Consider the following 57,671-nt stretch of genomic DNA (forward strand, 5'->3'; position numbering starts at 1 on the left):
TGCAGCATTGCAGTACCTGGCACCTTACTCCGGTTGTGCTATGGGTGAATATTTCCGCGACCGCGGTGAAGATGCGCTGATTATTTATGATGACCTGTCTAAACAGGCTGTTGCATATCGTCAAATCTCCTTGCTGCTCCGTCGTCCACCAGGTCGTGAAGCTTACCCTGGCGACGTATTCTACCTCCACTCCCGTTTGCTCGAGCGTGCTGCGCGTGTTAACGCCGACTACGTTGAAGCCTTTACCAAGGGTGAAGTGAAAGGTAAAACCGGTTCTTTGACCGCATTGCCAATCATTGAAACTCAAGCAGGGGACGTTTCCGCGTTCGTTCCGACTAACGTAATTTCGATTACCGATGGTCAGATCTTCCTGGAATCCAGCCTGTTTAACGCCGGTATTCGTCCTGCGGTTAACCCAGGTATCTCCGTATCTCGTGTGGGTGGTGCAGCGCAAACCAAGATCATGAAAAAACTGTCCGGTGGTATTCGTACTGCTCTGGCACAGTATCGTGAACTTGCTGCGTTCTCCCAGTTCGCATCCGATTTGGATGATGCAACACGTAAACAGCTGAGCCACGGTCAGAAAGTGACCGAGCTTCTGAAACAGAAACAATACGCACCGATGTCTGTTGCGCAGCAATCTCTGGTTCTGTTCGCAGCTGAACGTGGTTATCTGGGTGATGTTGAGTTGGCGAAGGTAGGTAGCTTTGAAGCTGCGCTGTTAGCGTTTGCTGACCGTGAGCATGCCGAGCTTCTGCAACAAATCAACCAAACTGGCGCGTACAACGATGAGATCGAGGGCAAGCTGAAAGGCATCCTTGATACATTTAAGGCAACCCAGTCCTGGTAACGCTATGCGGCCTTGCTTTTCATTAGAAAAGCAGGCCGTCTGGTAATGAGGAGAAGCAGAAATGGCCGGCGCAAAAGAGATACGTTCCAAGATCGCCAGCGTGCAAAACACGCAAAAGATCACCAAAGCCATGGAGATGGTCGCCGCCTCCAAAATGCGTAAATCGCAGGAACGCATGGCGGCCAGCCGTCCTTATGCAGAAACTATGCGTAGTGTGATTGGTCACCTTGCGTTAGGTAATCTGGAATATAAACATCCGTACCTGGAAGAGCGTGACGTTAAGCGCGTTGGGTATCTGGTGGTTTCTACAGACCGTGGCTTGTGCGGTGGTTTGAACATTAACCTGTTCAAAAGACTGTTGGCTGAGATGAAAGGTTGGTCTGAAAAAGGCGTTGAATGTGATTTAGCGCTGATTGGATCAAAAGCAGCTTCTTTCTTTGGTTCCGTGGGTGGCAAGATTGTCGCTCAGGTTACTGGCATGGGGGATAACCCTTCCTTGTCAGAGCTTATCGGGCCAGTCAAAGTGATGTTGCAAGCCTATGATGAAGGTCGTCTGGATAAGCTGTATATCGTTAATAACAAGTTTATCAATACGATGTCTCAGGAACCACGGATCATGCAGCTACTACCGCTTCCGCCTGCGGAAGATGGTGAGCTGAAGAAGAAATCCTGGGATTACCTGTATGAACCCGATCCTAAAGCATTGCTGGATACCCTCCTGCGTCGCTATGTGGAATCGCAAGTTTATCAGGGCGTCGTTGAAAACCTGGCCAGCGAGCAGGCCGCGCGAATGGTAGCGATGAAAGCCGCCACCGATAACGGCGGTAGTCTGATCAAAGAGCTGCAGTTGGTTTACAACAAGGCTCGTCAGGCCAGCATCACTCAGGAACTCACCGAGATCGTCGGGGGAGCCTCCGCGGTTTAACCAGGTTATTACCCTAAATAGTTCAGATTGCGAAACGGCGGCAACTGAGCAAATCCCCTGGCGCTTGCTAATAAAGTAAGCAACTGGGGTGAGAAAAAGCAGCCAACGCCCCAGCAATTTGAAATATGACGGGTAAACGTATTACGTAGAGGATTCAAGATGGCTACTGGAAAGATTATCCAGGTAATCGGCGCCGTAGTGGACGTCGAATTCCCCCAAGACGCTGTACCAAAAGTGTACAACGCCCTTGAGGTTGAAGGCACTGCTGAGAAGCTGGTGCTGGAAGTTCAGCAACAGCTAGGCGGTGGTGTTGTTCGTTGTATCGCAATGGGCTCTTCCGATGGTCTGAGCCGCGGGTTGAAAGTCATCAACCTGGAACACCCAATTGAAGTGCCGGTTGGTAAATCAACTCTGGGCCGTATCATGAACGTATTGGGTGACCCAATCGACATGAAAGGTCCGATCGGTGAAGAAGAGCGTTGGGCAATCCACCGTGAAGCGCCTTCTTACGAAGAGCTTGCCAGCTCACAAGATTTGTTAGAAACCGGTATCAAAGTAATGGACTTGATTTGCCCGTTCGCTAAGGGCGGTAAAGTGGGTCTGTTTGGTGGTGCGGGTGTTGGTAAAACAGTAAACATGATGGAGCTTATTCGTAACATCGCGATCGAGCACTCAGGTTATTCTGTATTTGCCGGTGTGGGTGAGCGTACTCGTGAGGGTAACGACTTCTACCACGAGATGACGGACTCCAACGTTCTGGACAAAGTATCCTTGGTATATGGCCAGATGAATGAGCCACCAGGTAACCGTCTGCGCGTTGCTCTGACCGGCCTGACCATGGCGGAGAAATTCCGTGATGAAGGTCGTGACGTACTGTTGTTCATCGATAACATCTATCGCTATACCTTGGCCGGTACGGAAGTATCCGCACTGCTGGGTCGTATGCCATCTGCGGTAGGCTACCAGCCAACGCTGGCAGAAGAGATGGGTGTGTTGCAGGAACGTATTACGTCCACCAAGACGGGTTCAATCACTTCTGTTCAGGCCGTTTACGTGCCTGCCGATGACTTGACTGACCCATCACCAGCAACCACCTTTGCTCACTTGGATGCAACCGTCGTTTTGAGTCGTCAAATCGCCTCTTTGGGTATTTACCCTGCGGTTGACCCACTTGACTCCACCAGCCGTCAGCTTGATCCGCTGGTTGTTGGTCAGGAGCACTACGATGTAGCGCGTGGCGTGCAGTCTATTCTGCAACGTTACCAGGAGCTGAAAGACATCATCGCAATCTTGGGTATGGACGAGTTGTCAGAAGATGACAAACTGGTTGTATCCCGTGCGCGTAAAATTCAGCGCTTCCTGTCTCAACCGTTCTTCGTGGCAGAAGTCTTTACCGGTTCACCGGGCAAGTTCGTTTCGCTGAAAGATACCATTCGTGGTTTCAAAGGCATCATGAACGGCGACTATGACCACTTGCCGGAGCAGGCGTTCTACATGGTTGGCACCATTGAAGAAGCAGTGGAAAAAGCCAAGAAACTGTAACGCTGTTGACTGGAGGGTGACATGGCTGCAATGACTTACCATCTGGATGTTGTGAGCGCAGAGAAGAAGATGTTCTCTGGCGTGGTACAAAAAATTCAGGTGACGGGTAGTGAAGGCGAACTTGGGATTTTCCCAGGTCACGCCCCACTGCTCACTGCCATTAAGCCTGGCATGATACGTATCGTGAAGCAGTTCGGTGAGGAAGAGTTTATTTATCTTTCTGGCGGCATCCTTGAGGTGCAACCGAGCGTTGTGATCGTATTGGCTGACACAGCTATTCGCGGAACTGATCTGGACGAAGCTAAAGCGCTGGAATCTAAGCGTAAAGCCGAAGATCATATCAACAACTCCCACGGCGACGTCGACTATGCTCAGGCATCCGCTGAATTGGCGAAGGCGATTGCGAAATTACGCGTAATCGAACTGACCAGGAAGGCGATGTAATTTTATACTGATGGGTTGCGTTAACTCGTTGATTTATAAAATTACTATATATACTCAGGTCATTGGGGTTGCAGGTAGGTAGCAAGCTAACGCCACTGCAACTTCCAGTACGAAGGTATAAATAAAAAATAGAATGCCAGTCAGTAAATCTGATTGGCATTTTTTTTACCTATACACCAGATAACACCGATACTCGCCTTTTGTTTATATCCCTTAATTCGCTTTCCTACTATTTAGTTAAGCCTCAGCTAAACTCAAAGCGTTTCTTTCTGAAAACTCTTGTTTCTTGTCGTAAAATAAGTGGTTAATAGCGTGAATATGTACATGTGTTTTGACAAAAACAGCACGGGAAGCGTCGCTGATCGCAGACACTTTTCGCCCCATTTTTTCGTTACATGACGAGTAGCAACAACCCTTTAACCATGCGGGTTGAGTACGTTTTTCGTTGAGAAATATGTAGTAATTATTTCGCTAAACAGGTTTACTTCCGTCTATTAAATTGGAGTTATCAGGTTGCTTATGTCTAACAGCTCAATGAGTGTAGTCATCCTTGCCGCAGGTAAGGGAACACGCATGTATTCCGACCTTCCTAAGGTGTTACACCCATTGGCAGGTAAGCCGATGGTTCAGCATGTTATTGATGCGGCCATGAAGCTGGGTGCAAAAAACGTTCATCTGGTTTATGGGCACGGCGGCGATCTGCTGAAAAAGACGCTATCCGATCCCTCTTTGAACTGGGTATTACAAGCTGAACAGTTGGGTACCGGGCACGCGATGCAACAAGCCGCACCGCACTTTGCTGACGATGAAGATGTGCTGATGCTATACGGCGATGTGCCGTTGATCTCTGTGGATACCTTACAGCGACTGCTGGCGGCGAAGCCACAAGGCGGCATTGGCTTGTTGACCGTGAAGCTGGATAACCCAAGTGGTTATGGCCGTATCGTGCGTGAGAATGGCGACGTGGTGGGGATTGTTGAGCATAAAGATGCCAGTGATGCACAACGCGAAATTAATGAAATCAACACCGGAATACTGGTTGCTAATGGGCGTGATCTAAAGCGCTGGCTATCACTGCTGGATAACAATAATGCTCAAGGTGAGTTTTATATCACCGATATTATTGCATTGGCACATGCTGATGGTAAGAAGGTTGCTGCGGTTCACCCCGCTCGGTTGAGTGAGGTTGAAGGGGTAAATAACCGCCTGCAACTCGCTGCTCTAGAGCGTGTATACCAGTCTGAGCAGGCTGAGAAACTGTTATTGGCCGGTGTGATGTTACTGGATCCCGCGCGCTTTGATTTGCGCGGAGAATTAACACATGGTCGTGATATTACTATCGATACCAATGTCATCATTGAAGGTCATGTGACTTTAGGTGATCGGGTTCGTATTGGTAGCGGATGCGTACTGAAAAATTGTGTGATCGGTGATGATTCTGACATTAGCCCATACAGCGTATTAGAAAACTCACGCCTGGATGCTGGCTGCTCTGTTGGGCCATTTGCCCGCCTGCGCCCAGGTGCTGAATTAGCTGAAGGCGCACATGTTGGTAACTTCGTTGAAATCAAAAATACCCGCTTGGGTAAAGGCTCGAAAGCGGGTCATCTTTCCTATTTGGGCGATGCCGAGATTGGTTCGGGCGTAAATATTGGCGCAGGAACCATAACTTGCAACTATGATGGAGCTAATAAGTTTAAAACTATTATTGGCGATGATGTGTTTGTTGGGTCCGATACTCAATTGGTCGCGCCGGTCACTGTTGCAAAGGGTGCCACTATCGCTGCGGGAACTACCGTAACTCGCGATATTGCGGAAAATGAGTTAGTGCTTAGCCGTGTTAAACAAGTCCATGTTCAGGGCTGGCAGCGTCCGGTGAAGAAAAAATAAGCTATACCCGTTATATTTCAAGCTGCATGGTGCGTTGGCTGCGTTCAATCACCCCAGTTACTTACTGGTCGTTGACCTTAAAATAAGTAAGCTTCTGGGGATTATGAGCCTCATTAGAGGTTCACCCTACGGGCCAGCGTAGGCGCTGTTCAAATTGGTTTACAACCAATTTGTTGCTCAATTGCTGCCTTCCTGCAACTCGAATTATTTAGGTTATATTAAAACAGCCCCTTCAATATCGTTTATTCTTTGAAGGGATGTTTTGCCCTGTGTTTTTGGTTTATCTATTGATGCTGAAAACACAGAGCAAAACATAATAATCCCCAACTCTACAGGCTCGGGGAACCCGGAAAATCCGGAAAATCAGGTCACTGACATCGACAAGGTTCTAAAAGAACCTTACATAGGAATAAAATAGATGTGTGGAATTGTTGGCGCAGTAGCGCAACGTGATATCGCTGAGATTCTGATCGAAGGTTTACGTCGTCTTGAATACCGTGGCTATGACTCTGCTGGTTTAGCAGTGGTTGACGCTGAAGGTAATATGACGCGTTTACGTCGGGTGGGTAAAGTACAGGCGCTGTCTGATGCTGCCGAAAATCAGGCTTTACATGGTGGCACCGGGATTGCACATACCCGTTGGGCTACCCATGGTGAGCCATCGGAAGCCAATGCGCACCCTCATGTTTCTGACTATATCTCTGTGGTACACAACGGCATTATTGAGAATCACGAACCTTTACGTGAATTACTGATTGGTCGTGGCTACCGTTTCAGTTCTGAAACAGATACTGAAGTTATTGCTCACTTGGTGCACTGGGAGCTACAGCAAGGTGGATCTTTGCTGGAAGTGGTTAAGCGTGTTATCCCGCAATTACGTGGCGCTTACGGCACTGTCGTTATGGATAGTCGTGACCCAAGCCGTTTGGTGGCTGCGCGTTCCGGTAGCCCATTAGTGATTGGTTGTGGTGTAGGTGAAAACTTTATTGCCTCTGACCAACTGGCGTTATTACCCGTGACTCGCCGCTTCATCTTCCTGGAAGAAGGTGATGTGGTTGAAGTAACTCGCCGTAGCATCGCAATTTTTGATAAACAGGGTAATGCTATTGAGCGCCCTGAAATTGAATCTCAGGTGCAGTACGATGCCGGTGATAAAGGTGTTTACCGCCATTACATGCAGAAAGAGATTTATGAACAGCCAATGGCGATTAAAAATACGCTGGAAGGCCGTTTAAATCATGGTGTAATTGATTTGTCTGAACTTGGCCCTAAAGCGGATGCATTATTGGCAAATGTTCAACATATTCAAATTATTGCCTGTGGTACCTCTTATAACTCAGGCATGGTTTCGCGTTATTGGTTTGAATCATTAGCCGGTGTGCCTTGTGACGTAGAGATTGCGTCTGAGTTCCGTTACCGCAAATCCGCTGTGCGCCCAAACAGCCTGTTGATCACCTTGTCACAATCAGGTGAAACTGCCGATACCTTAGCTGCTCTGCGCTTATCAAAAGAGTTGGGGTATTTGGGGTCGCTGGCTATTTGTAACGTCGCTGGCTCATCGCTGGTGCGTGAATCAGATTTAGCGTTAATGACCAAAGCCGGTACTGAGATTGGCGTAGCATCAACGAAAGCCTTTACCACTCAGTTGACAGTATTACTGATGCTGGTGGGGCGTATTGGCAAGCTGAAGGGCGCTGATGCCAGTCTGGAGCAGAATATTGTTCATGCGTTACAGGCTCTACCTGCTCGTATTGAACAGATGTTGTCTCTGGATAAAACCATTGAAGCGCTGGCTGAAGGTTTCTCTGATAAACACAATGCCTTGTTCCTTGGTCGCGGTGATCAATACCCGATTGCGATGGAAGGCGCGCTGAAACTTAAAGAGATCTCTTATATTCACGCTGAAGCTTATGCTGCGGGTGAGTTGAAGCACGGCCCATTGGCATTGATTGATGCTGATATGCCGGTCATCGTGGTTGCGCCAAATAATGAATTGTTGGAAAAACTGAAATCCAACATTGAAGAAGTGCGTGCCCGTGGCGGTTTGCTGTATGTGTTTGCTGATCAAGATGCCGGTTTCACTGACAGTGAAGGGATGAAAATCATTCAGTTACCACATGTAGAAGAGATTATCGCGCCTATCTTCTATACCGTGCCACTACAGTTACTCTCTTACCATGTCGCGCTAATTAAAGGCACCGACGTGGATCAGCCACGTAACTTGGCAAAATCAGTCACGGTTGAATAAGCTGCGATAGATATAGCACAAAATATTGTGGGCGGATGAAATAGCCGTTAACTCGAAAAGTCCGGTTATGCTGTTTAACAGCATACCGGATTTTTTTATGACCAAATTAAAACAGTCATTGTCAGAAATCGGCAAAAGTTACGTTGCCGGTTTTTTAGATAGCTGCCGCTATCATCAGTTTATATATAAAAACACAATATATTACCCAACGACACTTTAATGCCACAGCGTCGTTGGGAGAGTGTCAAGGGACATAAATAATTTCGAAGGTCGAGGTTAAATCTCTAAGCTCTTTCCTTGCCCCATCCTGGTAATGAATCTGCACATCATAATGGTAGATCAGCTTTTCTTGCGGATTAAGAATGAGTTGCAAGGCCGATACTTTCACTTCTAAGGTTTTGGTAGGCTGCTCGCTATTCAGTGCTATCGTCTGGTGGTTGATACTGATTAGTATCTGTTCTATGGGTTTCGGGCCGGTGGGATCATAAGCACCCTGGCTGCTGATAAACTTCAGCGTTTTGACAATTTCAACTGGGGTGGAATTATCGATAAACAGCTGGGGATTATTTTTATATGCAACCGGCATCCTGAGCTGTACCGGGATATTGTCAGGGCTAAAGCCTTCCTGTTTAACTTCCAGCTCGCCATTGAGCAACAGATGCTGTGCCGTGGTATCAAACAGCGCATCCCAAATTTTTGCAAACTGCGCCGATGGCAGCGTGAACGAATCAATAATACCGCTTTGCAGGTTTACTATTGCGTTGGTTTCTTCGGTTTTCCCCGCCGGTAATGACAACCGTAGTTTAAGGCTATGTGCACTGGAAAAAGGGATCAACTTACCTTGTGGCTGGGATTGGATAAAGGTAGTTTCGGCGTCGCTAATGCGTTGTCTGTCCACCTTGGGTAGCAAGAAATAGTCAAAGGTCACATTAAACTGAGCCACCTCTGTTGCCCCTTCTGGTGCAGAAAAGGAGATCGACAACATGGGTTTATTATTGTCATTGCTGTTACTGGCCAGTTGAAACGTATCGGGTAAATAATAAAGATAATCTTTACGAATATTATCCTGATAATAGTTATACCAGTATTGATGATATTCTATTGGTGTGAGAATTAATTCAAGACGTGGATTCGGTGGCGCAATGCCGCGGTAGATATAAGGATAATAATTTTCCGCAAAATAAAATATTTTAGGATCAGTAATAGTATTCAGCAGGCCGGTATCAGATTTGATGGCGATCACCAGCGTGGTTTGCGCATCGTAGTTGGATAAGGCTCTTAATAACGCATCTCGCTGCTCAAGTTGGGTTAGTTTTAATTGAGCCTGATATTGCCGTTCAGCTTTGAGTGCCACGTCCTGAAATATCATTTCATTGAATTTGCCAAACTGATTGAAATTGAGCACTACATAAGGCATTTCCTGAATGTTTTTGTTGAGAAAAAAACTCAGTACCATCGTCCAACTAATGCCATCTGTTATGGTTTCAATCTGATAGCGTATTTCGCCAGAGACATTCTCGGTACTGACCTGTGCTATCAATTCATCGGATAATGGCGTTAGAGTTGCCCGTAATTTTCTGGTCAGATTAACATTTTCGGTAAACTGCTGCTGCGCGTTTTCCAGAATAATTTTGTTTAGCGTGACCAGATCATTGAGAAAGATGTTCATAGGTATCCTTCGTATCATAGAGAACAGAACAACGCCTCAGCGCTGATAAATAGGATGAGGTCCACAGATACTGCCCATCGTGACGACGATAGAGTGGTATTTCCCCAGCACCATTGGCAAACTGCCATTTTTTTAACGGCGTAATAATGTCAGATAGTGTATCGATACCGATATTTTGGGCATATTCAAGTGTGGACAACCATTCGGCGGGATGAGCGTAGTAGGGGGTTAATTGGGTTATTCTCTGATATTCGTTTTGGCTCCAGACGACGGCTTTATTAAGCATGGTGATAATACGATAATAAGCCGGTAGGGTTGCGCATTGTTCGCCATAAAAACGATACAGTAAAATGAGCGCATTGGTATTAACACAGCAGTCGAGCTGGCTAATCTCATTATTTTGTTTCATCCAAGTGTGGAAGGTTTGACATTCAGCCCATTGATGCTGCGGTTCGGTAAGTCGGGCATCAACCTTCTGTAGCTGATAGCCATTCATCTCAATCAGCGTCAGGCGAACGGCGTCAGGAGAAATACGGCCAAATTTGTATAACATTTCGGTAATTATCGCCGTGTCATCAATATCGGCGTCAATCATCTGGCCGTTCATCCAACAGGGATGAGCGTGACGAGGCCAGAAACTGAAATGACCGGGGCGCGTTTCACAACTAGCGAGAAAATCCAGCGCGCGATCAATATAGGGAGCCATTTGCTCGGTGTAGTCGAGCGTCCTTAATACTTGAGCCGTGACAAAAGCATTGGCATCCAGATGCCACTGGCCGTCGGGTGTTCTGACGCTGGACAGGAATGCCCCGTTTTCTGACTGCTGTTGTCGGAGGATTGCATCTGGCGACATGCCGCGCGGCGGCGGCGGGCTACGGTCTGGTAGGGCAACCTCGCGCCAAAGGTCGTTCTGCGGGCTGAAGGTACAACTGACGCCGCACCTTGCCTGTGCATCAACCGTAAAGCCGATGACATTAAACTGAAGAGGCACATTCTCCTTGAGCAACGCTTGTAGCAGTGGCATGGGCTGTGCCACGTGCTGCAATAGCTCACCAATCTTGAGGGCAGCTTGCGCGTTGCCGCCTAAAAAGCGCGGCGCCATAGTAAACAGGCTAAAACTTTCCAACTGGCGTTGATGGTTATAGACCAGGCTGAAACCATAGGTGGTGGCGGGGAATTCATCTGGATTAGGCATGTTAGCTAATACCTGCCTGAGCAGCGCGGCCAGCGGAGGAAATCCACGTTCAGTACCAAATAACCGCATAACGTTGGCAATGTCCGCCAGCGTTATTTCTGCGCTGTGCCACTGATAATAATATTCAGTTGGTGTGTCAGGGTTATCTGGGTAATAGCCAATCATCAACAGCGATAGTCCGGCTGCGGTTAACTGATGCAGGGGATAATCGCTATTGGCGTGATTTAGCGGGGAGGCATACAGAGCGATTAATGCTTGATTATTTGGCGGAACTTCGGAGTAAACCTTGGTTTTAACGCCGTCAGCGGTATATTTCCGCCCCAACCATGAGCCAAATTTTAGCGCTTGGGTAGGCGTATCCGGCCGTTGTATCCGGGAAATGTGTGCGAAGCAGGATGCAGATGAGTCTGACGAGGCGTATGGGTAATTTTCCGCACTGAAGGCCCCAATATCACGAGCCTGGGTGGATAGCGGGAGAAAAGTATCAAACGTGCAAGCCACAGCTTGCGGTTTTATGCTGGATGTCGTGAACTCCAGTGGACAACCGTTATAAGCCAATAGACTGGTATTAAATGTCGCAGACAGCAGCCCCGACGCCATCCGTTTCTGGTTAAAACGGTGAATGTCGGGTAATAGCGTGCCTGTTAAATCCGGCACATGATGGCATAAAGTGGTTACCAGGGCGTCCAATGCCGCTGGTAACACCGCAACGCGTTCAACCATGATTATTTACCGTAGCTCATGTCGGAATAACGATGGCAGGCGGATTATCTGTACCGTCGACCAACCGGGTATGCCCACCGACCTCAAGATAGGTAATCGTATAATGAACCGTCCAGGGTTTCTCTGTCAGGCAGCGATACTTGAAGGTTTGCGCCTTGGTTTTATCGGGATTAAAGGAGAACCTCTTGGTTTTCTTTTGTTCTTTGTCATCAAGATAAGTGAGTTCAACCAGCACCTGATTGTATTTATCCCAGGAGAACTGGCTGTCGAGGAAAATATCAATTTCATTGAAAGTGAGTAAATTACTCGGATCGAGACCGATGGTGGTAGAAGCGGTTTTGAATTTTGACTGATAGCTGCTGTTACCTTCCCAGCCGGAGCTGCTCGCTGATTTAAAGATAAACTCGCCTTGAATATCGAGTAATTCATTTTTGTCTTTGCTTCTGGCAATATTTTTCCGCCATTCTTTACCGTCTTCGGTAAAGGCATCACTGGTATAGACATTGTTATTGTAGCTGGCTTGAAATGCTGCCGCTTTGATACCGAACTCTTCAAAGCCATCAGGGCCGAAGATTTGCAGTTCGATTTTCTGAAAGAACGGATCATTGACGTTTACTTCAATAAAATAAGGTTTATCTTTTTGGGCTTTTAACGTGTCGGTGCCGATAAAGTTTTGTGGTACGGCGGCCTGAGTAATCGCTTTTGATGAAGTGTAGTTAAAGGATAAGGTTTTATGCTCGGTAATGTTGACCACTTTTAATTCCAATGATGCGCAGGGGAAAAGACCGCCTTTTCCTGTTTCATCTTTACTGCCAATCAATGATTCCAGAATGGAAGCGCTGGCTGATTTTGCCTGCTCATTACTTTCTGCGTTTGGTTTAATGGTTGCGTTGAAAAATATCTTTAGTAGTTCTTCTTTGACAAACTGTAATGCCCACTCTTTTTCTTTGGTCGCCTGATCGCCGGGCATACTTTCGGTCACTTTAATCACGAGTTTTTGATCTTGCTCCAGTTTCTTAATCACGCTGTCAAAGCCGAGCCAAAAACTTGCCGGTGTCTCGACCGGAATAGGAATATTAATGCCAAACTTAGCACCAAATTCCTTATATACGCTGTCAAATTCTGCGGTGACATCCACTTTCAATGCCGGGGTGATACCGGTATAAGTGAGGTTGTAAGCCACAGCGGCAGGTGCCTGCGCTTGATTAAATGCGGCCTCCAGAATAACTGCCTGTTGTGGCGTCAGTTTAGCACTTAAAATGGCGGTGTTATTCCCAAACAGGCTAGGGCTTTGTGCGCTGATCAACTGGCCATTGGCATTTTGTGCATCCAGAACAAAAAAGTTCACGGTACCGTTGTTAAACGGTACTGGCGCTTTACGGGCATTTTGCGGCTTGATCTTCAGTTTATTCAGGTAATCGGTAAACGCAGTATTGAGTTCGCCTTCATCGACGGCAGTATTGACCTCAAAGTTGATGTATCCTCCCTGTTGGTTGGTGTCATCACCGGTGTATTTAATTAATGAAAATACCGGTTTTCCATCACGTACGGCAATATGAATATCACCGGGCAAATACCAAAATTGGTTTTCATCTGAATCATCAGAAAAAAACGTGATATTTTTAATCGTAGCGGTTTTCTCTCTCAATAATAACATGATACATCCTTATGGTCAGTTGGTAATATCGATTTGATCTTCATCGGTAATGAATTCTTTATTTTCAATATCGCCGTAATTATCAATAATCATGATGTCGAGATTAATAAACAGTAATGTCGGGTCGGGTTGATCTGCGCTAAATAATGCAGGTTCTGACTGGTCTTCAGAGAAATAAAATGCTTCCTTTAACGTGTTCATGGCGAATTGGTTATAGCAGTAAGTCACATTGACTAGAACCTGTGTGATTCTTTCCCAGTCAAAAGCTGGGGTGATTTTCAGCGTTCTTTGTTTATAGAGTCGTGAAGATATGCTGACATCCTGGCTGGTGGGCTGGTCTAACCTTACTGGTATATGGGGAGTGTTAGCGCTAATGCTATATTCTTTGATTACCGAAAAAGTATAGCATTCAGGATCTGGTAGCATGATGCTGTATTCTTCTGACGGTTTTTTCTCGGTGATGTGGAAATTTTTTGACGTATTGTTTTCTTTGTTTTCAATATGGGTACAGGTGATATTTACCAATATTGATGTATACCATGCCCAGTTGAATTTTTTTTCTGTGGCAATAACGAAATGATAACGGCTATATAACGATTCAATGTCTAAAAAAATTTCGGTTAAGGATGTGCTCATGATGGCTGAACTGACAAACATCACACCACCGACCGGATGGTTAAAATATAATGTGAACTGATACTCCACCGGCCAGGACATTTTTTTTGTTACAGGGTCGATAATGGCTGAAAAACGGAACGTTTTAGCCGCCATATTATTTCTGGAGAAAACTAATGGGGACCGCGTGGTGCCATAAGTCAAATTGAGCGCCACCAATTGAATATTCTCGTCTAACTCAGATGTCAGCAGTTGAGCTTTTATGGTGCGGTAAGAGAAAAAATTATCCTGAAGCTCGTGATAGCTTACGACGTCGATGGCATCATAATGGCTCTGGCTAACCAATGTGGCAAAAAGCGCTTGAGGATAGAGAGATCGCCGCACTACCGTAGTTTCGGTGATTCGGGCACTGAGTGTCCGTTTATCAATATCTTTAACTGAGATGTTTTGTAATTGAAAACCAAATTTTGGCTCGGGAGCCGTTTTTATTTGACCAAATACTGGAGTGAAAAATTCGCAAGTCAGAATCGTGCTCAATTCAGCCGTGGCTTGTCTCATGTAATGGTCGGGATTGGTATTTCTTACCTTGATAGTAACCAGCTTATTACTGATTAAGGTTTCGGAAATATCATCAATATTAAAAGAAAAAATCAGCGCATTAAAACCGAATGAGATTTTCAGATATTCATATACCTGATCCCATTGGGCATCAAGTTCAAAGGTTGAGGGGGGTAACTGTTGCAGGTAGTCGATTTTATAACTGACAGCAATCGGTGCTGATTCCGGTTGCTGAAGCAGCGCGACGATTCGCTCAATATCATTCGCATCAGTCAGTGCGGCCATGATATAGCAAAACTGATTATTCCCCAGCGAGGTGTGATTCAGCAGTTGAGGCATAGCTTGTGGAATACTGAGCGTGGCAGTGCTGGCAATAATTTGTAGGGGGAGCAGGATAGCGTCCGGCGGAATATCGGGATTATCCCGAGCCGCTGCCTGTGCTGCAGCCATACTGCTGTTCAGTTGCGTCTGCAATGAGAGTATTGCGTAGTAAGTCATCGGTTGCGCGGTGGCGCTATTCCTGAATATTTGGTAACGCACTTCGGGAATAGTCTGCTCATTCACCAGAATACTGGGTGCCAACGCGCTATAATAATAAACTTGGCTACCTGGCATTACATTAATAAAACCGATAGTTTGTTCCGTTATTCTGTTATCCATGGGTGTGTCCATGTTGAATAAAAAACAATCAACCGAGCATCAGTCATCAATGCAATGACCGATGCTCTGCCTATCCAATAGTAATGAACACTGTTCATCACCGCCTCAACGGGAGGGCCGGTTCAGAGGCAGCACGTTTGACCGCCGCTACACCAGAAGAATGACGGGCCATTAACACTTCACCACCACCGCGACCGATGAACCGGTTACCTTGCCCTCAATTGGCTTGGGATCGCGCTCGTCATTGTAAATAATGGTGCCGCTGTAGGTGATTTCAGGAATGTCATCTGTGCCATCGGGTAAAAATTCGAAGGTAAGGTCGCGGCGGGTGGTGGTGTCCACGAGATCTTTTTCTTCCAGACTAATCGATTGAGTCTGTTTAAACTTGTAGGTCTTATAGTTCACCATCATGTCGAAGATGATAATTAGTACATCTTTCTTCGACGCGATGAAAAATATGGAGTAGGTCGTTTTCCTCGGTAAGGCATCCATTATTTGAATCTGATTCGCGCGGGTGCTGCCATATCCGGGTAACTGTGGGGATGGCTCAATACCTGGTTCGATGTAAGTGAAATTACCACCATCCCGGGTATAATAATTGGTAGTGAAATAAATGGGATTCTCTGGCTTCATGCCTATTGGATAAATAAAGGGTTTTGGCTGCGTGGAAATATTCAATACCTGGGTATCGCTTTTTAATTCTACACCATGCGCTGGATCGGAATATTGGGCTTTCAATAGCACCTGGCTGAATGTTTCCCATGCATGTGCATCAAGTAACGAATCAATTTGTGCGTAGACAATACCGCATTGTGCCATGTTGATATATTGAACCAGACTATCAATTACATCTATTTTACCTGAATGATAGGGTTTTGAATGTAATCCTGAGAAATTCACCGTATATGAATAGCTGTAGGTGCGTCCCAGTTTTTTATCAATATACCATTTCTCAGTTTTTTGCGATGCGGTGTTTTTTCTGTCGAAGCGGAGTGTGCTGACATGATTATCATCATATTTTGCGATAATAATAATATTTTCAATATCATATTTATCCAGATCCTGACTGACATAAAATTCGGGTTGAATAAACTGAAAGAAGGGATCATTAAGATCGTATTCTTTGAAATAGTCATCGACCTTCTCAGCACCGACAATAGAAAGGATGGACGGCAACTGAGTCTGCGGCGCGATGGAAAAAGGAACGACACGATTTTCTTCAAATATTCGGGTGAAATCCTGCGTGTTTTTCAGACTTTCTTTAAATTTATCAAAATTACCTGCATCGTTCAGCAAATCCATACTCATATCGAGCCCTGTCTGGCTAGACAATATTTGTTGAAGCTGTGTTTGTCCCCAGTCCTCGAAGGTTTTTATCCAAGCACTATATTGGTCATCTTTCATGCCCATTTCTTGCGCGCTGAGGCTGGTAATAACAGAAACTTTGGCAGCACCTTTCTCGGAAAACTCACGGGTGATTTCTTTTTCATCCGCAGACCAGGTATGACGAGTAATGGTCTGCGTCACTTCTTTCATTTTCTCACTGTTGTAGGTGACAATAACTTTTACTGCCGGCAGAGAGGCATCCAGCGTGAAGTTATAACGAATCCCGACGCTGGCATTACTCGGCGTTCCTTTTAATACATTCTCAAACAGGGTTGCTCCCAGCCCCGTTAGCGACATGCTAAATACAGTATCGTTATTCCCCAAACCAGAGGGACTCAGTGGTGTGGGCATCTGACAGTAAAATACTTTGTTCTCATTGATGATCAATGAGGCCTGCGCTGAGGTATAGCGGGGTTGGCGCAATTCTATTTTACGCGCGTCATCGGGCATCAGTTGACCGAGAAATTGATCGTCACCCGCGTCAGGGTTATAAGCGAGTATATATTTTTTTGCTTGCTCTTCGGTTAATCCAGCATTTTGAAAAGCTTTAATTTTGGCATCTTGATTGGCTTTATTGGTCGGATCGGAATTAAATAATTCTTCAGCTTTAATATACTGGACGATAAGTTTTGATTTCGCCACAAGTTGCGGTGATATCCCACTATAAAGCTGTACTTTTATTTTGTCGGCTTCGCTTTCTGTTGGCACGGGAAGTTTGACGGTAAACTGTGCGTATCCGCCTTGTTGCTCTTCTTTACGATATTTATAGAATAAGAAGTCAGGCTTATTTTCCTGACCAGAAAATACTGGAGTTTCAGGAATAACATAAAAAATATTTTTATCTTCGCTATCGCCATAGCAGGTATAGGTATATACCTTGACGCCTAAGTGTTCATTGGTATCTATTTTAATCGAATGCTGGATGGCTGTGGTTAACATAGCTTATTCCTCTTAACTCATGGTTATTTTTTGTATTGAAGTTCAATACGGAGTGAGGTCGATTGCTGTACACCTGAATCGTAATTTCTGGTTATAAATGACGACGTTTTTCCCTGCCAGTGGTATTCAATACGGCCATTCAAGATATTTGACTGGGTATTGAGTAACCAAGTGGTTTGCCACTGCTGATCGGAAAATGAAAAATTAAAGGTAGCGCGTTTGGCCTGACCCTCTGGGAAGTAATTGGCGCTGCCTGAAATCGTTTTAAAATCAGATTGTAAGTGGCGGGCATCAAAGGTCACATTATGAAACCCGATATCCTGAACGGTCAGATTGATGTCTGCCTGCCACTGGCGTGTGATATTAATGAATGAATAGTCGGAAAAAGTGACCTTGATATTTATCTCATTCACGCGACTATCGGCGGTGACGGTGAGAGGAGGAAAGTTTGGCCACTGCATGGGTATTTTTTTATCCGCCCACGTCAGTTCAATCGACATAATCATAAATTTGCTGGCATTGAAATCCAGGCTGACTTTGCAGGTATGCTGTTTTCCCGGATCGTCAGGTTGTTTTCGTTGAGGCTCAGGCAGCGGCGAAGGGTCATAGGAAATCAGTTTATTGGCGATAAAGCCGCTGAATAGCGTCGCGATATCCTGTTCGTCGATCAGTTCATAAGATTGGGGCAGGCTGTTTTCGTAAGAAAAATCATAGTCAATTCTGGTGGGTATCTCATCAATATGCGAGATGTTGGCGAGCGTATTACTGAGGATGCTGGCAGCGAGGTCGACCAGATTTTTTCTCACGGTCTCTTTGGTCTGCGGCGACGGGGTATTTTTAAACTCCTCGTCCAACACGACGATACCAGCAGTAATTTGCTTGTCGAGTAGCTGCGCAATAGCCTCTGGTGTGCGGGTTTTGGTGTTAAACGCCAGTATTAGAAACTGCCGCCAGTCGCTGGTGAGATGGGCGTTAACCGTGGTACTTACTGTGAATTGTGTGTGGGTGGTAAGAAAAACCCGCTTCGCGTTACCCTGTATGGCCTCAGTCAACTCTATCCCTTCCGAATGGGTGGTCGACATAGAGTTTCCTTCAAACTCAACCAGATAGGTGGCGTCACCCAACGGCTCATGAAAGCGCAAGAAGATCGCCGTCTTCGCAGTACACTGCTTAAGGGTGATGTTACCGCCTGAGTGGGAGATATGTGTCTGAATATACTGTTGTATAGCTTGGGTATTGAGGGGAACTAACGGTGTAATCAGGATGACGAGGCCGCCTGCCGGACTGGTGGTAAGGTGAAAACCACTGGTTTTATTTCCCCGATCGTCATGAACTATTTCAGGCGTGAAGCAGCCATAGGTATAGTCATTGGGTGGGCTTCGCTGATCGTGAAAGACGAAAGCTCGATCAAGCAAAAAAAAGGACGCCAGATTTTTTTCAGGATTTAATGATTCAATCTTCATTTTCAACCTCAAGTGTAATGGTTTGATTGCCCGTCACATAGTCCGACCATTGACCGTTACTGGTTTTATAACGAAACCCTGCCGCGTAAATTGATGTGACATTCCATTGATATTCATAGCAATTATCCTGCTGCGTAAACGTATGATCGCGCGTTTGCGTTTCACCCTGAGCTTGAAATCGTAACGTGATATAGCGGATGCCAGTAGCAAACCGGGCGATAATGGTGGCGTGCTGCGCACCAAACTGAGGAAAACTATAAACACCGATGGTGGCTGACTGGATGATTGGCATATCGAGCACCACTGAGGCGGCGCTATCGTTATCCCAGGCGGTCAGCTTGGCATAGGCATCACGTCCCGTTATCGGATAACTGAAACAGGGCGAAGCCAGTGTGAGTTCAAAGGGTTCTGACAGGTTAGCGGAGGAGTAGTGGCCTGTGAGCATACTGTGTTGTGCGAATGTCGGATCGATATTGAGGGTCAGGAACTGACAAGGAAGGCTGGAATAATCCAGCGTCAGTATTTTGTTATTATTGGTTCGTTGCTCGGTGACGAGAGAGATATATCCATTGGCGGTGGGGTAGCTAACGCGAATATGGTACTGATATTCACCATTCAAGCTGAACGTATTATTAATAAATGTGAAGGCCAAATAACTCTGACTGGGTATCAATAGCAGGGTTTGCTGTTGTTCAGAAGGATAAAGCTCGCCCGGTGGTAAAATGATTTGTATATCAATAAACGCCCCGTCTTTAAGACCCTGTGGGAAAGCGTAAAGAATGTTAATCCGCAGGTTACCGTCTGGCAGCGCAGGTGCGGTTATCTGGTGGATAACCTGTTCGGGAGCCTCTTTGGCAATTTGTTGTGCGGTGGCAAAGGGATCCAATAAAAAGCAGATGGGGCGCCGGGTTAGCTCAACGCGTTTTAAATCAATTATCAGGCGACGCTGTTTCTGGGGGAGCAACAGACAAATATAAGTAGTATTGGTGTTGGCGTTACCGATATAGGGCGATCCTAACGTGTTGAACAGACGATCGAGCAAAGCTTGCGCGAATAATAGTGCTTCTGCCGGGTTGGTTGAGGAGAAGGCTGGCGAGATCAGCAGCGGTAGCCGGGACAGATTTTCGTACATGTACTGAGTAAGCAACATGTAGGGAAACGCTATCCGGTTGTTGGACACCGGTTGGGCGTCTTTAACATTGGCCGCCAGTTCGGCAATTAACTGGCCGGGATCGCAATCTAGTGTGTAGTTCAGCCGTGGCGATACACCCTCGACAAAGCCATCGATACGGGCATTAAAGCCAACAATATTATCCAGCAACGTTTTTTTCATCAGTTGCGTGGTATCTGCATCGAGCGAGATCAAAAATTGAATCGACTGCGCTGAATACCAGGTCGGGTCGTAATCCTGATGGGTTAATGCTGAATCATGGTCAGGTGGTGAGCGGAAACTTAGCTTATAGGGGATAACCGGCAAACCTTGGATAGCCTTCCCTGGGTGTTGGCGATTGAATACCTCAAGTGCGCCGCCGCTGGCAAATTGTAGCTCGGCGGTAAAATCAAGGTCGCCGTAGATAATGTTGCTGCTTAGGCTGAGGATCACATCCAGTGCAAAGGCCAGCGGATCACCAGCAATCAGGGCGAAGGGTTCTGGATACAAATAATAGACATCAGACTGCTGACAGACGGCAACGACGCGCAGCTTGTCATCGGTGATAATTTGCTGAAAATCAGGATAACCAATAAACATATCAATCAATTACCTTATGGTTTTAATATGGTTTTGATAATCCTGACGCCATTCTTCCGGTAGCTGGTTTAGGATATTCACCGAGCGATGGTGGTAGGCCTCTTCGTAGTGATACTGCATCGTGCTATCACCAACTAGCACGCCTGCGGCATACATGGTGCTGCTACTTTCTGTCAGATCTTTGATGGGGTCGTCAGTGGAAAGGTGCAGGTTGTACACCTCAATCTCGCCGTGTTGTTTGTTGATACGGCTGATAGCACAGTCACACTCTGGGGTTAGCAGTCGACTGGTCAGAGTCAATTCACTCGCCAGTTTCACACCGGTGGTAGTGCAAAAAGGGTGGCCCAGACTGGTGATAAGGGTTTTGAGCTGGCCGCTACTATCCCTGACTTCAATCTCAAGATAGTTTTGCTCCGTGCCGGTAATCACATCTTCGACTCTTAACGCTCGCCCATCCTGCGATTGCACCCATTCACCAATAAGGATGTCATCAATGGCTTTTTCTTTACCATCCTGCATCAAAATGGGGGTGCCTTTACCTAAACAACCATAGGTAATCTGCATGGGTTTTAGCGTGTTGGTATTTAAAAAGCGCTGTTCAGGATCGAACGGACCGGGAGCATTGGTAATAAAACTGGCTACACTCGCTCCTTCAATTTGTAATGTCACTTTAAAGATATAATAAACCCGCTCACCGGAATCAAAATCGGGACGTTTGAATTTAAGCCAGTCGAGATCCCAAGATAAAACGTTGCCGTTAATTCGGGTTTTAGCGTCGTCAAAGAAATTAAAGTCATTGGCAGGGGTGATCGGATCGCCGCCCTGACGTTCGCGGACCAGATAAATTGAGTTATACGCGTTTATAGGCTTGCCATTATTTAAATCAATATTGCCGAAGTAGGTTACGCTGCCTTTTATCGGTACGGTGACATTGCCGTCAAAATTATTAAAGTAGTCACAGTCGCTTTCTTGACGAGCCAGACAGATTTTTATCAGATTATTTTTATTTAAATCAGCAGGTGAATCATTTTGAATTAATTTTGGGTAACTTTGTGTGGTAACAATTTCGGCCCCGTAAACTGTCTGGTTATTCACCGTTTGGGCGAAGGTATAGATGATATTAACCGGATAGCGGGTTTGTTTTAAACTGACCGGGAAGGTGCCATTAGCCTGGATGGGGCAATTGGCAGTATAAATATAGTTCTTTTTACATTGTACTGTTCCCGCAGGGCTGCCTGATTCGTCAAAAATACCTAAGGTTTGCGTGATGTTTACGGCTGACACCGGCAACGAACCAATGGCATTTGCTGAGAACGTTTGCCCATCAGTAGAATCCAGGCTAACGATGCTGTGTACCTGCTGTGCGCTATCGCTATCCCCCATCGCCAGTGAGCTGACGGCATATTTAGCCAGTTTGTGGTTTGCCCAGAGCTGACTGAAATTAGGACAACGAACGAGGCTGATACCTGCCAGTCCCAGTTGAATATCATAGAATTTCACCAGCAGCGGATCGTTGGTATTAATTATAAATACACCGGTGTTTGCATATTTATTAATTACACTGCTAATAATATTATTTTCAGAAAAACTATTTTTTCCTGAGGGCATAGTTGCAGATTGCATAATATCATTTCCCAATGAGTTTGCTGTAATTATCTATACGAAAATTCTCTAAAGCATAGGGCGTTCAATAGAATATAGAGACAAATATTCAGCGTAATAAAACAAGGTATTGGCTTAGTAAATCAAAAGCATTGACTGAAAATTTATATTTTCTATCTTTCGCATGCTGCCAGTTTCATGTAGGTAGCCGCGTTGGTTACTTGTCCTATCCGCGAGACTGGCTCGGAAAGAGCCAATATGTTGTTAAGAAAGAAATATTTTCTCCTGAGACGATGATTTTTTTGTGTGTAATATTGAAAATTTATTAAAATGGTGAAGATGTTCAATAGAGTAAATTAATTCAGTGTTACTCAGTGTCGTAACCCTAGAAAATAATGTTAGCAGCAATGCAAAAAAAAACCACTGAGGAAATAGAGAATAGAGGGAAGCCGTCTGGGAAAATGTGCACAGCAGGATGGTGATGAGAATGAAAAGATAGGCAATATATTCGTATTTTTATTGAGTTTCCTCTCCTTATTCCGTTATCTTACGTTTACTCATCCAATTTGTTGAATATGCTCAGCGCTGAGAATAAATACAACATCATTCAATTGAATTCATTCGTTAATATAATGGATTAAACGTGATAAAAAACGACGTTATTTTATCAGAAACGATTTCGTCGTATCGAACCCACAGCGCAACGCTACGGGAAAACAGTGACCAACCACGACCACAACTGAAATCATCACAAATAACAAGATAAAAAACAGGCTAATCTAATGATAAATAATGATTTTATTTTAACCCCGGTGGTTTGTCATATAACTGTAATATTTCATACATTTTTCTGTCATTAAACTGTCCTATTTTCCCTCCTGCACCATACTTAATCTGATGAAAACAATTTATACACTTGGTACTTGAGTTGCAGCGTTGTTAGCTTGGTTCATTACTCAGCCCATCCTGCAATACTAGGTTCTTTGGTATAGAGTTAATTCTAATATCCCATTAGGAGGGATTATGAAACTGATGCGTACCACCGTAGCCAGCATTGTGGCAGCGACTTTATCTATGACCACTGTGTCCGCGTTCGCTGCTGCAAGCCTGACAGGTGCAGGTGCGACATTCCCCGCGCCGGTGTATGCCAAGTGGGCAGATTCTTATCAGAAAGAAACAGGTAACAAAGTTAACTATCAAGGGATCGGCTCTTCAGGTGGCGTAAAACAAATCATTGCCAATACTGTTGATTTCGGTGCTTCTGATGCGCCATTAGCAGACGATAAGCTGGCGGCTGAAGGTTTGTTCCAATTCCCAACTGTGATTGGTGGTGTGGTGCTGGCCGTTAATATCCCTGGCATCAAATCTGGTGAACTGACTTTAGACGGTAAAACACTGGGTGATATTTATCTGGGTAATGTGAAGAAGTGGAATGACCCGGCGATTGTGAAGCTGAATCCGGGCGTTAAATTGCCAGATCAAAATATTGCAGTGGTGCGCCGTGCTGATGGTTCTGGCACTTCATTCGTATTCACCAGCTATCTGGCTAAAGTGAATGCGCAGTGGAAAGAGAAAGTGGGTGCAGGCTCAACGGTTAACTGGCCGACCGGTTTAGGTGGTAAAGGTAACGACGGTATTGCGGCATTTGTTCAGCGCTTGCCAGGTGCCATTGGTTATGTGGAATACGCTTATGCCAAACAAAATAACCTGGCTTACACCAAACTGGTTTCAGCCGATGGCAAACCAGTCAGCCCAACAGAGCAAAGCTTTAGCGCTGCGGCCAAAGGTGTAGACTGGAGCAAAACGTTTGCTCAAGACTTAACCAATCAGAAAGGTGATGATGTTTGGCCAATTACCTCTACTACTTTCATTTTGGTGCACAAAGAGCAGAAAAATGCGGCTAAAGGCACTGAAGTACTGAAGTTCTTTGATTGGGCATACAAAAACGGTGCTGAACAAGCTAATGCGCTGGATTACGCCACATTACCAAAAGAAGTGGTTGAACAGGTTCGTGCAGCTTGGAAAACCAATGTTAAAGACAGCAACGGTAAGCCAATCTTCTGATTGAAGTTAGTTTTGCCTGTAATAATTTATTTATAAGATATTGATTTAATATACCCAAAGTAATTGAAGTTGCAGGTAGGCGGCAAGTGAACGAACCCCGATGAGCTGACTCAGGTCAGTGATTCGGGTGAGCGAACATAACCAACAACCCTGCGGCTTCAAGTACGAAGGGAATTAACACCCGGATGAGAAGAGAGTCTATGGCTGATTATAAGCCGACTACCAAAGCACCGAGCAAATACGGTGACATCATTTTCAGCGCGCTGGTTAAACTGGCTGCGCTGATTACGCTATTTCTGCTGGGCGGCATTATCATTTCATTGATTGTTGCTTCTTGGCCAAGTATTCAAAAATTTGGTTGGGCTTTCCTGTGGACCAAAGAATGGGATGCCCCGGCTGAGCAGTTTGGTGCCTTAGTGCCGATTTATGGCACAGTTGTCACCTCTGTTATCGCCTTACTTATTGCCGTCCCGGTCAGTTTTGGGATTGCCTTGTTCCTGACTGAGCTGGCCCCTAACTGGCTAAAACGCCCACTGGGTGTGGCTATCGAACTATTAGCGGCTATCCCTAGTATTGTTTACGGGATGTGGGGTTTGTTTGTTTTCGCTCCCTTATTTGCCCGCTATTTCCAAGAACCCGTCGGCAACGTGATGTCTGGCATCCCGATTGTGGGTGTGTTGTTCTCAGGCCCGGCATTCGGTATTGGTATTCTGGCCGCAGGTGTCATCCTGGCCATCATGATTATTCCTTACATTGCAGCGGTTATGCGCGATGTGTTTGAGCAAACCCCGGTGATGATGAAAGAGTCAGCCTATGGTATTGGCTGTACCACCTGGGAAGTTATCTGGCGCATTGTGCTGCCTTACACCAAAAACGGTGTGATTGGCGGTGTGATGCTGGGCCTGGGGCGCGCTTTGGGTGAAACCATGGCAGTGACCTTTATTATCGGTAACACCTACCAACTCGACAGTTTCTCACTCTTCATGCCAGGGAACAGTATCACCTCTGCGTTAGCGAATGAGTTTGCTGAAGCGGAATCCGGTTTACATACTGCCGCGCTGATGGAGTTGGGCCTGATATTGTTCGTGATTACCTTTATCGTGCTGGCGTTATCTAAGTTAATGATTTTGCGTCTGGCTAAGAAAGAGGGGCGCTAAGATGGCGACAATGGATATGCAAAGTGATGCGACGCTACTGGAAACCCGCCGTAAAAAGCAGGCCTGGCGTCGCCAAAAGAACCGTATAGCCTTACTGCTTTCAATGGCTACCATGGCGTTTGGTTTGTTTTGGTTGGTGTGGATTTTGTTCTCCACCGTGACCAAAGGAATTGACGGCATGTCTTTGGCGCTGTTTACCGAGATGACTCCACCACCCAATACCGCGGGTGGTGGTTTGGCTAACGCCATTGCTGGCAGTGGTTTATTGATTTTATGGGCCACCGTCATTGGCACCCCTCTGGGTATCATGGCGGGGATTTACCTGGCTGAATATGGTCGTAAATCCTGGTTGGCGGAAATTACCCGCTTTATAAATGATATTTTGCTATCAGCACCTTCCATCGTGGTCGGTCTGTTTGTCTACACCATCGTGGTTGCCAAGATGGAGCACTTCTCCGGTTGGGCTGGGGTGATTGCATTGGCGCTGTTACAAGTGCCGATTGTTATCCGTACTACTGAGAACATGCTCAAGTTGGTACCAGATAGCCTGCGTGAAGCTGCCTATGCCCTGGGAACACCGAAATGGCGCATGATATCGGCTATTACGCTGAAAGCGTCTATCTCCGGTATTTTGACAGGTATCTTGCTCGCGGTAGCACGTATTGCCGGTGAAACAGCACCCTTGCTGTTCACATCGCTCTCCAACCAGTTCTGGAGCACTGATCTGAGCCAGCCTATCGCTAACTTGCCGGTTACTATCTTTAAATTTGCCATGAGCCCATTTGCCGAATGGCAACAACTGGCTTGGGCAGGGGTACTGCTAATTACCCTGTGTGTATTGTTACTGAATATTCTGGCTCGGGTTATTTTCGCGAAGAAAAAGTATTAATCGGCTGCGTAAGTATCAGCATTGAGTAATGAAAATACCGAATCGCCAATAAATTTCAAAATGCGGCTACGGCGGCATTGGCTAAAAGAGAGAAGTCTTGATGAGTATGGCTACTGACATCAATAACAGCAAAATCCAGGTTCGCGATCTGAACTTCTACTATGGCAAATTCCATGCGCTGAAGAATATCTCGCTGGATATTGCTAAGAACCAGGTCACAGCATTCATCGGGCCATCAGGTTGTGGTAAATCTACTCTGCTGCGTACATTCAATAAAATGTATCAGTTGTATCCTGATCAACGTGCTGAAGGCGATATTTTATTGGATGGTCAGAATATCCTGACTGACAAACAAGATATTGCGTTGTTGCGGGCTAAAGTTGGCATGGTTTTCCAAAAACCGACCCCATTCCCGATGTCGATTTACGATAACATCGCCTTTGGTGTGAAACTGTTCGAAAACTTGTCCCGTGCCGATATGGATGAACGGGTGCAATGGGCGCTGACCAAAGCGGCATTATGGAATGAAACCAAAGATAAATTACACCAGAGTGGTTATAGCTTGTCAGGCGGACAGCAGCAGCGTTTGTGTATTGCCCGTGGTATTGCTATCCGCCCTGATGTATTGCTGTTGGATGAGCCTTGCTCAGCGCTGGACCCTATATCCACCGGTAGAATTGAAGAGTTGATCAGCGAATTGAAGTCCGATTACACGGTAGTTATTGTGACGCATAACATGCAGCAAGCTGCCCGTTGCTCAGACCACACTGCATTTATGTATCTGGGCGAGCTAATCGAATTCAGTGATACCGATACCCTGTTTACTGCGCCACAGCAAAAACAGACGGAAGATTATATTACTGGTCGCTATGGCTGATCGGCCTATCCCCGTCATACTTCAAGCTGCATGTGCGTTGGCTGCTTTCGTTCACCCCAGTCACTTACTTGAGTAAGCTCCTGGGGATTCGCTCAATTGCCGCCTTCCTGCAACTCGAATTATTTAGGGTATACATCAATTTCGCCTACTTACACGTACGGGAAGTATTATGGATAACTTGAATCTGAATAAACATATTTCCGGCCAGTTCAATGCAGAACTTGAACATATCCGCACCCAAGTATTGACCATGGGTGGACTGGTGGAACAACAATTATCTGACGCGATCACCGCAATGCATAATCAGGACGGTGAACTGGCGAAGCAAGTAATTGCAGGCGATAGAAAGGTCAATATGATGGAAGTGGCGATTGATGAAGCCTGTGTGCGCATCATTGCCAAACGTCAACCTACGGCCAGTGATTTACGCTTGGTGATGGCGATTATTAAAACTATCTCTGAGCTGGAGCGCATCGGTGACGTAGCAGATAAAATCTGCCGTACCGCGCTGGAAAAATTCTCTCATCAGCATCAGCCTTTGTTGGTTAGTCTGGAGTCTTTGGGCCGCCATACGGTGCAAATGTTGCATGATGTGCTGGATGCTTTCGCACGTATGGATTTGGACGAGGCTATTCGGATCTATCGCGAAGATAAAAAGGTTGATCAGGAATATGAGGGCATCGTGCGGCAATTGATGACTTATATGATGGAAGATCCGCGAACTATCCCAAGTGTGCTGACTGCCCTGTTTTGCGCTCGCTCTATTGAACGTATTGGCGACCGCTGTCAGAATATTTGTGAGTTTATCTTCTATTTCGTCAAAGGGCAGGATTTCCGCCACCTTGGTGGCGATGATTTAGAGAAACTGCTTTCCAGTAAGACTGAAAAATAACGATTTCCCCAATCATCCTGGCGAATTAGGCAGGTTGGGGATTGTTTTTTGTATTTGCCCTCCTTTTTTGAACAATATAAAGTAATTCTATATTGTTTCATGTTTGTTTATATTCTAAATCCTAATTGATTGACATAATAAAATAGCATTGTGCTTCTCTGTTTTTATATATTCCTGATAATTTTGTTATTGGTGGGAAATATATTTTCCTTTTGACGGAAGGTGTATTTCCCATGTCGAAATTGTTTTAGGTGATATTTAAATTTCAGCTTAACATGATTATTTTGGTATGTTTTTACGCGGGAGCGGGATAAGTGAATATGGGCCTGTATACACACAAAAATGTAACGCTTAGCCTATTTTGGGTGCTATGGATAGCATGTTTAGTGAGCTATATAGTCTACAATTTATTTTTTTATCTACTGCTTGCTCCTACTCTATTCCTTATCTTTATCTTGATAAAAATTATGTTTAAAAAGAAAACTAACAGTAATAATGAGGTGTTTCCTGTGACGAATATTCCCCATAAGGCCCATTCACCATTAACTGATTTGTCACCAGATACAACTAAAACAAATACCGTTATCGCCGCAGGTACGCAATTAACAGGTGATGTTAGGCTTGATGGCGACATTCAAATTTATGGTGTAGTGGTTGGCGATATTATCGTTAGTGATGGCACCATAAGGCTGATGCGCAGTGGCAAGATTGAGGGGAATTTAACCGCACCACACATTACGGTGGATGGACGGATTGAAGGGATCTGTGTTTCTGATCATCTGGAAATTCTGGAAAATGGTCGTTTAAACGGCATTGTGAAAGGCAGTAATTTCTCAATCAAGAAAGGTGGCGTCTTTATCGGCCAGTCTGAGATAACAGAGGAATCTGACAGCCAAAGCAAGGGTAAAGTAAAACCTGCTGTAATAGTGCCTCAGGAAAAGGCTAATACAGAAGAAGTCCGATCTGATGCTAGTTCCAGTAGCAAATAATTCTGCCAGTTCACTTTTTTCTAATACATGCTAATAACACGATTGAGCCAAATTTTAGGGCTACGATCGTGTTACTTGCTCACTTTTTTGGATGTTTTTTCATCGATTGTTTTTTTATTTGCTGAATACACAGCATTTTTCAACCTACAACTTCAGAAACAGGTTTTGGGACGCACGCTAAGGCTCCCTATTTTCCTCATTTTCCTTTGCCACCGATCCCACTTTCTTTGCCAATATAATCAGACTAATTGACTGAGATTAATTAGTTATAAATATATCGTTTTATATTATTTCCTGACCTAACGCCGAATTGATAGCTTATCCACATCGCAACATCTCAATCACCTTAGGAGCTTTCAATGAAGCAATCTCTGTCCACAAAAAAAAGCGCACTGGCATTAACGCTGTTAGCTGGTCTGGCGACGCTGTCTGGCACAGCCCACGCTGATAAACTGGATGATATCAAGCAAGCAGGTGTGGTGCGGATTGCTGTTTTTGATAGTAACCCTCCATTTGGTTATATCGATCCACAGACTAAAAAGCTGGTGGGATATGACGTGGACGTGGCGAATGCTATCGCGAAAGATCTCGGTGTAAAAGTAGAACTACGCGCCACTAACCCGGCCAACCGTATTCCATTACTGACATCGAAGAAAGTTGATCTGATTGCGGCAAACTTCACTATTACTGATGAGCGCGCTAAGGAAGTTAACTTCAGCCTGCCCTATTTCGCTACGGGTCAGAAATTTATCGCGCATAAAGGGGTGCTAAAGACACCTGAAGATATCGGCAAATTACGTATTGGTGCGGATAAAGGTACGGTTCAGGAAATTACCCTGCGGGAGCATTATCCAACCGCAAAAGTGATTTCTTACGATGATACACCGCTGGCATTTACTGCTTTGCGTAATGGTAACGTTCAAGCTATCACCCAGGATGATGCGAAACTTGTCGGCCTGCTCGGTAACTTACCGGCGGCACAAAAAGCTGATTTTGAGATCTCACCGTTCAGTATTACCAAAGAGTACCAAGGGGTTGGTATTCCTAAGGGTGAAGAGCGCTTAACGGCAAGTATTAACGAAACACTGGTGAAATTGGAAAAAGATGGCGAAGCGGCGAAGATTTATGATCGTTGGTTTGGCCCAGCAACCAATGCAGCCCAGCCGCGCGGTGAGTTTAAGTTTGCGCCACTGGATCAGCAACCTAAAGCCTAATAAATCCTTCGTCCTTGAAGTGAGAACATTAAAGCCCTGCATTGTCACGATGTGGGGCTGCTTGCATTGTAATCCGTTAGTGATTAACACCATGGGGGATAGGTAAGATGGATTTTACAGCACAGCTAATAATAGCTATTGAGATGCTTTTAGCGCGATATGGGTATCAAGACCTATGAATCTACATCATCTCACTGATTGGTTGTTGGCCCCGCAATATCTTAACTGGCTGTGGCAGGGGTTTCTGCTTACGTTGTGGATTTCTGCCTGCACGGTGGTTGCTGCCACGTTATTAGGCTTTTTTCTCGCTGCCGCCAGAGATAGCGAACTCAAAGCGCTGCGGTGGTTTGCTGTTGGCTACAGCACGCTATTTCGCAATACGCCGCTGCTGATCCAACTGTTCTTTTGGTATTTTGCTGCCAGTCAGTTTCTGCCTGCTTCCTGGGTTCCATGGCTCAATACACCCCATGAAATCACCTTTATCGGACTCACGTTAAGTTGGCCTTCTTTTGAATTTTTAGCCGGGTTTATCGGGCTAACCCTCTATTCCACGGCGTTTATTGCTGAAGAATTACGTTCTGGGATCAGCGGTGTCGCTAAAGGGCAAAAATACGCGGCACATGCGCTGGGGTTAACGGGCTGGCAATCGATGCGCCATGTGGTGTTGCCGCAGGCGTTGAAAATTGCCATGCCGCCATTGCTGGGCCAGTACATGAATATTATTAAAAACTCCTCTTTAGCGATGGCTATCGGGGTGGCTGAGCTTTCCTATGCTTCTCGTCAGGTTGAAACCGAAACATTGCGGACATTTCAAGCCTTTGGTGTGGCAACAGTATTGTATATCGCCATTATCGCGTTGATTGAAGCCTGGGGCATGTGGCGTCAACAGCGAACCACCATCAGGGGGCATTGAGATGGATTTTACAATTATTGCTGATAACTGGACTTATCTACTGTGGGGTACTTTCCCCGATGGCCCTCTGGGTGGGGCGGCATTAACCCTACTGATCAGTATCATGGCTGGAGTAGCCTCCGCAATCTTAGGGACCGTGCTGGGGGTATTGCTGGCAATGTCTCGTGGTGTTTGGGCGGGCGTATTGGCGGCTTTTTTGGGCTTTTTCCGCGCCATCCCGGTGATAATGCTGATTTTTTGGACCTACTTCCTGCTGCCAATTGTATTTGGTGTGGATATCCCCGAAATCACCACGGTGGTGTGTGCACTGGCATTGATTGCTTCCGCCTATCTGGCGCACGCAGTAAAAGCGGGGATTGTGGCGATTGGTGCAGGGCAGTGGCAGGCTGGGCTGTCGCTAGGTTTTAACCGCTGGCAGGTTTTATGGTTTGTGGTCTTGCCGCAAGCATTGCGCATGATGGTGCCATCATTTATCAATCAATGGATTTCATTGATTAAGGACACATCGCTGGCTTATATAGTTGGGGTGAATGAACTGACTTTTCTGGCAACTCAGGTCAATAACCGCAGCATGGTTTATCCCATGGAAGTGTTTCTATTTGTCGCGTTGGTCTACTTCGTTTTATGCCTGGCTTTGGATTTATTGGCAAATGGCCTCAACCGCCGTTTTAGCCCACAGCATGCGATTAAGAAACAAAGTGCCATTAAACGTCCATGGCGCTGGTTGAGTCATAAACCAGCGCCGTCGGCACACTAATGATGAGTAATCTGCCAGCCTCTTTCGCGCCACAAGTCAGGCAGTTGCTGCATATCATCAAACATGGTGACTAGCGGGTGGTGTATCGGCTGGTTGTGTGGATCGGCGCAGTAGTAAAATACCGGTATCCCTGCGGCAATCCCCGCGTGGGTGCCGGCCGCGGAGTCCTCCACCAAAATGCAGTGCTCGGCGGCCACCTGCATCTCTTTTGCCGCGTGATAAATCAGCGCGGGATCAGGCTTCCAACGCTGAATGTCGTAACCGCTATAGAGGCGTGTATCAAAGAAAGACAGCAGGCCAGTCAGGCCAAGGGAGTGCTGCATTTTGCTCACTGGCCCGTTGGAGACCACGCAGACGGGCAGGGTGATTTGCTCCAATAGCGCTTTTGCCCCTGCAATAGGCTGTAATTCGGCATCAAACAGGCGTGCAACCTCAGCGCGGTAGAGTTTTTCCAGCGTTGCTATTGATTCATCCAGACCGTTTTCTTTACTCACCAGCGCGACTATTTCATTCAGTTTTACCCCTTTAAAACGCTTAATCACCTCTTCCAGCGACAGGTGGATACCGTAATGGGCAAACATCACGACGTATGCACGACAACACAGGACTTCACTGTCAACCAAGGTGCCATCGCAATCGAACATGACGCATTCAATGTTATTCACTCTACTTATCCTTAAATTGTGCAGATCTACGTTCACTTCACTTTAATCATCCTGAGTAAGAATGCGATGTTTATTGACCCTACTAGCAGAAAAACTAATGACAAGTTAATAAAATACAACGGGTTGAATAATATGTAGTCATAATGAAGGCGTTGTTGCGCAACAGTGAAGATAAAAAATAGCCAAAAAAGAGTGTGATCCCGCTCTAAACAATAGTTTTTTGTTATAGGATATCCCCCGACTATCACTCCCTTCTGTGGAACTCTTCGAATGAGTAAACCAAACCTTGATACTGAGCAGGGGCTGCTCGAACGTGTATTTAAACTGAAACAGCACGGTACCACGGCACGTACTGAGCTGATTGCCGGTATCACTACCTTTTTGACCATGGTCTATATCGTGTTCGTAAACCCACAGATTTTAGGGGTTGCGGGTATGGATGTGCGGGCTGTTTTCGTGACAACCTGCCTGATTGCCGCCTTTGGTAGCATCTTTATGGGCTTATTGGCTAACTTACCGGTAGCACTGGCTCCGGCGATGGGGCTTAACGCTTTCTTCGCTTTTGTGGTGGTTGGCGCGATGGGTATTTCATGGCAAGTCGGCATGGGTGCTATTTTCTGGGGCGCAATCGGTTTCCTTTTGCTGACCATTTTCCGCATCCGGTATTGGATGATTGCTAACATCCCACTGAGCCTACGGGTGGGGATTACCAGTGGTATTGGCCTGTTTATTGCCATGATGGGGCTGAAAAATGCCGGTATCGTGGTGGCAAACCCGGATACCTTAGTCGCGGTAGGTAATTTGACTTCTCACAGTGTGCTGTTAGGTGCGCTGGGCTTCTTTATTATTGCGGTTCTGGCCTCTCGCAATATTCATGCTGCGGTGCTGGTGTCGATTGTGGTCACCACGCTGATTGGCTGGGCGCTGGGTGATGTACATTACTCTGGCATTTTCTCCATGCCGCCCAGTGTGACTTCTGTGGTCGGGCAGGTGGATTTAGCCGGAGCGCTGAATATAAGTATGGCGGGGATCATTTTCTCCTTCATGCTGGTTAACCTGTTCGATTCATCCGGCACATTAATCGGCGTCACGGATAAAGCGGGCTTAACCGACCATAAAGGCAAGTTCCCGCGCATGAAGCAAGCGCTGTACGTGGATAGCATCAGCTCGGTAGCCGGTGCTTTTATCGGTACCTCATCGGTGACCGCGTATATTGAAAGCTCCTCAGGGGTGTCTGTCGGGGGTCGTACTGGTTTAACGGCCGTTGTGGTTGGTATCTTGTTCCTGCTGGTGATGTTTGTGTCACCCCTGGCCGGTATGGTGCCTGCTTATGCCGCTGCCGGTGCGTTGATTTATGTTGGCGTGCTAATGACATCTAGCCTGTCACGGGTGAAGTGGGATGATTTGACTGAAGCCGTTCCTGCGTTTGTTACCGCGGTGATGATGCCGTTTAGTTTCTCTATCACTGAAGGGATCGCGCTGGGCTTTATCTCTTATTGCCTGATGAAGCTGGGTACGGGTCGTTGGCGTGAAATCAGCCCATGCGTAGTGGTTGTTGCGCTGCTGTTTGTGCTGAAAATTGCCTTTGTTGATCACTGATAGCCGATCATAAAAACGCCCCACTTTCGACACCGAGGGTGGGGGCGTTGTCGTTATAATCTTATGCTTTTAACTGAGCGCTGATTTGCTCCAGTGCCTTTGTCGCACATTGTGCGTCCAAATGCCCACCGGGTGCTCCGGCAACACCCACTGCACCGACCACCTCGTCCCCTGCTTTCACTGGTACGCCACCCCCTAACAGCAAGAACCCTGGAATGTCTTTCAGGTTATTGGCCGCAGGTGTCTTTTGGCTGTTTTCCATCACTTGCCCGCTTGGGGTTTTAGTCGATAGTGCCGTAAAGGCTTTTTGCTCGCTGGCTTTAACGGTGTGCGGGCCGGCATTATCAGCAAGTAACACGGTTTTGATGATGCCCGCGCGATCAACGACGGTTACCGCCACGTTGTAACCATCCGCCTGGCAAACAGCGAGGGTGCGGCTGGCCAAATCGGTGGCCAGCGCCTGAGAGATATTACGTTCAGTGTTCAGACCCGCAGCAGAGGCTTGAGCTATCAGGCCAATGAATAAGGCGGAGGTCAGGGCAATAGGCTTGATCATATAAAATCCTTATTGTTAGCGAAGTGATTTAATCACTGTGCCGCTATGTTACGGCGATAAGTGGTGAAAAAACATTCGGCTAACTACCCGTTTTACTCCGTACTTCTACCTATACTCGTCATACTTCAAGCCGCATGTGCGTTGGCTGCATTCGTTCACCCCAGTCACTTACTTGAGTAAGCTCCAGGGGATTCGCTCAATTGCCGCCTTCCTGCAACTCGAATTATTTAGAGTATATTGGCAGCCTACCTGTAACGCCAATTGCCTTGGGGATTATTGGGAGGATAAGTGATAGTGATGAATAAGTGATGCCAGCGAGTTGACCTCCAGCTTGGAGAATATATTCGCGCGGTGCGCTTCAACGGTTCGCGGTGAAAGTGACAACATATGGGCGATTTGCTTGCTGGTTTCCCCTTGGATAATCAACGCGGCGACTTCCCGCTCGCGGGGTGAGAGTTGGCTAAGTAACTGTTGATAGCTCACTTGCTGCTTTTTCACTGCCAGCGCTTGCTCATGTTGCTCCAGTGCCATGCCGACCGTCTCGATCAGCACATCGGCGTCGATAGGTTTGGTCAAAAACTCCAGCGCTCCACCTTTAAATGCCCGGCGGCACAATTCAATATTACCGTGCCCAGTCATTATGATGACCGGAAGAGTGCTATCACGGCATTGAATGGCTTCTAATACTGCCATCCCACTCTTACCCGGCATTCTGATATCCAGCAGTACGCAACTTGGCTGGGTTATTGCCAATGTATCGAGGAAATACTGGCCGTCACTGAATGCTTTTACTTCCCAGCCCAGGGTGGCGAGTAATGCGGTTAGCGCGGCGCGAACACCGTCATCGTCATCAATCAGATAAATGTGTTTTGTCATGCGTATTCTCGCCAATCAGGGGAAAGGTTAGGATAAAACAAGCCCCGCCATGTTCACTGTTTGCGGCTTTTATGTCACCTCCCATTCGCTGTACCAATGTCTCACACAGGGTTAGCCCTAATCCCAGGCCACTCTCGCGAGTGGTATAAAAAGGTGTGAACAGGTGGTCTAACTGCTGGTGGCTTAGCCCCGGCCCATTATCTTCTATCTGAATTAGCCATTGCTGTGGTTGCAGGCGGGTAGTGAAATAAATTAACGGGGTCGCAGTATGTTGTACGGCATGGATAGCATTACTGAGTAAATTATGCAGAATTTGCTCCAGCCATAAAGGATCGGCCGAGAGTGGCGGTAAATTCGCTGGAATACTATTCACAACCGTTACTTTGCTGGCGGCTATCTCATTACTTAATAAAGCATTCACGCGTAACCAGATATCCGCTACCACCACCGGTTGTAAATTCACCTGCCCACGGCTGAGTAATGTGCGTAGCCGCTCCAGTAGCGCCGAAATCCGTTTGATTTGCTCAACCGACGCCCGTAGCAGTGGGGTGATTTTGTCGTCCTGCGCGGGTAATAACCGCAGAGCGGTTTGGTTATACGTCAGGGTGGCAGTGAGTGGCTGGTTCAACTCATGGGCAATACCTGTGGCAATTTCCCCCATGGCATTGAGTCTGGCTTGATCAGCAAATTTAGCCCGTTGTTCGGCGCGATTGCGGTATTGCGCCAACAGCTGCCAACGGTGCCAACCATAGAGGGTAGCTCCCCATATGAGTGAAAGCAGGAGGGCAGTTAACCAAGGCAGGTCACGCCAAAGAGGAGTTGCATAGCCAGTTAACGCAAAGGATTGAGCGCCCTCTCCCAATGGTTTTTGCCATTGCCAAAAGCTGTCTGGATTTGGCTTGCCCAGCACAGCTAACGGATGTTGCTGATAGCGTAATGTCACGCTGTCGAAATTTTCCGGTAAACCCACTACCTGCAACAGTTTTAACCCATTAATCTGCAAGCCACTGCCATTGTATGAGTTCGATAGCTGATAATCACCGCCGTGAACTTGCAGCGTTAACTGGCCTGCTTTTGATTTGTCGGCTTTAGTTTGGCTAATTGCGACTAATTGCGGGAAATGGCGCTGTAGTTGCGACAGTTGGTTCGGTTCAAGAGTCAGAAACAAAATAGCCTGTTGCTGGGCCAATTGCTGGCTCAATTCACGGTGGGTAATACGAAATTCGGCCTCACGCTCAGTTTGCTGCTCATTTAAGCCATACCAACCCAGCCAGAGAGTGGATATCAGGGTCAGGATAAGCCAGACAGTGATTTTAACGGCCATTTAGCAGCATCCAACATGTGTGGGTCAAGAGAGTAACCCCCAATCACCAGCGGCCAGTGGGGGTTTGAATCATGGGTTATTTTACGCGGACACGATCAATATAGGTCACAAAGGCTGCCAGTTGGCTGGTAAGGAAATCCAAAGTTCCTTGATCAATCAACGCCTTGGCTTGCTCATCCACTTTGCTTTGAATCACGCCACCCATAAATTCAGGCTTATTCATCACCATCGCATCAAGGAAAACCAGGATCTGACGTAAGTGATACTGGCAACGTGCTCCACCCACCGGCCCCATTGAGCTGGTTTGAATAGCAACTGGCTTGCCTGCCAGTGGTTGGTTTGGCAAGCGAGACAACCAGTCGATCGCATTCTTCAATCCACCTGGCACCGAATAGTTATATTCCGGTGTGACGATGATAACCCCATCAGCTTGACGAATCTGTTCAGCAATAGCTTGAACTGTAGCCGGGAAGCCGTCTTCCTGCTGAACATCAGCATCATAAAGCGGAATATCACGAATAGAAGGCAGTGCTTCAATGGTGACGCCTGAAGGGGCTAATTTAGGCAGTGCGCGGGCTACCATCGCATTGTAAGAACCATTACGCAGGCTACCCAGTAGGGTAACAATTTTAAGGGATTGCTGTGGCATGACATACTCCCGTTCAGTAAATGGATGAGGCTTTATACCCGTCATCTTTCTTATTGCAGGTGTGTTGGCCTCTCACCTGCATTTTGAAATCTATTGGCTATTTGTTACCAGAGTAGGCCAAACTTATGCGATAAAACAATGACTATCTCGCGTATGACGACATTTAAACATCACTTAAATTTGTGTTAGGGGGGGGAATTATTACGCTGAAACTGTGACCGCAGGAGAGGAACGGAAAAATCGTTTTTATCAGTCATCAAGTCTGTGCGCAAAATGCCGTTAATAGATCTGGAGCTATCCAGCTCTCTTAATTGAGCGACACGATAATGCTAAAAACCACTCAAGCCCGCTTTACTTTACTCGTCAGTGCGTTTTTTATTTTATTACTGATAATCACCGTGGTGGTTATTCAGCTTTTTGTGACACCACAACTCAAACAATCTGAAAGTACCATTGTTGGTAATAGCGTTGACCAAATTGCGACGGCAATCACGGCGCAAATGAACAAAGTGGAAGCGCAAGCCCGCAGCATTACACAGGCTGTTGCCATTATGGACAGCAATAGCATTGATCAACTATTACCGGGGCTGGTGGATCAGTACGGCGACAGTAATGTGTTTGGTGGTGGCATTTGGCCATTACCTAATAAACGTGAGCAAGGGGTGACTAAGTTCAGCACTTTCTTTGCCCGTAATGGAGAAAATAAGTTAACGGTCAACACCCATTGGAATTCGCCAGAATCACAAAATTATTTTGAGCAACCATGGTACAAAGATGGCTTAAATGCGCCTAAAGGCTTCTGCGCGTGGGCTAAGGCCTACCAGGATGATGCCAGCCCACAGCCAAGAACCAACTGCGCGATGGCAATTTATAAAGGTGATGAGGCATACGGTGTTTCAACCATTGACGTTACCTTAGGTTTCTTTAACCGTTTGGTTAAAGAAATGGAACAGAAAGTGAATGGCACTATTCTGATTGTCGAAGCTGATGGCAAGATTGTCGGCAGCAGTGCTCTGGCGGATGGCAAAGCCGAATTAAAAAATCTGTCTGACTTTGCGGCCAACTCGCCGATGGCGGCTGAAACCCAGCGGTTACTGCCGCAGTTAAAAGATCAAAAAGCACTGGAGAGTGAATTTGATGTCGACGGAACCTCTCACACCCTGTTTATTCGCCCGATCGCCAATAGCCCATGGTATTTGGTTACTGACTTACCAACCAGTTTATTGGTGAAACAGAGCCATGCCATCCTGTTGCATCTGGGGTTAGTACAGATTCCAATTATGCTGTTATTGCTTTTGTTACTGGTGTTTTCTATCCGCGTCTTTATGAAACGCTTAGCGGCTTTGAAAGAGAATATCACTGCATTATCGGCGGGAGGGGCTGATTTGACTCAGCGCTTACCGGAAAGTAATAGCCCGGAATTCAATGCAATTAACCAAAGTTTCAACAATTTTATCGACTATTTACAGCAAATGATGCGGCAAGTCGGTGAAAGTAGCCTGGCTATTGCCTCAGCATCGCGCCAGATAGCTAGCGGTAATCTGGATTTATCCGCCCGTACTGAAGATCAGGCCAGTTCAATTGAACAAACCGCAGCCTCAATGGATGAACTTACCAGCACGGTGAAACAAAATGCGGATAACGCCAGTCACGCCAACCAATTGGCGAGAGATGCTTCTACTGTTGCGGTGAAAGGTGGCAAGGTGGTGAAACAGGTGGTGGATACCATGGGTTCAATCAATCATTCATCGAAGAAAATAGTCGATATCATTAGTGTGATTGACAGTATCGCCTTCCAAACCAATATATTGGCACTTAATGCGGCGGTAGAAGCAGCAAGAGCGGGTGAACAAGGCCGTGGTTTTGCGGTGGTGGCATCAGAAGTGCGTAATCTGGCGCAGCGTTCAGCGACATCTGCTCGTGAGATTAAAAAACTGATCGAGGACTCGGTGGCTGATATTGCCATTGGTACTGGCTTGGTGGCTGACGCGGGCACCACTATGGATGATTTAATGAGCGGGGTGTCCAATGTGGCGGCATTAATGAATGAAATCATGTCATCCAGTCAGGAACAAAGTTTGGGTATCGAACAGGTTAATCTGGCAATCAATCAGTTGGATAATTCAACCCAGCAAAATGCGGCGCTAGTGCAACAAGTTGCTGCTGCGGCTCAGGCGATGCAGGATCAAACTTTACAGTTGGAGAGTGTGATTAGCGGCTTTAAGGTTTAATCAATGGAGTGTAAAGGGGTGACCGTACCTAAGGGCGCTTCGGTGGCTTACGCACTTGTATTTGAAACTAAGAGCGACCCCAACGGCACGTTTCCCCTTCATTTGACTTGTTAGTTATCTGAATCCCCTCTGTCTAGCTGAAAGGGGGGATTATTTATCACTCACGGCGAATTTTACTGGCAAATAAATTTCCCAGTGATTGGATTAACTGCACGGTGATAATCAATACAATGGCCGTGGTCACAGTGACGAACGTATCAAAGCGCTGATAGCCATAGGTTATAGCCAGATCACCAATCCCACCGCCGCCGACAGTACCTGCCATGGCGGTAGCACCAATCAAGCCAATGGTGGCTGTGGTCAGTGCCAATATCAAAGATGACAGTGCTTCGGGTAATAGAAAATACCAAATCGCCTGAAGGGGCGTGGCACCCATCGATTTTGCTGCCTCGAGAATTCCGGGGTTAACATCTAATAATGAATTTTCTACTAATCGGCCAATATAAGGTGCGATAAAAATAATCAATGGCACGATGGCCCCTGGTGTTCCGATAGTGGTATTCACGATCAAGCGGGTGAGTGGGATAATCGCTACCATCAAAATAATAAAGGGCAGTGATCGGATGATATTAATCACCGGGTTAAGAATATTATAAAAAGTGCGATGGTTAATTAGCCCTCCGGGCCGGGTTACCACCAATAAGATTCCCAGTGGGATACCAATAAGAGAACCGATCACCAATGAAATACTGACCATAACCAGTGTGTCGTGTAGCGCCTGGACAAATTGGTCCAACGTAATTGCGGTTTCGATCATTAATGTATTTCCTGTATATCAATTCCTGTTCCAGCCAGATGCGTGACGGCACTATCAATGAGGTTGTTGTCACCGCTTAACAGCAGCACCATATGACCCAATGTGGTGTCTTGTATCTCCGACATGTTGGCAAATAGAATATTCACGCCCACATCATATTGCCTGATAAGTTGATTTATCACCGGTTGCGTCGCAATCGCCCCCATAAAGGCTAAACGAAATTGGCGGCCAGCATGACTGCTATCTAACAGTTTTCTCACACTATCGGGCAGGCTATCCTTGATTACGGTGCGGACGAAATTAAGGGTTGTGGGGTGAGTGGGGTGGCCAAAAACCGTTAATACCGAACCCTGCTCAATTATTTGGCCGTTTTCCATAACCGCGACCTTATTACAGATTTTTTGAATGACGGACATTTCATGGGTAATCAGCAACACTGTAATATTGTATTGCTGATTAATTTTCTTCAGTAATAATAAAATCTGGGCGGTGGTTTGTGGATCCAGTGACGATGTGGCCTCATCACACAGCAGAATTGATGGATTGGTTGCCAGCGCACGAGCAATACCTACCCGCTGCTTCTGCCCCCCCGATAATTCATTAGGAAAACTATGGCTCTTATCACCTAACCCAACAAAATCCAGCAATTCAGCGACGCGCTCCTGAATGAATTTTTTATTTTTACCTAATAAGATGAGCGGCATAGCGACATTCTTAAAAACAGTTTTTGACTCCAGTAAGTTAAAATTCTGGAATATCATTCCGATGTTTTTTTTAAGTAGCCTGAGTTGCTCATGACTAAAATCATGTAGATTATTACCATCAATAATCACATCACCGGATGTTGGACTTTCCAATGAGTTTACCATTCGTAATAAGGTGCTTTTCCCTGCACCGCTATAACCGATAATGCCAAATATATCGCCATCTTCGATGGTTAAACTAACATTATTAAGCGCTTGTAGCTTTACACCTTTACGCTCAAAGGTTTTAGAAATATGCTGAAGTTCAATCATCAGATTATTCCATTACTTAAGATAATCAGGCAGCATATAACCGGTGTATTTCTCATTTCCCAGAATGTATTTTTTGAACTCCGCCGAGTGGTATCCCGCAATAATATCCTTGGCAAATTCTGCATCTTTATTTTTACCGGCGACAGTTACCACATTCACAAACTGTGTGGTTGGTTTTTCAAGTTGCAGTGCTGAGCTGAGTTTTATACCGTTAGATACAGCAAAATTACCCTGAATAGCACCAAAGTCGACATCAGGTAATGCTCTGACTTGCTGGGCATTATCCATCTCTTTGATCACCAGATGGTACGGATTTTCTGCTATGTCTTTTTGCGAGAAGGTCGCTGGATCAATTTTTTCCTTTAGCTTTATCCAGCCGATAGATTGCAATAACAGTGCTGCGCGGTACTCATTTGAGGGCTGGTTAGGGACTGAAATCAAAGCACCTTCTTTGGGTTTTTGGTCTTTTTGGCTTTGCTGATATTTATCAGAATACAGTCCCATCGGTGGCGTTGGGACCTGAACAATACCGGTATTATCAATCCGCAGACGCTCATTTATCGCTTGCAGATAAATAGGGTGTTGCATGATATTGCCATCAATCTCGCCAGTGCTAACGGCATTATTAACCTGGATACCATCATTAAAATCTTTATATTCGATGCGATAGCCTTTGTTGATCAGATAAGGGGCTACACCTTTTTCAAATTGTTCTTTATAAGGGCCAGGATTAAATCCCAATTTGATAACTTTATTTTCTTCACTATGGGCATTTAGTGAAGTAACAATAATTAAACTAAATAAAGGTATCGTTAGTGAACGCATTCTCATCATAATTTCCCTGTGGAATAGTGTTAATTTAGTCTCTACCAGAGGCTTTATTTATTATGTTGCCGGTTATTCTTTTAGCTAAAAGCGGGATAACTAAGAATGAAATCATTCAAACATTGCGGGGATGAAGCGTAAACGAAGAAAATGATCTTAGCTTATCTATTATAGAGATAATGGATTTAGTGTTTTTTATTAGGCGATTGGAACGAAAGGCGGATTATCAACCCGCTGCGTACAAATTGCGCAGCGGGTTCTATCGCTATAACCGGAGTTTAGCCCTGAATCAGATTAGGGATTTTTACATCAGGATTTACGTCAGCGTCATAATCCACACCGTCGACGGCAAACCCAAACAGGTTTAAGAACTCAGTCTTATAACCGGTAAAGTCAGTCAATTGGTAGATATTGTCATTGGTGACTTGATCCCACAATGCTTGTACCTGGTTTTGAATTGCTGGTGCCAGTTCTTTGTAGTCAGCACGTAAACGGCCATCGGCGTCCAGATGCGGTGCCTCACCACACAAGCTGTCTTTATACAGCGAATAAACTTGCTCGATGCAGCCTTCATGAGTGCCTTTTTCTTTCATCACCTTGAATAGTAATGACAAATACAGTGGCATCATTGGGATAGCGGAGCTTGCCTGAGTCACTACCGCTTTCAACACGGATACCCGGGCATCACCGCCACCATGGGCAGCCAAGCTATTGCGGATAGTCAGAACTTTTTGGTCCAGATCCTTTTTGGCTGCGCCAATAGAACCGTTCCAATAGATATCATGAGTGATTTTTTCACCCAGGTAAGTAAAGGCGGTAGTTTGTGCCCCTTCAGCCAGCACGCCAGCTTCCAGTAGCGCATCAATCCACATCTGCCAGTCTTCGCCCCCCATCACTGCTACCGTGTTGTCTATCTCGGTTTGGGTTGCGGGTTGTAGCACAACTTCTTTGATAACTTCTTTATCGGTATCCAGGCCACGGAATTTAACTTCATGGCCGATTGGCTTCAGTGTGGAGTTAAACACTTCGCCGGTTTTTGGATGAGTGCGGCGCGGCGAGGCCAGGCTATAGATAACTTGATCAACCTGACCCAGATCTTGCTTAATAGCCTCGATGGTCAGTCGTTTGATCTCATCGGAGAAAGCATCGCCATTGATGCTTTTCGCATACAGACCTTTCTGCTCAGCAAACTTGTGGAAAGCTGCGCTGTTGTACCAGCCGGAGGTCGCCGGTTTACCTTCTTCTCCTGGGCGTTCAAAGAAAATACCCAGCGTATCGGCACCACAACCAAATGCTGCTGTGATTCGAGCTGCCAGCCCGTATCCAGTTGACGCACCAATCACTAATACTCGTTTTGGGCCGTTAGCAATTGGGCCTTCTGCTGTGACATAGTCGATTTGCTTTTTGACGTTAGCTTCACAGCCCGCCGGGTGAGCAGTCACACAGATAAAGCCGCGTACACGTGGTTTTATAATCATGGATACCTCAGTTTATGAATAAAGTTAAGTGTTCGAGCTACCGTCGGTCGAGACTCTAACAGTTCGGACTCATAGAGTCAGATTATCAAAATTAGCGATAATCTGCTCCAGCTCTATAACATCACACTCATTTTCCGATACAAAAACTGGAGAAAATGCGCCCCAGTAAGTCATCTGAGCTGAATTCGCCGGTAATTTCACTCAATGACTGTTGTGCTAAACGTAGCTCTTCCGCCAGTAACTCACCGGCGTAAGCGCTTACTAACTGTTCGTGGCCTTGCACCAAATGCTGGGCAGCGGTTTCCAACGCTTGCAAATGGCGTCGGCGAGCCAGGAAGCCACCTTCGGTGTTACTGGTAAAGCCCATACTCTGCTTAAGATGGCTACGCAGCAGATCAATACCTTCGCCGGTACGGGCCGATAAGCGAATAAGTGAGTGACCATTCACTTCGGTTAACCCCAGCGATTCACCTGTGACATCCGCTTTATTGCGCACGACGGTGATGGGCAGAGTCGATGGTAGGCGGGCCATAAACTCAGGCCAGATAGCGGCCGGTTCGGTGGCATCAGTCGTCGTACCATCAACCATAAACAGTACGCGATCTGCTTGTTCTATCTCATTCCACGCCCGTTCGATACCAATGCGCTCAACTTCGTCACTGGCTTCACGTAAGCCAGCAGTATCGATGATATGCAATGGCATCCCATCGATATGAATATGTTCCCGTAAAACATCACGAGTTGTGCCTGCGATATCGGTTACGATTGCCGCTTCACGGCCCGCTAACGCATTGAGCAGGCTTGATTTACCGGCATTTGGGCGGCCGGCAATGACCACTTTCATCCCTTCACGCAACAAGCTGCCTTGCCGTGCTTCAGTGCGCACCTGCTCAAGATCGGCCATCACACCGTTCAACTGGCCTTCAATCTTGCCATCAGAAAGGAAGTCAATTTCCTCATCGGGGAAGTCAATGGCAGCTTCGACGTAGATTCGCAAGTGAGTAAGTGCTTCCACCAATTGATGGATTTTAACTGAAAATGCACCCTGCAATGAATTTACTGCTGAGCGGGCGGCTTGCTCCGAGCTGGCATCAATCAGGTCGGCAATCGCTTCTGCTTGAGCCAAATCCAGCTTGTCATTTAAAAACGCGCGTTCAGAAAACTCACCCGGACGGGCAATGCGCAGCCCTGGCAGCGCCAGAATGCGTTTTAACAGTAAATCCAGTATAACCGGACCACCGTGACCTTGCAGTTCCAGCACGTCCTCGCCAGTAAAGGAATTGGGGCCGGGGAAGTAGAGAGCGATACCTTGGTCTAATGTACTGCCATCAGTATCTTTAAACGGCAGATAATCGGCATAGCGAGGCTTGGGCAATTTGCCCAAAACCGCCTGCGCCACGTCTGCGGCAGCACGACCTGAAACACGTAAAATACCAACACCACCACGGCCTGGCGGGGTTGCTTGTGCCACGATAGTATCAGTGGTGCTCATGGTTATTTCTCTCTTTAAAAGAATAAGGCGGTCATATAGCTATGACCGCCTCATATACCCTTCTTAATTGCAGTCGCAGCGTTTGTTAGCTGCTCTCCCCAGTTACTGACGTATGCCAGTGACTGGGGTATCTATCATGTTAAGACTGTTTCTTCTTATCGCGGCTATGTAAACCACGTTTTTCCAGACCACGATAAATCAACTGCTGTTGCAGGATGGTCACCAGGTTACTGACGATATAGTACAGTACCAGACCAGCCGGGAACCACAGGAAGAACACAGTGAAGATAACTGGCATAAAGGTCATTATCTTCTGCTGCATTGGGTCCGTCACGGTAGTTGGTGACATCTTCTGAATGAAGTACATGGTGATACCCATCAGAATCGGCAGAATGTAGTACGGGTCTTGTGCTGACAGGTCATGAATCCACAGGATGAATGGCGCATGACGCAACTCAACGGAACTCATCAACATGTAGTACAACGCCAGGAAGATAGGCATCTGAATGACCAGCGGTAAGCAGCCACCCAGCGGGTTAACCTTCTCAGCTTTGTACAGCGCCATCATCTCCTGACTCATGCGCTGCTTATCGTCACCGATACGCTCACGCATGGCAGCCAGTTTAGGCTGTAGCAAACGCATTTTCGCCATCGAGGTGTATTGCGCTTTTGTCAGCGGGTACATGATACCGCGCACGATAAAGGTAATCACGATGATGGAGAAGCCCCAGTTACCGACAAAGCTGTGAATGAATTTCAACAGTTTGAACAGTGGCTGAGAAATAAACCATAACCAACCATAATCAACAGTCAGGTCCAGATGTGGCGCAATGGCCGCCATTTTGTCCTGAATTTCTGGGCCAACCCATAAGGTAGCACCCAGTTGTTTCTGCTCACCCGGTTGAATAATAACTGGCGCACCTTTAAAGCCGATAGCCGCCAGACCATTACCCAAATCAGAAGAGTAGAAAGTGTTGGTTTCATTAGCTGCCGGGATCCAGGCGGTTGCAAAATACTGTTGCAACATGGCTACCCAGCCACCTTTGGTGGTGATGTCCATATTTTTGTCTTCGATATCACTAAAGCTGTATTTTTTATATTTAGTGTCATCAGAAGAGTAAGCCGCGCCACGATAGGTGTGCAGCGCAAAGTTATTGCTGCCGGTATCACGGTGTTTAGGCAAATTGATGCTTTGCTTCAACTGGCCAAACAGCGTCAGCTCCAGCGGGGCAGCAGAGGCGTTTTTAACGTGATAATCCACGCCAATGGCGTAATCGTTACGTTTTAGCACAAAAGTCTTGGTGAAAACGGAGCCATCTTTGCCGGTAAAGGTCAATGGAATACGCAGTTCATCCTGACCGTCAGCCAATACAAAGCTGGTTTGAGGCGCTTCAAACAGTGGGCGCTCACCGTTAGCTGGATTATCCGGGCCGCTTTTGCCTGTCAGGCCGCTTTGCGCCTGATAGACGAAAGCTGGAGTGGTTTCCAGTAATTCGAAAGTTTTATCTGAACCCAGAGCATCCGGGTAAGCCAGCAGGTTAGCCTGCTCGATGTCACCACCACGGGTATTAATGGTCAGAGACAGCACATCAGTTTTTACAGTAATCAGTTGACCCTGACCACTGCCGGGCACAGCCTGGCTTGCTTTATCACCGGTAGCAGTATTCGCAGTCTGTTGCGTGGTCTGAGCGGCTGGTTGTGGACTGTTATCCACTTGCCAGGCTTGCCAGATCATGAAAGACACGAACAGCAGAGCGATGAGTAGAAGATTGCGTTGCGAATCCATCGTTAGTGTTCTCTGTTATCGTCGGGTTTCGGCGGCACGGGATCATCGCCACCTGGGTTCAAAGGGTGGCATTTTAATACGCGTTTCAGTGTTAACCAACTGCCTTTTATCATCCCAAACCGGCGCAATGCCTCAATTCCATAATGAGAGCATGTCGGATGGAAACGACAACGCGGCCCCAGCAGCGGACTAATCACGAGCTGATAGCCCCTGATTAGCCCGATCAGGATGCGGGAGCCTGGCGACAGTGGCGACGCCATAATTTTTCCAAAGCTTCCGTCAACGCACGGTTATCGAGGTCAGCCACACCCTTTTTCACCAAAACGACAAAATCCATAGACGGTAACGTATGCTGATGCAAACGGAAGCTTTCGCGTGTGAGGCGCTTTATCCGGTTACGTTCGTGAGCACGTTTGACATGTTTTTTGGCGACGGTAAGACCGATGCGGGGATGCCCCAGCTCGTTCAGGCGGCCGAGGATGGTGATTTGCGGCGTGCCAGCCCGTTGTGGCTGCTGGAAGACAAAAGTGAAATGACTGGGAGTTAACAAACGTAACTCCCTAGGAAATGCTAGCTTAACCACTGAGATGGTTAGCTTTTATTACTTAGAAACAGTCAGACGAGTACGGCTTTTCGCACGACGGCGAGCCAGAACTTGACGACCATTTTTGGTGGCCATACGAGCACGGAAACCGTGGCTACGGTTGCGCTTCAATACGGACGGTTGGAAAGTGCGTTTCATAGCGATTTCTACCTAAACTTAAAATAATTACTGATTCAGTAAACGCGTTTGGCTGCTCGGAGTGAAGACACCGACGCCTCAATCGCAACATATAAAGAAGCGGGATTGTAATAATTGTACAGTCCTGAGTCAATTGACATTGCGCCCGCCCGCACAGAAGTTTTCTGTATCGGGAGTTTACCAAGAGCCTGCCCGTGTTCACCGCTGGTTTCTTTTTGGCCAAAGCCATCAAGAACACAGGCATCACACGTAGGGCTGAGGATTATACGGACTCCCAGACAAATCGCAAGGATCACCGTGAGATCCTTTGTGGATTAATGAGGATCAGTTGTTAGAAAAGGGGAAGGTGATACCAGTATATTCTGAAATATTTTGCGATTATTGCTGATGAGGGACACGAAAAGCTGTGCACTGGGTTACACTCCTAACAGAAGTTATGTCCTGTGGATAAAAAGGATCTAATCTGTGAGGAAGGGGAGGATCTATTGCTCCTTTTGCGCTATGATCCGCCATTCCGATCGCATCCGCTACTCTGGATCACTACTCCGGGATCGCAGGGGGATGTTAGTCGTAAAAACAACCGAAAAACGGTTCGCATGTCACTTTGGCTTGCTACAGGCCATATTGGCGTGTGTCAAAAACGATGAGTTACAAAAAATCCTGATTTCTTTCTTTTATTGATCTTGTTCGAGTGGAGTCCGCCGTGTCACTTTCGCTTTGGCAGCAGTGTCTTGCCCGATTGCAGGATGAGTTACCTGCCACAGAATTTAGTATGTGGATACGCCCCCTACAGGCGGAACTGAGTGACAATACTCTGGCGCTTTACGCCCCTAATCGTTTTGTACTGGACTGGGTCCGTGATAAGTACTTAAACAATATCAATGGCTTACTTAATGACTTTTGTGGTTCCGAGGTTCCTTTACTGCGTTTTGAAGTAGGGAGTAAACCGGCGGTAAGAACACACAGCCATCCAGTAACCGCCAGTGTTAGTGCACCTGTCGCTCCGGTTACCCGCAGCGCCCCTGTACGCCCGAGTTGGGACAGTTCGCCCGCTCAACCTGAACATTCTTACCGTTCGAATGTGAACCCGAAGCACACATTTGATAACTTCGTTGAAGGTAAATCCAACCAACTGGCTCGTGCTGCGGCACGTCAGGTTGCTGATAATCCGGGTGGCGCATATAACCCGTTATTCCTCTATGGCGGTACAGGTTTGGGTAAGACTCACCTGTTACATGCAGTAGGGAATGGCATCATGGCGCGTAAAGCCAATGCCAAAGTGGTTTACATGCATTCGGAGCGTTTTGTACAGGACATGGTTAAGGCTTTGCAGAACAACGCGATAGAAGAATTTAAACGCTATTATCGTTCCGTTGATGCATTATTAATCGATGATATTCAGTTCTTTGCCAATAAAGAGCGTTCCCAGGAAGAGTTTTTCCACACCTTTAATGCCTTATTGGAAGGTAATCAGCAGATCATTTTGACCTCAGATCGCTATCCAAAAGAGATCAATGGCGTCGAAGATCGTTTGAAATCGCGTTTTGGCTGGGGTTTAACGGTTGCTATTGAGCCGCCGGAACTGGAAACCCGAGTCGCGATCCTGATGAAGAAAGCGGATGAAAATGATATTCGCTTGCCCGGTGAGGTTGCGTTCTTTATTGCCAAGCGTCTGCGTTCCAATGTGCGTGAGCTGGAAGGGGCATTGAACCGTGTGATAGCTAATGCCAACTTTACCGGTCGGGCAATCACCATTGATTTTGTTCGCGAAGCTCTGCGTGACTTGCTGGCATTGCAGGAAAAGCTGGTTACCATCGATAATATTCAAAAGACTGTCGCAGAATATTATAAAATTAAGGTCGCTGACCTGCTCTCCAAACGGCGTTCTCGTTCGGTGGCCCGCCCGCGCCAAATGGCGATGGCGCTGGCAAAAGAGTTAACCAACCACAGCCTGCCTGAAATCGGCGATGCGTTTGGTGGCCGCGACCATACCACGGTGTTGCATGCTTGCCGCAAGATTGAGCAATTGCGTGAAGAAAGCCACGACATCAAAGAAGATTTCTCTAACTTAATCAGAACATTATCCTCCTAGCGCTATGAAATTTATCATTGAACGTGAGCATCTGCTAAAACCGCTGCAACAGGTCAGTAGCCCGCTGGGTGGACGTCCTACGTTGCCAATTTTAGGTAACTTGTTGTTGCAAGTGACCGAAGGCTCTTTGTTGCTGACGGGGACCGATCTGGAAATGGAGATGGTCGCGCGCGTTGCGTTGTCAAATCCCCATACCCAGGGAGCAACCACCGTACCGGCCCGGAAGTTTTTTGATATCTGGCGCGGTTTGCCAGAAGGGGCAGAAATCACGGTGGCACTGGATGGTGATCGTCTACTGGTGCGCTCTGGCCGTAGCCGCTTCTCGCTGTCTACCCTGCCCGCGGCGGACTTCCCTAATCTGGATGATTGGCAGAGTGAGGTGGAGTTCACCTTACCGCAAGCCACACTGAAACGTCTGATTGAGTCCACTCAGTTCTCGATGGCTCATCAGGATGTGCGCTATTACTTGAACGGTATGCTGTTTGAGACTGAAGGTGAAGAGCTGCGCACTGTGGCGACCGATGGCCACCGTTTGGCGGTATGTTCCATGCCAATCGGGCAGACATTACCTTCACATTCGGTGATCGTGCCGCGTAAAGGTGTGATGGAGCTGGTCAGGTTATTGGATGGAGGTGATACACCACTGCGCCTGCAAATCGGCAGCAACAACATCCGCGCGCATGTGGGGGATTTTATTTTCACCTCTAAGCTAGTTGATGGCCGTTTCCCTGATTATCGCCGGGTATTGCCGAAGAACCCTGACAAAACGCTAGAAGCGGGTTGTGACTTGCTGAAACAGGCTTTTGCCCGAGCAGCAATTTTGTCAAATGAGAAGTTCCGCGGCGTTCGGCTCTATGTCAGTCACAATCAGCTCAAAATCACCGCCAATAACCCTGAACAGGAAGAAGCGGAAGAAATCCTCGATGTTAGCTACGAGGGAACAGAAATGGAGATCGGTTTCAACGTCAGCTATGTACTTGATGTGCTGAATGCACTGAAATGCGAAGATGTGCGCCTGTTATTGACCGATTCGGTCTCCAGTGTGCAGATTGAAGACGGTGCCAGTCAGGCTGCGGCCTACGTTGTCATGCCAATGCGTCTTTGAACTATAGCGGGCTATCTTATTGCCAGCTTGGGATTGGGCAGTGCTCACCATCCTCACGTACATTAAGTACGCTCCGGTGGTTGTGCGCTGTCCGCACCCAATCTGTCTGCGACAATTACGCCCTCTTTCAGAGGTAATGCGATAACGCCCTTGATGGTTTGATGTTCAATAATGAAGACATTTGCAGCATGGCTCTGACACGGTTGTTAATTAAAGATTTTCGTAATATCGAATCGGCAGACTTGGCGCTGGCGGCGGGGTTTAATTTTTTAGTTGGCCCCAACGGTAGCGGTAAAACCAGTGTGTTAGAGGCGATTTATACCCTTGGCCATGGTAGGGCCTTTCGTAGTTTACAAGCTGGCAGAGTGATCCGTCACGACTGTGCCGAGTTTGTGTTACATGGCCGGGTTGATGTGAATGAACGTGAATCATCTATTGGGCTAAGTAAAAGCCGCCAGGGTGATAGCAAGGTGCGGATCGATGGCACTGACGGCCACAAAGTGGCCGAATTGGCGCAAATGCTGCCCATGCAATTGATCACCCCTGAGGGGTTCACCTTATTGAATGGCGGGCCAAAATTCCGGCGCGCTTTTTTAGACTGGGGTTGCTTTCATAATGAACCCGGTTTTTTTACGGCCTGGAGCAATCTAAAAAGATTACTTAAGCAGCGCAACGCCGCGCTGCGCCAGGTTAGTCGCTATGCGCAAATCCGGCCTTGGGATCAGGAAATTATCCCACTGGCTGAACGCATTAGTGAGTGGCGGGCGGCATACAGTGATGCAATTGCGGCAGATATTTCAGCCACATGCGCCCTGTTCCTGCCAGAGTTCGCCTTGAGTTTCTCTTTCCAGCGCGGTTGGGATAAAGAGAGTGACTATGGTGAGTTGCTGGAACGCCAGTTTGAGCGTGACCGCGCGCTAACTTATACCGCCATCGGGCCACATAAAGCGGATTTCCGCATTCGGGCCGAGGGTACGCCGGTAGAAGATTTGCTATCGCGTGGTCAGTTGAAGTTGCTGATGTGCGCACTGCGGTTAGCGCAGGGTGAGTTTCTCACCCGACAGAGCGGGCGGCGTTGCCTGTATCTGCTTGACGATTTTGCTTCCGAATTGGACACCGGCCGTCGTCGATTATTGGCCGAGCGTCTCAAGGCTACCCAGGCACAGGTTTTTGTCAGCGCAGTGAGTGCTGAGCAAGTTGCCGACATGGTAGGCGAAAAGGGCAAGATGTTCCGCGTGGAACATGGCAAAATAGAGGTTCAACCACAGGATTAAAAATGAGCGAGAAACGTTGATGTCGAATACTTATGACTCCTCAAGTATCAAGGTATTAAAAGGGCTGGATGCGGTTCGTAAGCGTCCGGGCATGTATATCGGTGATACTGATGACGGTACCGGTCTGCACCACATGGTATTCGAGGTTGTGGACAACGCTATCGACGAAGCCCTCGCTGGCCACTGTAAAGAAATTATAGTCACCATCCATTCGGATAACTCTGTTTCTGTGCAGGATGATGGCCGTGGTATCCCAACCGGTATGCACGAAGAGGAAGGGGTATCAGCCGCAGAGGTCATCATGACCGTGTTGCATGCTGGCGGTAAATTTGACGATAACTCTTACAAAGTTTCCGGCGGTTTGCACGGCGTGGGTGTGTCCGTTGTTAACGCCCTGTCTGAAAAGCTGGAATTGGTTATTCGTCGTGAAGGAAAAGTTCACGAGCAAACCTACAAAATGGGCGTGCCTCAGGCACCACTGAAAGTGGTGGGTGAAACCGATCAGACCGGGACGACCGTGCGTTTCTGGCCGAGTTTCCAGACCTTTACCAATAACATCGAATTCCAGTATGAAATTCTGGCTAAGCGTCTGCGCGAGCTGTCATTCCTGAACTCCGGTGTATCAATCAAACTGAAAGACAAGCGTAACGACAGAGAAGACCACTTCCATTATGAAGGGGGTATTCGGGCGTTTGTTGAGTATCTGAATAAAAACAAAACCCCGATCCACCCGAAAGTGTTCTATTTCTCCACCATGAAAGATGATATCGGTGTGGAAGTGGCATTGCAGTGGAACGATGGTTTCCAAGAAAATATCTACTGCTTCACCAATAACATTCCGCAGCGCGATGGTGGTACTCACTTGGTGGGCTTCCGCACGGCGATGACCCGTACGCTGAACAGCTATATGGACAAAGAAGGCTACAGCAAGAAAGCGAAAATCAGTGCCACTGGTGATGATGCCCGTGAAGGCCTGATTGCTGTTGTTTCTGTTAAAGTGCCGGACCCTAAATTCTCCTCACAGACCAAAGATAAATTGGTTTCTTCTGAAGTGAAAACTGCGGTCGAAACGCTGATGAACGAGAAGTTGGTTGAGTATTTGCTGGAAAACCCAAGCGACGCCAAAATCGTGGTTGGCAAAATTATCGATGCTGCCCGTGCACGTGAAGCTGCACGTAAAGCGCGTGAAATGACACGCCGTAAAGGCGCGCTGGACCTGGCAGGTTTGCCAGGCAAACTGGCAGATTGTCAGGAACGAGATCCGGCGTTGTCCGAACTCTACTTAGTGGAAGGGGACTCTGCGGGCGGCTCTGCGAAACAAGGCCGTAACCGTAAGAACCAGGCCATTTTGCCGTTGAAAGGTAAAATCCTGAACGTTGAGAAAGCGCGCTTTGACAAAATGCTTTCTTCACAGGAAGTCGCAACGCTGATTACTGCATTGGGTTGTGGTATTGGCCGGGATGAATATAACCCTGACAAACTGCGCTACCACAATATCATTATCATGACCGATGCCGACGTGGATGGTTCTCACATCCGCACGTTGCTATTGACCTTCTTCTACCGTCAGATGCCGGAAATTATTGAGCGTGGCCATGTGTTTATCGCTCAGCCGCCACTGTATAAAGTGAAAAAAGGCAAACAAGAGCAATACATCAAAGATGATGATGCGATGGAACAGTATCAGATGACACTGGCACTGGATGGCGCTGCATTACACGTCAATCCTGAGGCACCACCGCTAGTGGGCGAGCATTTTGAGAAACTGGTTGCTGAGCATTATAGCGTTCAGAAGACCATTGCTCGTATGGAGCGCCGTTATCCGCGTGCTTTGCTGAATAACCTGATTTATCAGCCAACCTTGAAAGAAGAGGATTTGAGCGATAAAGAAGTGGTGACACAGTGGATTGATTCGCTGGTGGTGTTACTGAATGAAAAAGAGCAGCACGGCAGCAGCTACAGTTCTGTGGTGCGCGAAAACCGTGAGCGTCAATTGTTCGAGCCAATATTGCGTATCCGTACCCACGGTGTAGATACCGATTATGATCTGGACTTTGATTTTGTCCACGGCGGTGAGTATCGCAAGATCTGCCTACTGGGCGAAAAACTGCGTGGCTTAATTGAAGAAGGCGCATTTGTTGAACGTGGCGAACGCCGAGTGCCGGTTTCAAGCTTTGAAGATGCGCTGGACTGGTTAGTGAAAGAGTCTCGCCGTGGCTTGGCAATTCAGCGCTATAAAGGCTTGGGTGAAATGAACCCAGAGCAGTTGTGGGAAACCACCATGGACCCAACCAGCCGCCGTATGCTGCGAGTGATGGTGAAAGATGCCGTTGCAGCGGATCAGTTATTCACCACCCTGATGGGTGATGCGGTTGAGCCTCGTCGTGCCTTTATCGAAGAGAATGCGTTACGCGCAGCCAATATCGATATTTAATCTGATAAGCGATTGATCGGATAGAAAGCCCAGAGCGGGAAACTGCTACTGGGTTTTTTTTTGCCAAAACCCTAAATATCTTTAATGCAGGAAACAAGGCTCTTAATGTAAAAATAAAAGGAAATTCTCTTTTCTCAATAAGGACTTCATCGTCTCTTGTCGCTAGTCTTGCGTTAATAATTTTTTTAATATTTACGTAGGAGAGGTAGGTGCATGGGATTAGCAGCAGAATTATTTTGTGAGGTTCGTGATGGCAGATTGGGCAGAGTAAGATTTTTGGTTTGTTATATTGCTACGTTTATCTTGCCATTATTGATAGGTTTATTTGCTGGCGTGCCTTTCTTTTTAGCCTATGAAAACGCTAATGCATCAAATTTTATAATTGCTATTTTAGGCTGCGTGATTGTAGTGATGGCTTTTTTTCTGGTGTTTGCCTCAGCAAATATTGAGGCAAAGCGGTTTCGGGACATTGGATTACCGGGTTGGAGCATGTTCACGGTACATACTTTGTTAGGCATTATCAGCCAATTCTCAGAAAATTACCTTTGTACTTTCGCTTTTATCATTTACCTGCTCATTATCTTATGCCTATTTTGTATTCCAACCAATTTCTTTGGTAGTAATGCATAGTCTGAACCAACATCATTTTCTCGCATTTTTATGCTGAATCGCGTTAGCATGAGGCATTCGCTATATAAATGTGAGGGCCTATGGCTATTGAATTAATCGCTATCGATATGGACGGCACGTTACTGAATCCGCAGCACGAAATCACTCCACGGGTAAAGCAGGCTATTGATGCTGCCCGGGCGAAAGGGGTCTGTGTGGTATTGGCCACGGGTCGGCCCTATATTGGGGTCCAACGTTATTTACGTGAATTAAATATGCAAAACAGTGGTGATTATTGCATCAGCAATAACGGTGCGTTAGTGCAAAAAGCCGCCACGGGTGAGTGTATTTTGCAGGAAACTATCAGTTTTGAGGACTACCTCTATTTCGAGGCTTTATCGCGCAAAATGGATGTTAGCTTCCAGGCTTTTGATTTTGATACCTTATATACCGCGAATAAAGACATCAGCAAATATACCCTACATGAAGTGTTATTGACCGGTATTCCATTGAAATATCGTGCAATCGAAGAGATGGACCCAACATTACGCTTTCCTAAAGTGATGATGATTGACGAGCCAGAAAAACTGGATCGTGCCTTAGCGATGATGCCAGCCGAAGCTTTTGAGCGTTTCACTATCATGAAGAGTGCACCGTTTTATCTGGAAATCCTGAGTAAGCGAGTGGATAAGGGGACTGGGGTGAAAATGCTGGCAGATCACTTAGGCATTGCGCAGGAAAATGTGATGGCTTTGGGTGATCAGGGTAATGATATTGCGATGGTTAACTATGCTGGTGTCGGTGTTGCAATGGGGAATGCTATCCCTGAATTGAAAGAGATAGCGCAGTTTGTCACATGTACCAACAGTGAAGACGGTGTGGCGGTAGCGATAGAGAAATTTGTACTTTGATATTTAACTGATGCAGTAGCTCATTAATTTGCTGCTCGGATCAGGTTACGGTTGATATTCGATTTGTTGCTATTGCCGACCGTTATGCCTCAACCGAGCAAGAGGGCTGGCCGGCCCTCCTGCACCTGCGGCTTGCGCGAAATATTGTGGCTTCGCCATACCCTCCGGCAGCTTACCGGCTAATCGAACCGGTGCTGACTCGCTCCCAGCTCGACAGCACCTTTCGCCGCGTCCATGCGGCTCATTCGGCCTGTAAACTTTGTCGGCAATATTCCTGATTGCGCTCAAGGTCAACAGAGAGAATCTAAAAGCCTACCCTCTCTTTTATCACCCTAGAATCCCTTTCACTATTTGCACATCCTGAATCCCTAATCCGGTTAAATCCGCCAGAGTAATCTGTTGGTCATTATCTCTAAAAGAGATACCTTGCGCTAAAACTGAACCCACCTCAGTTAAGGTGTGAGTTGCTAATAGCCCTTGCTGGAATGCCTGCGAAATCTCACCAAATTCTGAGCATTGCGCCCATGAGTCCAGCAAGATTTTATCGGCTTTAGCTACCAGTTCAGGGGATAGCTCATGTTTACCTGCACTATCTGCACCGACCGCCGTAATATGGGTTCCTGGCTGAATATCCGCCGCTTGCAAGATAGGTTCTCTGCTCGGTGTGGTGGTGATAATCAACTGGCAGTGACGGGCTAACTCTGCGGCATTCAGTGTGGTATTAACCTCGAAACCTTCATCTTCAGCATACTGCCGATACTCCTCTAATGCCGTTTCACTGCGACCCCAAACCCATAGCGCACGGCATGCCACCACACTTTTTAGGTACATCAGATGTAGCCGTGCCTGCATACCGGTACCGATGATACCAATAGCACTGATATGTTTTGGTGCGCAAAGCTCGGCGGCAATTCGCCCGGCCAGCGCAGTACGCAGCGCAGTTAACCACCCCTCATCGAGCAAGATAGCTTGTGGCTCGCCAGTAAGGGCGGAAAAGGCCATCATCAGCCCTTGATTACTGGCCAATCCTTGCGCGGGATTATCATAGAAACCGCCGGAAACCTTTACCACAAACTGACTGTCACCCTGCAAATACCCACTTTTAATACAGCAATCACCGTTGGCTTGCCCAAACAGCAAATGTTGCACTGGGGGCATTTGCACTTGCTGCTGGCTATAGGCAATAAAGCCCTCTTTGAGCAGCAAGGTGATGGCATCTGCATCGAACTTGTCAAGGATCTGTTGCTTACTCAAAATTAGCATTCGGCGATGGCTCCCAGATATTTTTCCAGTACGATATTTTTACCGCACAGTACCACTGC

At 46.8% G+C, this 57,671-nt stretch carries 47 protein-coding genes (2 of these 47 only partly in view); 23 read left to right on the forward strand and 24 right to left on the reverse strand.

Going from position 1 to position 57,671, the window contains the following annotated elements:
* The 6 genes from atpA to glmS all read left to right on the forward strand — a co-directional run.
* Window positions 1-850: the 3' portion of a F0F1 ATP synthase subunit alpha gene (gene atpA, locus V1956_RS02100; protein ID WP_004703877.1), read on the forward strand. Its footprint begins 692 nt before the window's first position; the window shows 850 of its 1,542 coding nt (coding positions 693-1,542); the start codon falls outside the window, past its left edge; it ends in the stop codon at window positions 848-850.
* A 61-nt stretch (window positions 851-911) separates the two neighbouring features.
* Entirely contained in the window at window positions 912-1,775 is an 864-nt protein-coding gene (gene atpG / locus V1956_RS02105; protein ID WP_002220756.1) for a F0F1 ATP synthase subunit gamma, read from the forward strand.
* A gap of 159 nt (window positions 1,776-1,934) precedes the next feature.
* Complete coding sequence (gene atpD / locus V1956_RS02110; protein ID WP_083161584.1) at window positions 1,935-3,317, forward strand: F0F1 ATP synthase subunit beta; 1,383 nt, start codon at window positions 1,935-1,937, stop codon at window positions 3,315-3,317.
* A 21-nt stretch (window positions 3,318-3,338) separates the two neighbouring features.
* Window positions 3,339-3,761: a F0F1 ATP synthase subunit epsilon gene (locus tag V1956_RS02115; protein WP_004393020.1), complete on the forward strand. Its 423-nt coding sequence runs from the start codon at window positions 3,339-3,341 to the stop codon at window positions 3,759-3,761.
* Between the two features lie 519 nt (window positions 3,762-4,280).
* Window positions 4,281-5,651 carry a bifunctional UDP-N-acetylglucosamine diphosphorylase/glucosamine-1-phosphate N-acetyltransferase GlmU gene (glmU, locus tag V1956_RS02120; protein WP_420071645.1) on the forward strand — a complete coding sequence of 457 codons (1,371 nt, stop codon included), beginning with the start codon at window positions 4,281-4,283 and terminating at the stop codon, window positions 5,649-5,651.
* A 418-nt stretch (window positions 5,652-6,069) separates the two neighbouring features.
* On the forward strand, window positions 6,070-7,899 hold the full coding sequence (gene glmS / locus V1956_RS02125; protein ID WP_083161582.1) for a glutamine--fructose-6-phosphate transaminase (isomerizing): 1,830 nt from the start codon (window positions 6,070-6,072) through the stop codon (window positions 7,897-7,899).
* Between the two features lie 244 nt (window positions 7,900-8,143).
* On the opposite strand, the gene V1956_RS02130 is transcribed toward glmS, so the two are convergent.
* From V1956_RS02130 to V1956_RS02165, 8 genes are all read right to left on the reverse strand, one after another.
* Window positions 8,144-9,568, reverse strand: a complete 1,425-nt coding sequence (locus V1956_RS02130) for a hypothetical protein (RefSeq protein ID WP_372560179.1) — start codon at window positions 9,566-9,568, stop codon at window positions 8,144-8,146.
* Window positions 9,549-11,486: a hypothetical protein gene (locus V1956_RS02135; RefSeq protein WP_442824762.1), complete on the reverse strand. Its 1,938-nt coding sequence runs from the start codon at window positions 11,484-11,486 to the stop codon at window positions 9,549-9,551. Before V1956_RS02135 ends, V1956_RS02130 begins: the two co-directional genes overlap by 20 nt.
* Window positions 11,487-11,502: 16 nt before the next feature.
* Window positions 11,503-13,143, reverse strand: coding sequence for a hypothetical protein (locus V1956_RS02140; RefSeq protein ID WP_420071643.1), 1,641 nt, complete (start codon window positions 13,141-13,143; stop codon window positions 11,503-11,505).
* Between the two features lie 15 nt (window positions 13,144-13,158).
* On the reverse strand, window positions 13,159-14,976 hold the full coding sequence (locus tag V1956_RS02145; RefSeq protein WP_442824763.1) for a hypothetical protein: 1,818 nt from the start codon (window positions 14,974-14,976) through the stop codon (window positions 13,159-13,161).
* 171 nt (window positions 14,977-15,147) lie between these two features.
* Window positions 15,148-17,301 carry a hypothetical protein gene (locus V1956_RS02150; protein WP_442824764.1) on the reverse strand — a complete coding sequence of 718 codons (2,154 nt, stop codon included), beginning with the start codon at window positions 17,299-17,301 and terminating at the stop codon, window positions 15,148-15,150.
* A 23-nt stretch (window positions 17,302-17,324) separates the two neighbouring features.
* On the reverse strand, window positions 17,325-18,764 hold the full coding sequence (locus V1956_RS02155) for a hypothetical protein (RefSeq protein WP_372560184.1): 1,440 nt from the start codon (window positions 18,762-18,764) through the stop codon (window positions 17,325-17,327).
* On the reverse strand, window positions 18,754-20,514 hold the full coding sequence (locus V1956_RS02160; protein ID WP_442824765.1) for a hypothetical protein: 1,761 nt from the start codon (window positions 20,512-20,514) through the stop codon (window positions 18,754-18,756). Before V1956_RS02160 ends, V1956_RS02155 begins: the two co-directional genes overlap by 11 nt.
* A 9-nt stretch (window positions 20,515-20,523) precedes the next feature.
* Window positions 20,524-22,137, reverse strand: a complete 1,614-nt coding sequence (locus V1956_RS02165; RefSeq protein ID WP_442824766.1) for a Hint domain-containing homing endonuclease — start codon at window positions 22,135-22,137, stop codon at window positions 20,524-20,526.
* Between the two features lie 1,002 nt (window positions 22,138-23,139).
* Here V1956_RS02165 and pstS point away from each other — a divergent pair.
* The 9 genes from pstS to V1956_RS02210 all read left to right on the forward strand — a co-directional run bounded on the left by pstS (window position 23,140) and on the right by V1956_RS02210 (window position 31,868).
* Window positions 23,140-24,180, forward strand: coding sequence for a phosphate ABC transporter substrate-binding protein PstS (pstS, locus tag V1956_RS02170; RefSeq protein WP_083161568.1), 1,041 nt, complete (start codon window positions 23,140-23,142; stop codon window positions 24,178-24,180).
* 200 nt (window positions 24,181-24,380) lie between these two features.
* Window positions 24,381-25,337, forward strand: a complete 957-nt coding sequence (gene pstC, locus V1956_RS02175) for a phosphate ABC transporter permease PstC (RefSeq protein WP_005186724.1) — start codon at window positions 24,381-24,383, stop codon at window positions 25,335-25,337.
* A gap of 1 nt (window position 25,338) precedes the next feature.
* The gene (gene pstA / locus V1956_RS02180) at window positions 25,339-26,226 is read left to right on the forward strand and encodes a phosphate ABC transporter permease PstA (RefSeq protein WP_005186725.1); all 888 of its coding nucleotides are present in this window, start codon (window positions 25,339-25,341) and stop codon (window positions 26,224-26,226) included.
* Between the two features lie 100 nt (window positions 26,227-26,326).
* Window positions 26,327-27,103 carry a phosphate ABC transporter ATP-binding protein PstB gene (gene pstB, locus V1956_RS02185; RefSeq protein ID WP_004713904.1) on the forward strand — a complete coding sequence of 259 codons (777 nt, stop codon included), beginning with the start codon at window positions 26,327-26,329 and terminating at the stop codon, window positions 27,101-27,103.
* 169 nt (window positions 27,104-27,272) lie between these two features.
* Window positions 27,273-27,995 (forward strand): phosphate signaling complex protein PhoU, encoded by a 723-nt coding sequence (gene phoU, locus V1956_RS02190; protein ID WP_049612252.1) that lies wholly within the window; start codon window positions 27,273-27,275, stop codon window positions 27,993-27,995.
* 320 nt (window positions 27,996-28,315) lie between these two features.
* On the forward strand, window positions 28,316-28,984 hold the full coding sequence (locus V1956_RS02195) for a bactofilin family protein (RefSeq protein ID WP_372560677.1): 669 nt from the start codon (window positions 28,316-28,318) through the stop codon (window positions 28,982-28,984).
* A 359-nt stretch (window positions 28,985-29,343) separates the two neighbouring features.
* The gene (locus V1956_RS02200) at window positions 29,344-30,198 is read left to right on the forward strand and encodes an ABC transporter substrate-binding protein (RefSeq protein WP_420071198.1); all 855 of its coding nucleotides are present in this window, start codon (window positions 29,344-29,346) and stop codon (window positions 30,196-30,198) included.
* Between the two features lie 175 nt (window positions 30,199-30,373).
* Window positions 30,374-31,111 carry an amino acid ABC transporter permease gene (locus tag V1956_RS02205; protein WP_420074392.1) on the forward strand — a complete coding sequence of 246 codons (738 nt, stop codon included), beginning with the start codon at window positions 30,374-30,376 and terminating at the stop codon, window positions 31,109-31,111.
* A gap of 1 nt (window position 31,112) precedes the next feature.
* Window positions 31,113-31,868, forward strand: a complete 756-nt coding sequence (locus V1956_RS02210) for an amino acid ABC transporter permease (RefSeq protein ID WP_420074393.1) — start codon at window positions 31,113-31,115, stop codon at window positions 31,866-31,868.
* Here V1956_RS02210 and yieH read toward each other — a convergent pair.
* Window positions 31,865-32,533, reverse strand: a complete 669-nt coding sequence (gene yieH, locus V1956_RS02215) for a 6-phosphogluconate phosphatase (RefSeq protein WP_083161558.1) — start codon at window positions 32,531-32,533, stop codon at window positions 31,865-31,867. The genes V1956_RS02210 and yieH overlap by 4 nt on opposite strands.
* Before the next feature lie 270 nt (window positions 32,534-32,803).
* Here yieH and V1956_RS02220 point away from each other — a divergent pair, with 270 nt between their 5' ends.
* Window positions 32,804-34,132, forward strand: a complete 1,329-nt coding sequence (locus V1956_RS02220; RefSeq protein WP_005186735.1) for an NCS2 family permease — start codon at window positions 32,804-32,806, stop codon at window positions 34,130-34,132.
* Window positions 34,133-34,193: 61 nt separating this feature from the next.
* Here the strand turns inward: V1956_RS02220 and V1956_RS02225 are convergent, their stop codons facing one another.
* The 4 genes from V1956_RS02225 to V1956_RS02240 form a co-directional block, all read right to left on the reverse strand.
* Entirely contained in the window at window positions 34,194-34,688 is a 495-nt protein-coding gene (locus tag V1956_RS02225; RefSeq protein WP_442824767.1) for a GlcG/HbpS family heme-binding protein, read from the reverse strand.
* Window positions 34,689-34,961: 273 nt separating this feature from the next.
* On the reverse strand, window positions 34,962-35,564 hold the full coding sequence (locus V1956_RS02230; RefSeq protein ID WP_420074395.1) for a response regulator transcription factor: 603 nt from the start codon (window positions 35,562-35,564) through the stop codon (window positions 34,962-34,964).
* The gene (locus V1956_RS02235; protein WP_420074396.1) at window positions 35,539-36,888 is read right to left on the reverse strand and encodes a sensor histidine kinase; all 1,350 of its coding nucleotides are present in this window, start codon (window positions 36,886-36,888) and stop codon (window positions 35,539-35,541) included. Before V1956_RS02235 ends, V1956_RS02230 begins: the two co-directional genes overlap by 26 nt.
* 76 nt (window positions 36,889-36,964) lie before the next feature.
* On the reverse strand, window positions 36,965-37,537 hold the full coding sequence (locus tag V1956_RS02240) for an NADPH-dependent FMN reductase (protein ID WP_372560192.1): 573 nt from the start codon (window positions 37,535-37,537) through the stop codon (window positions 36,965-36,967).
* 326 nt (window positions 37,538-37,863) lie between these two features.
* Between V1956_RS02240 and V1956_RS02245 the strand changes: the two genes are divergently transcribed.
* Window positions 37,864-39,768 carry a methyl-accepting chemotaxis protein gene (locus tag V1956_RS02245; RefSeq protein ID WP_372560193.1) on the forward strand — a complete coding sequence of 635 codons (1,905 nt, stop codon included), beginning with the start codon at window positions 37,864-37,866 and terminating at the stop codon, window positions 39,766-39,768.
* A gap of 157 nt (window positions 39,769-39,925) precedes the next feature.
* Here V1956_RS02245 and V1956_RS02250 read toward each other — a convergent pair whose 3' ends face one another.
* From V1956_RS02250 to rpmH, 9 genes are all read right to left on the reverse strand, one after another.
* Window positions 39,926-40,585 carry a methionine ABC transporter permease gene (locus V1956_RS02250; protein WP_420074397.1) on the reverse strand — a complete coding sequence of 220 codons (660 nt, stop codon included), beginning with the start codon at window positions 40,583-40,585 and terminating at the stop codon, window positions 39,926-39,928.
* On the reverse strand, window positions 40,585-41,601 hold the full coding sequence (locus V1956_RS02255; RefSeq protein WP_372560195.1) for a methionine ABC transporter ATP-binding protein: 1,017 nt from the start codon (window positions 41,599-41,601) through the stop codon (window positions 40,585-40,587). Before V1956_RS02255 ends, V1956_RS02250 begins: the two co-directional genes overlap by 1 nt.
* Window positions 41,602-41,613: 12 nt before the next feature.
* Window positions 41,614-42,432, reverse strand: a complete 819-nt coding sequence (locus V1956_RS02260) for a MetQ/NlpA family ABC transporter substrate-binding protein (RefSeq protein WP_372560678.1) — start codon at window positions 42,430-42,432, stop codon at window positions 41,614-41,616.
* A gap of 272 nt (window positions 42,433-42,704) precedes the next feature.
* Window positions 42,705-43,904 carry an enoyl-ACP reductase FabV gene (fabV, locus tag V1956_RS02265; RefSeq protein ID WP_420071194.1) on the reverse strand — a complete coding sequence of 400 codons (1,200 nt, stop codon included), beginning with the start codon at window positions 43,902-43,904 and terminating at the stop codon, window positions 42,705-42,707.
* 127 nt (window positions 43,905-44,031) lie between these two features.
* Window positions 44,032-45,396 (reverse strand): tRNA uridine-5-carboxymethylaminomethyl(34) synthesis GTPase MnmE, encoded by a 1,365-nt coding sequence (mnmE, locus tag V1956_RS02270; protein ID WP_372569833.1) that lies wholly within the window; start codon window positions 45,394-45,396, stop codon window positions 44,032-44,034.
* Between the two features lie 139 nt (window positions 45,397-45,535).
* A complete protein-coding gene (gene yidC / locus V1956_RS02275; RefSeq protein WP_083161538.1) occupies window positions 45,536-47,182 on the reverse strand; it encodes a membrane protein insertase YidC in 1,647 nt (548 codons plus the stop codon).
* A gap of 2 nt (window positions 47,183-47,184) precedes the next feature.
* A complete protein-coding gene (yidD, locus tag V1956_RS02280) occupies window positions 47,185-47,442 on the reverse strand; it encodes a membrane protein insertion efficiency factor YidD (protein ID WP_032906726.1) in 258 nt (85 codons plus the stop codon).
* Window positions 47,406-47,765, reverse strand: coding sequence for a ribonuclease P protein component (rnpA, locus tag V1956_RS02285; RefSeq protein ID WP_025380108.1), 360 nt, complete (start codon window positions 47,763-47,765; stop codon window positions 47,406-47,408). The genes yidD and rnpA overlap by 37 nt, the downstream gene beginning before the upstream one ends.
* Before the next feature lie 18 nt (window positions 47,766-47,783).
* On the reverse strand, window positions 47,784-47,924 hold the full coding sequence (rpmH, locus tag V1956_RS02290; protein ID WP_004393543.1) for a 50S ribosomal protein L34: 141 nt from the start codon (window positions 47,922-47,924) through the stop codon (window positions 47,784-47,786).
* Window positions 47,925-48,627: 703 nt separating this feature from the next.
* On the opposite strand from rpmH, the gene dnaA reads away from it, so the two are divergent.
* The 6 genes from dnaA (at window position 48,628) to yidA (ending at window position 56,349) form a co-directional block, all read left to right on the forward strand.
* The gene (dnaA, locus tag V1956_RS02295; RefSeq protein WP_083161536.1) at window positions 48,628-50,016 is read left to right on the forward strand and encodes a chromosomal replication initiator protein DnaA; all 1,389 of its coding nucleotides are present in this window, start codon (window positions 48,628-48,630) and stop codon (window positions 50,014-50,016) included.
* Between the two features lie 4 nt (window positions 50,017-50,020).
* Window positions 50,021-51,121, forward strand: a complete 1,101-nt coding sequence (gene dnaN, locus V1956_RS02300) for a DNA polymerase III subunit beta (RefSeq protein WP_005186756.1) — start codon at window positions 50,021-50,023, stop codon at window positions 51,119-51,121.
* A 188-nt stretch (window positions 51,122-51,309) separates the two neighbouring features.
* Window positions 51,310-52,395, forward strand: coding sequence for a DNA replication/repair protein RecF (recF, locus tag V1956_RS02305; protein ID WP_372560198.1), 1,086 nt, complete (start codon window positions 51,310-51,312; stop codon window positions 52,393-52,395).
* A gap of 19 nt (window positions 52,396-52,414) precedes the next feature.
* Window positions 52,415-54,829: a DNA topoisomerase (ATP-hydrolyzing) subunit B gene (gyrB, locus tag V1956_RS02310; RefSeq protein WP_372560199.1), complete on the forward strand. Its 2,415-nt coding sequence runs from the start codon at window positions 52,415-52,417 to the stop codon at window positions 54,827-54,829.
* A gap of 213 nt (window positions 54,830-55,042) precedes the next feature.
* Window positions 55,043-55,459, forward strand: coding sequence for a DUF805 domain-containing protein (locus tag V1956_RS02315; RefSeq protein WP_420074400.1), 417 nt, complete (start codon window positions 55,043-55,045; stop codon window positions 55,457-55,459).
* Between the two features lie 80 nt (window positions 55,460-55,539).
* Window positions 55,540-56,349 carry a sugar-phosphatase gene (gene yidA, locus V1956_RS02320; RefSeq protein WP_083161529.1) on the forward strand — a complete coding sequence of 270 codons (810 nt, stop codon included), beginning with the start codon at window positions 55,540-55,542 and terminating at the stop codon, window positions 56,347-56,349.
* Window positions 56,350-56,676: 327 nt separating this feature from the next.
* On the opposite strand, the gene V1956_RS02325 is transcribed toward yidA, so the two are convergent.
* Both V1956_RS02325 and V1956_RS02330 read right to left on the reverse strand, forming a co-directional pair.
* Window positions 56,677-57,612, reverse strand: a complete 936-nt coding sequence (locus tag V1956_RS02325; RefSeq protein WP_372560201.1) for an ornithine cyclodeaminase family protein — start codon at window positions 57,610-57,612, stop codon at window positions 56,677-56,679.
* Window positions 57,606-57,671 carry the final stretch of a threonine/serine dehydratase gene (locus tag V1956_RS02330; RefSeq protein ID WP_372560202.1) on the reverse strand. It continues 897 nt past the right edge of the window, so 66 of the gene's 963 nt are visible here — the last part of the coding sequence; the start codon falls outside the window, past its right edge — the gene reads right to left on this strand; the stop codon is at window positions 57,606-57,608. Before V1956_RS02330 ends, V1956_RS02325 begins: the two co-directional genes overlap by 7 nt.

It is taken from the genome of Yersinia sp. 2540 StPb PI, from assembly GCF_052217165.1.
Lineage (GTDB): Bacteria > Pseudomonadota > Gammaproteobacteria > Enterobacterales > Enterobacteriaceae > Yersinia > Yersinia enterocolitica_E.

Excerpts from the sequence above, each read along its gene's own strand:
- yidC (WP_083161538.1), bottom strand. The coding sequence starts at position 47,182 with ATGGATTCGCAACGCAATCTTCTACTCATCGCTCTGCTGTTCGTGTCT.
- V1956_RS02250 (WP_420074397.1), bottom strand. The coding sequence starts at position 40,585 with ATGATCGAAACCGCAATTACGTTGGACCAATTTGTCCAGGCGCTACAC.
- V1956_RS02325 (WP_372560201.1), bottom strand. The coding sequence starts at position 57,612 with ATGCTAATTTTGAGTAAGCAACAGATCCTTGACAAGTTCGATGCAGAT.
- pstB (WP_004713904.1), top strand. The coding sequence starts at position 26,327 with ATGAGTATGGCTACTGACATCAATAACAGCAAAATCCAGGTTCGCGAT.
- pstC (WP_005186724.1), top strand. The coding sequence starts at position 24,381 with ATGGCTGATTATAAGCCGACTACCAAAGCACCGAGCAAATACGGTGAC.
- rpmH (WP_004393543.1), bottom strand. The coding sequence starts at position 47,924 with ATGAAACGCACTTTCCAACCGTCCGTATTGAAGCGCAACCGTAGCCAC.
- V1956_RS02245 (WP_372560193.1), top strand. The coding sequence starts at position 37,864 with ATGCTAAAAACCACTCAAGCCCGCTTTACTTTACTCGTCAGTGCGTTT.
- V1956_RS02130 (WP_372560179.1), bottom strand. The coding sequence starts at position 9,568 with ATGAACATCTTTCTCAATGATCTGGTCACGCTAAACAAAATTATTCTG.
- V1956_RS02155 (WP_372560184.1), bottom strand. The coding sequence starts at position 18,764 with ATGAAGATTGAATCATTAAATCCTGAAAAAAATCTGGCGTCCTTTTTT.
- V1956_RS02140 (WP_420071643.1), bottom strand. The coding sequence starts at position 13,143 with ATGTTATTATTGAGAGAGAAAACCGCTACGATTAAAAATATCACGTTT.
- mnmE (WP_372569833.1), bottom strand. The coding sequence starts at position 45,396 with ATGAGCACCACTGATACTATCGTGGCACAAGCAACCCCGCCAGGCCGT.
- gyrB (WP_372560199.1), top strand. The coding sequence starts at position 52,415 with ATGTCGAATACTTATGACTCCTCAAGTATCAAGGTATTAAAAGGGCTG.
- pstA (WP_005186725.1), top strand. The coding sequence starts at position 25,339 with ATGGCGACAATGGATATGCAAAGTGATGCGACGCTACTGGAAACCCGC.
- V1956_RS02220 (WP_005186735.1), top strand. The coding sequence starts at position 32,804 with ATGAGTAAACCAAACCTTGATACTGAGCAGGGGCTGCTCGAACGTGTA.
- atpD (WP_083161584.1), top strand. The coding sequence starts at position 1,935 with ATGGCTACTGGAAAGATTATCCAGGTAATCGGCGCCGTAGTGGACGTC.
- V1956_RS02240 (WP_372560192.1), bottom strand. The coding sequence starts at position 37,537 with ATGCCACAGCAATCCCTTAAAATTGTTACCCTACTGGGTAGCCTGCGT.
- glmS (WP_083161582.1), top strand. The coding sequence starts at position 6,070 with ATGTGTGGAATTGTTGGCGCAGTAGCGCAACGTGATATCGCTGAGATT.
- V1956_RS02145 (WP_442824763.1), bottom strand. The coding sequence starts at position 14,976 with ATGGATAACAGAATAACGGAACAAACTATCGGTTTTATTAATGTAATG.
- V1956_RS02210 (WP_420074393.1), top strand. The coding sequence starts at position 31,113 with ATGGATTTTACAATTATTGCTGATAACTGGACTTATCTACTGTGGGGT.
- V1956_RS02165 (WP_442824766.1), bottom strand. The coding sequence starts at position 22,137 with ATGCAATCTGCAACTATGCCCTCAGGAAAAAATAGTTTTTCTGAAAAT.
- dnaN (WP_005186756.1), top strand. The coding sequence starts at position 50,021 with ATGAAATTTATCATTGAACGTGAGCATCTGCTAAAACCGCTGCAACAG.
- V1956_RS02255 (WP_372560195.1), bottom strand. The coding sequence starts at position 41,601 with ATGATTGAACTTCAGCATATTTCTAAAACCTTTGAGCGTAAAGGTGTA.
- V1956_RS02225 (WP_442824767.1), bottom strand. The coding sequence starts at position 34,688 with ATGATCAAGCCTATTGCCCTGACCTCCGCCTTATTCATTGGCCTGATA.
- V1956_RS02135 (WP_442824762.1), bottom strand. The coding sequence starts at position 11,486 with ATGGTTGAACGCGTTGCGGTGTTACCAGCGGCATTGGACGCCCTGGTA.
- V1956_RS02235 (WP_420074396.1), bottom strand. The coding sequence starts at position 36,888 with ATGGCCGTTAAAATCACTGTCTGGCTTATCCTGACCCTGATATCCACT.
- V1956_RS02195 (WP_372560677.1), top strand. The coding sequence starts at position 28,316 with ATGGGCCTGTATACACACAAAAATGTAACGCTTAGCCTATTTTGGGTG.
- V1956_RS02230 (WP_420074395.1), bottom strand. The coding sequence starts at position 35,564 with ATGACAAAACACATTTATCTGATTGATGACGATGACGGTGTTCGCGCC.
- V1956_RS02150 (WP_442824764.1), bottom strand. The coding sequence starts at position 17,301 with ATGTTAACCACAGCCATCCAGCATTCGATTAAAATAGATACCAATGAA.
- V1956_RS02205 (WP_420074392.1), top strand. The coding sequence starts at position 30,374 with ATGAATCTACATCATCTCACTGATTGGTTGTTGGCCCCGCAATATCTT.
- V1956_RS02200 (WP_420071198.1), top strand. The coding sequence starts at position 29,344 with ATGAAGCAATCTCTGTCCACAAAAAAAAGCGCACTGGCATTAACGCTG.
- glmU (WP_420071645.1), top strand. The coding sequence starts at position 4,281 with ATGTCTAACAGCTCAATGAGTGTAGTCATCCTTGCCGCAGGTAAGGGA.
- V1956_RS02315 (WP_420074400.1), top strand. The coding sequence starts at position 55,043 with ATGGGATTAGCAGCAGAATTATTTTGTGAGGTTCGTGATGGCAGATTG.
- atpG (WP_002220756.1), top strand. The coding sequence starts at position 912 with ATGGCCGGCGCAAAAGAGATACGTTCCAAGATCGCCAGCGTGCAAAAC.
- V1956_RS02160 (WP_442824765.1), bottom strand. The coding sequence starts at position 20,514 with ATGTTTATTGGTTATCCTGATTTTCAGCAAATTATCACCGATGACAAG.
- yidD (WP_032906726.1), bottom strand. The coding sequence starts at position 47,442 with ATGGCGTCGCCACTGTCGCCAGGCTCCCGCATCCTGATCGGGCTAATC.
- phoU (WP_049612252.1), top strand. The coding sequence starts at position 27,273 with ATGGATAACTTGAATCTGAATAAACATATTTCCGGCCAGTTCAATGCA.
- V1956_RS02260 (WP_372560678.1), bottom strand. The coding sequence starts at position 42,432 with ATGAGAATGCGTTCACTAACGATACCTTTATTTAGTTTAATTATTGTT.
- V1956_RS02115 (WP_004393020.1), top strand. The coding sequence starts at position 3,339 with ATGGCTGCAATGACTTACCATCTGGATGTTGTGAGCGCAGAGAAGAAG.
- recF (WP_372560198.1), top strand. The coding sequence starts at position 51,310 with ATGGCTCTGACACGGTTGTTAATTAAAGATTTTCGTAATATCGAATCG.
- pstS (WP_083161568.1), top strand. The coding sequence starts at position 23,140 with ATGAAACTGATGCGTACCACCGTAGCCAGCATTGTGGCAGCGACTTTA.
- fabV (WP_420071194.1), bottom strand. The coding sequence starts at position 43,904 with ATGATTATAAAACCACGTGTACGCGGCTTTATCTGTGTGACTGCTCAC.
- yidA (WP_083161529.1), top strand. The coding sequence starts at position 55,540 with ATGGCTATTGAATTAATCGCTATCGATATGGACGGCACGTTACTGAAT.